At 49.4% G+C, this 57,671-nt stretch carries 55 protein-coding genes and 1 pseudogene (1 of these 56 running past the window's edge); 28 read left to right on the plus strand and 28 right to left on the minus strand.

Annotated elements, in window-relative coordinates; genetic code table 11:
* Positions 1 to 156: 156 nt before the first annotated feature.
* The 3 genes from AArcSt2_RS13685 to AArcSt2_RS13695 form a co-directional block, all read right to left on the minus strand.
* A complete protein-coding gene (locus tag AArcSt2_RS13685) occupies positions 157 to 2,217 on the minus strand; it encodes a cation:proton antiporter (RefSeq protein WP_250585391.1) in 2,061 nt (686 codons plus the stop codon).
* A gap of 202 nt (positions 2,218 to 2,419) precedes the next feature.
* Positions 2,420 to 2,782, minus strand: a complete 363-nt coding sequence (locus tag AArcSt2_RS13690; protein ID WP_250585393.1) for a Rossmann-fold NAD(P)-binding domain-containing protein — start codon at positions 2,780 to 2,782, stop codon at positions 2,420 to 2,422.
* Positions 2,783 to 2,799: 17 nt separating this feature from the next.
* The gene (locus AArcSt2_RS13695) at positions 2,800 to 3,135 is read right to left on the minus strand and encodes a hypothetical protein (RefSeq protein WP_250585395.1); all 336 of its coding nucleotides are present in this window, start codon (positions 3,133 to 3,135) and stop codon (positions 2,800 to 2,802) included.
* Positions 3,136 to 3,178: 43 nt separating this feature from the next.
* On the opposite strand from AArcSt2_RS13695, the gene AArcSt2_RS13700 reads away from it, so the two are divergent.
* Complete coding sequence (locus AArcSt2_RS13700; RefSeq protein ID WP_250585397.1) at positions 3,179 to 3,352, plus strand: anion permease; 174 nt, start codon at positions 3,179 to 3,181, stop codon at positions 3,350 to 3,352.
* A gap of 65 nt (positions 3,353 to 3,417) precedes the next feature.
* Here AArcSt2_RS13700 and AArcSt2_RS13705 read toward each other — a convergent pair whose 3' ends face one another.
* The 4 genes from AArcSt2_RS13705 to AArcSt2_RS13720 all read right to left on the minus strand — a co-directional run bounded on the left by AArcSt2_RS13705 (position 3,418) and on the right by AArcSt2_RS13720 (position 9,488).
* Positions 3,418 to 4,641: a glycosyltransferase family 2 protein gene (locus AArcSt2_RS13705; protein ID WP_250585399.1), complete on the minus strand. Its 1,224-nt coding sequence runs from the start codon at positions 4,639 to 4,641 to the stop codon at positions 3,418 to 3,420.
* Between the two features lie 391 nt (positions 4,642 to 5,032).
* Positions 5,033 to 7,177 carry a catalase/peroxidase HPI gene (gene katG / locus AArcSt2_RS13710; RefSeq protein WP_250585401.1) on the minus strand — a complete coding sequence of 715 codons (2,145 nt, stop codon included), beginning with the start codon at positions 7,175 to 7,177 and terminating at the stop codon, positions 5,033 to 5,035.
* A gap of 149 nt (positions 7,178 to 7,326) precedes the next feature.
* Positions 7,327 to 8,127 (minus strand): glycoside hydrolase family 16 protein, encoded by an 801-nt coding sequence (locus AArcSt2_RS13715; RefSeq protein WP_250585403.1) that lies wholly within the window; start codon positions 8,125 to 8,127, stop codon positions 7,327 to 7,329.
* Positions 8,128 to 8,312: 185 nt separating this feature from the next.
* The gene (locus tag AArcSt2_RS13720; protein ID WP_250585405.1) at positions 8,313 to 9,488 is read right to left on the minus strand and encodes a glycosyltransferase family 2 protein; all 1,176 of its coding nucleotides are present in this window, start codon (positions 9,486 to 9,488) and stop codon (positions 8,313 to 8,315) included.
* Positions 9,489 to 9,977: 489 nt separating this feature from the next.
* Here AArcSt2_RS13720 and AArcSt2_RS13725 point away from each other — a divergent pair, with 489 nt between their 5' ends.
* Both AArcSt2_RS13725 and AArcSt2_RS13730 read left to right on the plus strand, forming a co-directional pair.
* A complete protein-coding gene (locus AArcSt2_RS13725; RefSeq protein ID WP_250585407.1) occupies positions 9,978 to 11,477 on the plus strand; it encodes an amidase in 1,500 nt (499 codons plus the stop codon).
* Between the two features lie 624 nt (positions 11,478 to 12,101).
* Entirely contained in the window at positions 12,102 to 12,512 is a 411-nt protein-coding gene (locus AArcSt2_RS13730) for a GlcG/HbpS family heme-binding protein (RefSeq protein ID WP_250585409.1), read from the plus strand.
* A gap of 55 nt (positions 12,513 to 12,567) precedes the next feature.
* On the opposite strand, the gene AArcSt2_RS13735 is transcribed toward AArcSt2_RS13730, so the two are convergent.
* Positions 12,568 to 13,149, minus strand: coding sequence for a hypothetical protein (locus AArcSt2_RS13735; RefSeq protein WP_250585411.1), 582 nt, complete (start codon positions 13,147 to 13,149; stop codon positions 12,568 to 12,570).
* A gap of 170 nt (positions 13,150 to 13,319) precedes the next feature.
* On the opposite strand from AArcSt2_RS13735, the gene AArcSt2_RS13740 reads away from it, so the two are divergent.
* Positions 13,320 to 13,700, plus strand: a complete 381-nt coding sequence (locus tag AArcSt2_RS13740) for a group I truncated hemoglobin (RefSeq protein ID WP_250585413.1) — start codon at positions 13,320 to 13,322, stop codon at positions 13,698 to 13,700.
* A gap of 18 nt (positions 13,701 to 13,718) precedes the next feature.
* On the opposite strand, the gene AArcSt2_RS13745 is transcribed toward AArcSt2_RS13740, so the two are convergent.
* The gene (locus AArcSt2_RS13745; RefSeq protein ID WP_250585415.1) at positions 13,719 to 14,843 is read right to left on the minus strand and encodes a tyrosine-type recombinase/integrase; all 1,125 of its coding nucleotides are present in this window, start codon (positions 14,841 to 14,843) and stop codon (positions 13,719 to 13,721) included.
* An 887-nt stretch (positions 14,844 to 15,730) separates the two neighbouring features.
* Between AArcSt2_RS13745 and AArcSt2_RS13750 the strand changes: the two genes are divergently transcribed.
* Complete coding sequence (locus AArcSt2_RS13750) at positions 15,731 to 17,680, plus strand: histidine kinase N-terminal 7TM domain-containing protein (protein ID WP_302929097.1); 1,950 nt, start codon at positions 15,731 to 15,733, stop codon at positions 17,678 to 17,680.
* A 12-nt stretch (positions 17,681 to 17,692) separates the two neighbouring features.
* On the opposite strand, the gene AArcSt2_RS13755 is transcribed toward AArcSt2_RS13750, so the two are convergent.
* From AArcSt2_RS13755 to AArcSt2_RS13775, 5 genes are all read right to left on the minus strand, one after another.
* The gene (locus AArcSt2_RS13755; RefSeq protein WP_250585419.1) at positions 17,693 to 18,820 is read right to left on the minus strand and encodes a response regulator; all 1,128 of its coding nucleotides are present in this window, start codon (positions 18,818 to 18,820) and stop codon (positions 17,693 to 17,695) included.
* A 100-nt stretch (positions 18,821 to 18,920) separates the two neighbouring features.
* A complete protein-coding gene (locus AArcSt2_RS13760) occupies positions 18,921 to 19,331 on the minus strand; it encodes a DUF4870 domain-containing protein (protein ID WP_250585421.1) in 411 nt (136 codons plus the stop codon).
* Positions 19,332 to 19,418: 87 nt separating this feature from the next.
* Positions 19,419 to 20,237: a winged helix-turn-helix transcriptional regulator gene (locus AArcSt2_RS13765; RefSeq protein ID WP_250585423.1), complete on the minus strand. Its 819-nt coding sequence runs from the start codon at positions 20,235 to 20,237 to the stop codon at positions 19,419 to 19,421.
* Between the two features lie 124 nt (positions 20,238 to 20,361).
* The gene (locus AArcSt2_RS13770) at positions 20,362 to 21,357 is read right to left on the minus strand and encodes a hypothetical protein (protein ID WP_250585425.1); all 996 of its coding nucleotides are present in this window, start codon (positions 21,355 to 21,357) and stop codon (positions 20,362 to 20,364) included.
* A 189-nt stretch (positions 21,358 to 21,546) separates the two neighbouring features.
* Positions 21,547 to 22,206, minus strand: coding sequence for a PHP domain-containing protein (locus AArcSt2_RS13775; RefSeq protein WP_250585427.1), 660 nt, complete (start codon positions 22,204 to 22,206; stop codon positions 21,547 to 21,549).
* Positions 22,207 to 22,307: 101 nt separating this feature from the next.
* Between AArcSt2_RS13775 and AArcSt2_RS13780 the strand changes: the two genes are divergently transcribed.
* The 3 genes from AArcSt2_RS13780 to AArcSt2_RS13790 all read left to right on the plus strand — a co-directional run bounded on the left by AArcSt2_RS13780 (position 22,308) and on the right by AArcSt2_RS13790 (position 25,083).
* Positions 22,308 to 23,228, plus strand: coding sequence for a diacylglycerol/lipid kinase family protein (locus AArcSt2_RS13780; RefSeq protein WP_250585429.1), 921 nt, complete (start codon positions 22,308 to 22,310; stop codon positions 23,226 to 23,228).
* A 138-nt stretch (positions 23,229 to 23,366) separates the two neighbouring features.
* Positions 23,367 to 24,485, plus strand: a complete 1,119-nt coding sequence (locus AArcSt2_RS13785) for a DUF3179 domain-containing protein (RefSeq protein ID WP_250585431.1) — start codon at positions 23,367 to 23,369, stop codon at positions 24,483 to 24,485.
* A 1-nt stretch (position 24,486) separates the two neighbouring features.
* Complete coding sequence (locus tag AArcSt2_RS13790) at positions 24,487 to 25,083, plus strand: hypothetical protein (RefSeq protein WP_250585433.1); 597 nt, start codon at positions 24,487 to 24,489, stop codon at positions 25,081 to 25,083.
* A gap of 31 nt (positions 25,084 to 25,114) precedes the next feature.
* Here AArcSt2_RS13790 and AArcSt2_RS13795 read toward each other — a convergent pair whose 3' ends face one another.
* Entirely contained in the window at positions 25,115 to 25,378 is a 264-nt protein-coding gene (locus AArcSt2_RS13795) for a winged helix-turn-helix transcriptional regulator (RefSeq protein WP_250585435.1), read from the minus strand.
* Positions 25,379 to 25,503: 125 nt separating this feature from the next.
* Here AArcSt2_RS13795 and AArcSt2_RS13800 point away from each other — a divergent pair, with 125 nt between their 5' ends.
* From AArcSt2_RS13800 to AArcSt2_RS13815, 4 genes are all read left to right on the plus strand, one after another.
* The gene (locus AArcSt2_RS13800) at positions 25,504 to 26,289 is read left to right on the plus strand and encodes a creatininase family protein (RefSeq protein ID WP_250585438.1); all 786 of its coding nucleotides are present in this window, start codon (positions 25,504 to 25,506) and stop codon (positions 26,287 to 26,289) included.
* Between the two features lie 317 nt (positions 26,290 to 26,606).
* The gene (proC, locus tag AArcSt2_RS13805; RefSeq protein ID WP_174655086.1) at positions 26,607 to 27,371 is read left to right on the plus strand and encodes a pyrroline-5-carboxylate reductase; all 765 of its coding nucleotides are present in this window, start codon (positions 26,607 to 26,609) and stop codon (positions 27,369 to 27,371) included.
* Positions 27,372 to 27,375: 4 nt separating this feature from the next.
* Positions 27,376 to 28,209, plus strand: a complete 834-nt coding sequence (gene proB, locus AArcSt2_RS13810; RefSeq protein WP_250585442.1) for a glutamate 5-kinase — start codon at positions 27,376 to 27,378, stop codon at positions 28,207 to 28,209.
* Complete coding sequence (locus AArcSt2_RS13815) at positions 28,202 to 29,533, plus strand: glutamate-5-semialdehyde dehydrogenase (RefSeq protein ID WP_250585444.1); 1,332 nt, start codon at positions 28,202 to 28,204, stop codon at positions 29,531 to 29,533. The genes proB and AArcSt2_RS13815 overlap by 8 nt, the downstream gene beginning before the upstream one ends.
* Positions 29,534 to 29,545: 12 nt before the next feature.
* Here AArcSt2_RS13815 and AArcSt2_RS13820 read toward each other — a convergent pair whose 3' ends face one another.
* On the minus strand, positions 29,546 to 31,033 hold the full coding sequence (locus tag AArcSt2_RS13820) for an ATP-binding protein (protein ID WP_250585446.1): 1,488 nt from the start codon (positions 31,031 to 31,033) through the stop codon (positions 29,546 to 29,548).
* Positions 31,034 to 31,182: 149 nt separating this feature from the next.
* Here AArcSt2_RS13820 and AArcSt2_RS13825 point away from each other — a divergent pair, with 149 nt between their 5' ends.
* Complete coding sequence (locus AArcSt2_RS13825; RefSeq protein WP_250585576.1) at positions 31,183 to 31,338, plus strand: DUF7560 family zinc ribbon protein; 156 nt, start codon at positions 31,183 to 31,185, stop codon at positions 31,336 to 31,338.
* Here AArcSt2_RS13825 and AArcSt2_RS13830 read toward each other — a convergent pair whose 3' ends face one another.
* From AArcSt2_RS13830 to AArcSt2_RS13835, 3 genes are all read right to left on the minus strand, one after another.
* Complete coding sequence (locus tag AArcSt2_RS13830; protein ID WP_250585448.1) at positions 31,339 to 31,794, minus strand: pyridoxamine 5'-phosphate oxidase family protein; 456 nt, start codon at positions 31,792 to 31,794, stop codon at positions 31,339 to 31,341.
* Positions 31,795 to 31,870: 76 nt separating this feature from the next.
* Positions 31,871 to 32,062 carry a DUF7560 family zinc ribbon protein gene (locus tag AArcSt2_RS16855; protein ID WP_425493666.1) on the minus strand — a complete coding sequence of 64 codons (192 nt, stop codon included), beginning with the start codon at positions 32,060 to 32,062 and terminating at the stop codon, positions 31,871 to 31,873.
* Positions 32,063 to 32,126: 64 nt separating this feature from the next.
* Positions 32,127 to 32,774: a helix-turn-helix domain-containing protein gene (locus tag AArcSt2_RS13835; protein ID WP_174655081.1), complete on the minus strand. Its 648-nt coding sequence runs from the start codon at positions 32,772 to 32,774 to the stop codon at positions 32,127 to 32,129.
* Between the two features lie 469 nt (positions 32,775 to 33,243).
* Here AArcSt2_RS13835 and AArcSt2_RS13840 point away from each other — a divergent pair, with 469 nt between their 5' ends.
* From AArcSt2_RS13840 to AArcSt2_RS13850, 3 genes are all read left to right on the plus strand, one after another.
* Positions 33,244 to 34,110: a DMT family transporter gene (locus tag AArcSt2_RS13840; protein ID WP_174655080.1), complete on the plus strand. Its 867-nt coding sequence runs from the start codon at positions 33,244 to 33,246 to the stop codon at positions 34,108 to 34,110.
* Positions 34,111 to 34,195: 85 nt separating this feature from the next.
* Entirely contained in the window at positions 34,196 to 34,600 is a 405-nt protein-coding gene (locus AArcSt2_RS13845; protein ID WP_174655079.1) for a helix-turn-helix domain-containing protein, read from the plus strand.
* Between the two features lie 56 nt (positions 34,601 to 34,656).
* The gene (locus AArcSt2_RS13850) at positions 34,657 to 35,019 is read left to right on the plus strand and encodes a thioredoxin family protein (protein WP_174655078.1); all 363 of its coding nucleotides are present in this window, start codon (positions 34,657 to 34,659) and stop codon (positions 35,017 to 35,019) included.
* A gap of 224 nt (positions 35,020 to 35,243) precedes the next feature.
* Here the strand turns inward: AArcSt2_RS13850 and AArcSt2_RS13855 are convergent, their stop codons facing one another.
* The 3 genes from AArcSt2_RS13855 to AArcSt2_RS13865 form a co-directional block, all read right to left on the minus strand.
* A complete protein-coding gene (locus tag AArcSt2_RS13855) occupies positions 35,244 to 36,140 on the minus strand; it encodes a mechanosensitive ion channel family protein (protein WP_250585450.1) in 897 nt (298 codons plus the stop codon).
* Positions 36,141 to 36,285: 145 nt separating this feature from the next.
* A complete protein-coding gene (locus AArcSt2_RS13860; RefSeq protein WP_174655077.1) occupies positions 36,286 to 37,011 on the minus strand; it encodes a universal stress protein in 726 nt (241 codons plus the stop codon).
* Complete coding sequence (locus AArcSt2_RS13865) at positions 37,004 to 38,467, minus strand: APC family permease (protein WP_250585452.1); 1,464 nt, start codon at positions 38,465 to 38,467, stop codon at positions 37,004 to 37,006. Before AArcSt2_RS13865 ends, AArcSt2_RS13860 begins: the two co-directional genes overlap by 8 nt.
* 179 nt (positions 38,468 to 38,646) lie before the next feature.
* Between AArcSt2_RS13865 and AArcSt2_RS13870 the strand changes: the two genes are divergently transcribed.
* The 6 genes from AArcSt2_RS13870 (at position 38,647) to AArcSt2_RS13890 (ending at position 44,759) form a co-directional block, all read left to right on the plus strand.
* Positions 38,647 to 39,840, plus strand: a complete 1,194-nt coding sequence (locus AArcSt2_RS13870) for an MBL fold metallo-hydrolase (RefSeq protein WP_174655075.1) — start codon at positions 38,647 to 38,649, stop codon at positions 39,838 to 39,840.
* Between the two features lie 2 nt (positions 39,841 to 39,842).
* A complete protein-coding gene (locus tag AArcSt2_RS13875) occupies positions 39,843 to 40,349 on the plus strand; it encodes a YeeE/YedE family protein (protein ID WP_425493667.1) in 507 nt (168 codons plus the stop codon).
* Entirely contained in the window at positions 40,346 to 40,804 is a 459-nt protein-coding gene (locus tag AArcSt2_RS13880) for a DUF6691 family protein (RefSeq protein WP_174655074.1), read from the plus strand. Before AArcSt2_RS13875 ends, AArcSt2_RS13880 begins: the two co-directional genes overlap by 4 nt.
* Before the next feature lie 78 nt (positions 40,805 to 40,882).
* Positions 40,883 to 41,038, plus strand: coding sequence for a DUF7512 family protein (locus tag AArcSt2_RS16860; RefSeq protein ID WP_425493668.1), 156 nt, complete (start codon positions 40,883 to 40,885; stop codon positions 41,036 to 41,038).
* A gap of 204 nt (positions 41,039 to 41,242) precedes the next feature.
* Entirely contained in the window at positions 41,243 to 43,546 is a 2,304-nt protein-coding gene (locus AArcSt2_RS13885; RefSeq protein ID WP_250585454.1) for an APC family permease, read from the plus strand.
* 178 nt (positions 43,547 to 43,724) lie between these two features.
* Positions 43,725 to 44,759, plus strand: coding sequence for a sulfite exporter TauE/SafE family protein (locus tag AArcSt2_RS13890; RefSeq protein ID WP_250585456.1), 1,035 nt, complete (start codon positions 43,725 to 43,727; stop codon positions 44,757 to 44,759).
* Between the two features lie 109 nt (positions 44,760 to 44,868).
* On the opposite strand, the gene AArcSt2_RS13895 is transcribed toward AArcSt2_RS13890, so the two are convergent.
* Both AArcSt2_RS13895 and AArcSt2_RS13900 read right to left on the minus strand, forming a co-directional pair.
* Positions 44,869 to 46,077: a CBS domain-containing protein gene (locus AArcSt2_RS13895; RefSeq protein WP_250585458.1), complete on the minus strand. Its 1,209-nt coding sequence runs from the start codon at positions 46,075 to 46,077 to the stop codon at positions 44,869 to 44,871.
* Between the two features lie 85 nt (positions 46,078 to 46,162).
* Positions 46,163 to 47,179 (minus strand): hypothetical protein, encoded by a 1,017-nt coding sequence (locus AArcSt2_RS13900; RefSeq protein WP_250585460.1) that lies wholly within the window; start codon positions 47,177 to 47,179, stop codon positions 46,163 to 46,165.
* Positions 47,180 to 47,282: 103 nt separating this feature from the next.
* Between AArcSt2_RS13900 and AArcSt2_RS13905 the strand changes: the two genes are divergently transcribed.
* From AArcSt2_RS13905 to AArcSt2_RS13930, 6 genes are all read left to right on the plus strand, one after another.
* Positions 47,283 to 47,630 carry a DsrE family protein gene (locus AArcSt2_RS13905; protein WP_174655066.1) on the plus strand — a complete coding sequence of 116 codons (348 nt, stop codon included), beginning with the start codon at positions 47,283 to 47,285 and terminating at the stop codon, positions 47,628 to 47,630.
* A gap of 59 nt (positions 47,631 to 47,689) precedes the next feature.
* On the plus strand, positions 47,690 to 47,911 hold the full coding sequence (locus AArcSt2_RS13910; RefSeq protein WP_174655065.1) for a YgaP family membrane protein: 222 nt from the start codon (positions 47,690 to 47,692) through the stop codon (positions 47,909 to 47,911).
* Complete coding sequence (locus AArcSt2_RS13915; RefSeq protein ID WP_250585462.1) at positions 47,911 to 48,141, plus strand: DUF7542 family protein; 231 nt, start codon at positions 47,911 to 47,913, stop codon at positions 48,139 to 48,141. Before AArcSt2_RS13910 ends, AArcSt2_RS13915 begins: the two co-directional genes overlap by 1 nt.
* A 243-nt stretch (positions 48,142 to 48,384) precedes the next feature.
* A complete protein-coding gene (locus tag AArcSt2_RS13920) occupies positions 48,385 to 49,020 on the plus strand; it encodes a vitamin K epoxide reductase family protein (RefSeq protein WP_250585464.1) in 636 nt (211 codons plus the stop codon).
* A 101-nt stretch (positions 49,021 to 49,121) separates the two neighbouring features.
* Positions 49,122 to 50,603, plus strand: coding sequence for an AMP phosphorylase (locus tag AArcSt2_RS13925; RefSeq protein WP_250585466.1), 1,482 nt, complete (start codon positions 49,122 to 49,124; stop codon positions 50,601 to 50,603).
* Complete coding sequence (locus AArcSt2_RS13930; RefSeq protein WP_250585468.1) at positions 50,604 to 53,327, plus strand: cation-translocating P-type ATPase; 2,724 nt, start codon at positions 50,604 to 50,606, stop codon at positions 53,325 to 53,327.
* A gap of 8 nt (positions 53,328 to 53,335) precedes the next feature.
* Here the strand turns inward: AArcSt2_RS13930 and AArcSt2_RS13935 are convergent, their stop codons facing one another.
* From AArcSt2_RS13935 to AArcSt2_RS13955, 4 genes and pseudogenes are all read right to left on the minus strand, one after another.
* Entirely contained in the window at positions 53,336 to 54,448 is a 1,113-nt protein-coding gene (locus AArcSt2_RS13935) for an aminotransferase class V-fold PLP-dependent enzyme (protein WP_250585470.1), read from the minus strand.
* Positions 54,445 to 55,439, minus strand: a pseudogene (locus tag AArcSt2_RS16865) (NAD(P)/FAD-dependent oxidoreductase). The gene AArcSt2_RS13935 and the pseudogene AArcSt2_RS16865 overlap by 4 nt, the downstream one beginning before the upstream one ends.
* Before the next feature lie 3 nt (positions 55,440 to 55,442).
* Positions 55,443 to 55,790, minus strand: coding sequence for a thioredoxin family protein (locus AArcSt2_RS13950; RefSeq protein ID WP_174655058.1), 348 nt, complete (start codon positions 55,788 to 55,790; stop codon positions 55,443 to 55,445).
* 68 nt (positions 55,791 to 55,858) lie between these two features.
* Positions 55,859 to 57,671, minus strand: partial view of a PAS domain S-box protein gene (locus AArcSt2_RS13955; RefSeq protein ID WP_250585474.1) — the 3' portion only. 1,130 nt of this gene lie beyond the right edge of the window; 1,813 of the gene's 2,943 nt are visible here — the last part of the coding sequence; its start codon lies beyond the right edge, outside the window — the gene reads right to left on this strand; it ends in the stop codon at positions 55,859 to 55,861.

Consider the following 57,671-nt stretch of genomic DNA (forward strand, 5'->3'; position numbering starts at 1 on the left):
CTCGTGATCACGGAAACCAAAGGTTTCCGAACAACCTCGGGGCATTCTCCTTGCATTCTGTAAAAATGGGAACAGTGAAGACGTGTAAACGACCACGGGTCGGTGACTCGTGGAACTCTCGCTGTTTCCTTTAGATCAAAAATTGACACATATGCATTAGGTGAACCGAAGGAATTGCCGATCGTACTCCGGGTCGTCTTCTCGTGGATGCATTATTGTAAATGATGCTGGTGGAAGCGAAGCAAGTTCTGCTGGTAAGTCTTGAAGTCTATCATCCCACCCGATCTCACCCGGTCGTGTGGAGAGAACAGCAACAAAATCATCTTCCGTAGTCTCATCATTGAGTGTTTCCAATAGCACATCCCACCCAGAGATTGCAACAAACTCCATCGATGCCTCCGGTTCCACAAGACCGAACCGATGTTCATACTTTTCGACATCATCGTTAACCACAAGAATTCTCAGGGTAGTCCCAAGCTGTGCAGCAATCTTTTTTATAAAATGAACATTCTCGAAGAATCCTGCATGCCGATCGACACCAGATGGAATGACGACAAGGATTCTCTTTGTGGTATTAATTGGATGTCCAAGACGCGCAATGTGAACTGGCAGCGTTGTTTTCGACAGTACTTGGTCAATCACCGTACCAAACATCCGTTTGCTGAATGATTGGCTTCCATCCCAACCCATCAGAATGAGGTTCGATTGGACTTCAACAGCCCCTTGGACGATACCTGAGGCCGGGTTATGATTAATCCGCGTCTCAACATCGATTGGGACCTCTGCCTGATTACCGATCTTTTTGAAGCTATCGAGATCAGTACGGACACGTGAAACAGACGCTTCAAGCTCTTTTGATGATTGTGGCCGTACAACCGTCATAATATGTACTGGTTTATTTTTATTGTCTCCTTTGAGAACGAATGAATATTCCAAGAGGCGACGCTGGGCTTCAGCATTGTGTGAGAGTGGCAGGATAATTCGCGGGTCTGTGACCTCACTCGTATCTACTTCGACCTCTTTTGAGAGTGCAAGCTTCGAAGCGTACCGTTCGGTTAAAAATGGACTAATAAGTGCAGTTGCCAATAGCATGAGGACAACAGCATTTAATACTGCTTCCGAAAAGAGCCCGATATCGAACCCAATCAACGTAATAGCGAGTGCTGCAGCAGCCTGTCCGGTTGATAGCCCAAACATAAGCCCGAGCTCGTTTATATCATAGCCTTGAATTTTACTGACAACCCATGCTGCAACCGCTTTCATTACAACCATCACAGTAATAATAACAAATGCAACTTCTAGCGTTCGTACTCCATCAAAAATAACGGAAAAGTCGACTAACATCCCAACGTGAATCAAAAAGAATGGGATGAATAGGGCATTACCGACGAACTCAATCCGAGTACGAAGAATACCACCTTCTGCGATGAGTCGGTTCAACGCAATACCAGCAACGAATGCACCGAGAATTGGAGCGATATCAAGTACTTCTGCAAAGCTTGCAGCAGCAAAGAATATCGTCAACACAAGAAGGAACTCAAAATAGCTCTCCTCACTTAGGTTTTGGAAGAACCACCGCGCAACTGGGGGTGCAAGGTACCATGTTGCGGCAAACAATAACAACACAGAGCCAAAGATCTGGATAAATAACATCGGACTAAGACCACCTGCAACGGCACCAGTAACCACTGCAAGAATAACTAATGCGAGCGTGTCAGTGAATAGTATACCGCCAAATACCGCAGTGACTGCTTTATTTTTAGTAACACCATACTGGTTTGCAATCGGGTATGACAGGAGTGTGTGAGATGCAAAAACCGCAGCAAGCAAGACGGCAGCCCAAAACTCAAGATTCAAAATGATAATACCAGCAGCAGTCCCGACAAAGAACGGGAGGAAAAAGCTAGTCAGACCAAAAATTGCTGCTCCTTGTGGATCTTCAGAGAACCCTTGAAGATCAAGCTCCAGACCAACGGTAAACAATAGATAGATCAATCCAACTTCGCCCAACAAAATAATCCCATCACTGTGCGCTACAAGCCCACTCCCACCGGGACCCAGTAACGCGCCCAATATTACGATTCCCACAATACCCGGAAATCCAACGCGTTTGATTAGGAGCGGCCCAATAAAGAATGCTGCAATCGCAAGCGTGAAAACATAAACGGGCTCTTCGATCGGAAAGCTATAAAATGGTATTAGGCCGGTAAGAGACATGCTCATGGATAAATAAGTGTCTGTCAATATTTTCTCGGTGTAATTAAAAATTCTTGTTTTAATCTGAAGAATATGAAACATATTCATTTATCATGGCCTCTAACTATCCGTTGGTGTTTTTCGAAGTACAATGTCTCATTTTGTATTGGCTTTTCCAGACAAAACAAATATTATCGCGAGATGTCACCATTTCTGCAGTAAACTATTGAGGCATCGTGTCTTCCACCTTGAATTTCTGTAGGTTCCTCACTCGTATTTCATTTGGGTCGTAGTCCCCATTCAAGAAGGCTTCGAGGTTGTCTGTCAACTGGTTGGCAGCAAGGAGATCGGGAACGATAACATACGTGGCCCCACGTTCAATAAGGCTAGCCGCCATGGGCAACGTTCGGGTCCGGACGATGACATCGACAGTGCCCGGAAACGACAAGAGGTATTCGGTAAGCGGCTTCAATCCGACGGTAGAGATAACTAATCGTGCATTTTCAAGATTAGACACGTCTATTGTTTCCGACTCCATAGCATCGCCGAATACGTAGGCATCACAGTCTCGGAGCTCGGAGAGCACCTGTGGGTTGTTGTCTATTACAACATATGGTTGATCGATTTTTCACAGAACTTGACTAACCGTCGCCCTTGCCGACCATATCCGACGATGACAACGTGGTCAGAGATATCGTCCGGAACGGAGTTCCAGTCATCAACATCATGATACGGTCGCCCAAGCCAGTCTCGGCGAACCATGGCTCGGTAGATCTCCTCGTCATAGACGTGAGTGAAGTTCGAGAGAATCATCGACACCGCGGCTGCAAGAATCATCGCCTCGAAAATCGGTCCAATCAGCAGTCCGAGGACAAGCGCTTCGATGGCCACAATAACACTGAACTCACCCACATGGTCTAGGTCAAGCCCCGTAATCATTGCTGATCGTCTGTCGTAACCGCTGTATACGAGCAGGGCAACGGTGACGATCGGCTTGATTACAACGGTTAGTATCACAAGTCCAAGTGCGATCGTCTTTGGAAGCGGGTATATGACAATCCCTCAGATGGCAAAGATTGGGTTCGTATTAACCCTTCCAGCAATACTCGTTATTTCTGTGTTCGCAATCTGGTGGATTCCTCTTGTGTGGAGCTAAGTAAACCAATCTGTACATTATACAACGATTGGTTGTGTTACATCTCCAATCGACGTCTGTGAGGGCTATTTGTAGGTTTCAACAGTCTCCACCCCTGCTTTTGCAGGTTGGTTTTGTTCGATCTGAGTGCCCGGCGATACTATATCATTCACTTTTTTATCTTTAATTTCGGTTGGCACGACTTTTTGTGTGACACGGAAATGAGTAGTCGGCGAAACGATTGCCCAAAATGCTCCGGCAGCATGGATAATCGGCACGATAGGTATACTAATCAATAGCAGACCCAATACACGGAGACGTTCACCAGAGTACCAGTAGCCGAGGAAAGCCCATCCAAATAACCCAACAATTTGGAAGATGACCAACGCACTGAACATCTCTGGCCAGAACACCACTGATACGGGTGTAACGAACGGAACTAGCAGTAACGGCGATATAAATACCAACCCCCACGCTGCATTTCGAAGCAACGACAACAGTCGGTACCGATATGGAAGCAGGTGAGAATCGTTGGCTGCACCAGAGATCCATCGGCGACGCTGGTGAATCATTTCACGGACCGACGGCGGTGATTGGTTCATCGCGTGGACGCGAAGAAATGCCATATCCCGATCTGAATCTGCAAACGCGCGCCAAATGAAATTTGTATCCTCGGTGACCGAATCGACATCCCACGTAATATCGTCTTCAACAGTTTTTCTGACCGCAAAGCCACCACCCCACGCGTACAGCGGGTACCGGAACTTGGGAAATGTTGATTGCTCGAATTGGAAGCCCATCCGGAAGATCTCTGCTAAATATGCAAGCCAAGACTTACTCCGAACCGGATGTTCTGAGAGCTGGATAATATCCGCATCCGGTAGACCATGGAAATCCTCAAGGATTGTATCCTCGTCAAGGTAGAGCACGTACTCCGCATCGCATGGAACTTGTTGACGAGCCCACTCTATGGCACGGCCTTTACGGGTGGCGGCACACGAAAAATCCTCTGGAACGGTATGGACTGTTGCCCCCTGAATGCTGATATCACGCTCAGCAATCACACGAATAGCTGCCAGTCCGTCAGGAAGTGCATCAACTGTTGCTTGCACCACATCCTCGGAAGCGATCGTCATGATGCGAACTTCCACGTCTTCTAATCCGTACGTAAGTGGGCTCTGTGGTGTTCGACCCACTAATAACAGCTCGAATAGCCAGTACATTGTCGCAATAAAGAATATCAGTAGTATTGTCCAAACTACAACAGAAAAGGCAAGATCAACAAAAGGCAATGCTAATATATCATTCACATGATCTGAATTGTTTTGAGAATATAAAAGCATTACTTTTAAATGCCATTTATTCTCGTTATGCAAATACATCTCCCGAAGGTGTAAAAAATTGTTTAGAATTGTGGAAGGTCGCTGCTGTCGGTGTGTAAATTAGATCAAGTGAAAAACCACTTCGCCCAACAAATTATAACACCAGAAAGCCAGTAACTACGACTACACTACCGTATGTGGTACAGATAGAGCGTTCTTGAGGCGGGGAGTGAACAGAAGGAGCGACCAGTATGAAACGGTTCCGTAGATATTTTTCTACCGTGAACTGTATCGGTGGATTCGTGACTTCTCTCACGACGAAAGTCGTGGGTTTTCTCGCCTAATCTGTACAATCGGTTAAAAAAAGGAAATCGTGTCGTTATTCGAGATCGAAACGATCGAGAGTCATGACTTTACTCCATGTGTCAGCAAAGTCCTGAACAAACTGTTCTTCACCGCCTTCAGCAGCGTATACCTCTGCGATCGCACGAAGCCGAGAGTTCGATCCGAAGATAAGGTCGACGCGGGAGCCGGTGAACCTTGTCTCACCAGTTTCGCGGTCGCGGATGTCGAAGGTGAGTTTATCCTCGTCGGTTGCCACCCATTCGTACTGCATATCAAGCACGGTTTTGAAGAAGTCGTTGTTCAACGTCTCCGGCTCGTCGGTGAATACGCCAAGCTTGGAGTCTTGGTAGGTGACATCGAGTGCACGGAGACCGCCGACTAGCGCCGTCATTTCGGATGGTGAGAGCGCCAATAGGTCCGCCTTATCAACCAGTAGCGCTTCTGGCGATCGGTTCATATCGTCACCCTCTGTGTAGTAGTTACGGAAGCCATCAGCATCCGGCTTCAGCGCCTGGAACGATCCAATATCTGTCTGTTCTTGGCTGGCGTCGGTTCGCCCGGGCTCGAATGGAACGTCGATATCGTATCCAGCGTCAGCTGCTGCCTGTTCGATCGCTGCAGTACCGCCGAGAACAAGTAAGTCCGCCAGTGAGACACGTACATCATCAGTTCGGGAGCTGTTAAATTCATCTTGGATACGTTCGAATGTCTCAAGTACGCTCTCAAGTTCAGCAGGTTCGTTGACTTCCCAGTTCCGATGTGGTTTAAGACGGATTCGCGCTCCGTTTGCGCCACCACGTTTATCGCTGTCACGGTATGTTGAAGCTGAAGCCCAAGCTGTTTTGACAAGCTGAGAGATTGATAGTTCTGAGTTAAGGAGTTCAGTTTTGAGTTCTTCAATCTCGGATTCTCCAATTAGTTCGTGGTCGATATCAGGGAGTGGGTCTTGCCACAGCATTTCTTCATCCGGGACTTCCGGGCCAAGCAATCGCTCTGTTGGACCCATATCACGGTGAATTAGTTTATACCATGCCTTCGAGAAGGCCATCCCGAACTCCATCGGGTTTTCTTGGAACCGTTCGATAATCTCTCGGTACTCCGGATCACGTTTCAGTGCGACGTCAGTCGTCAACATCATTGGGGTAGCACTGTCCGAAGGATCGTGAGCATGCTCTGCGGACCCACTTAGTTCTCCGTCTTTTGGCCGCCACTGCCATGCACCACCCGGTCCTTTATGTGGTTCCCACTCATAGTCAAGCAGGTTGTCGACATATTCCATGTCCCAGCTGATCGGTGACTGGGTCCATGGTCCTTCAATACCACTGGTAATCGTGTCTGCACCTTTGCCCTCACCGTAATCGTTCTCCCAGCCAAGCCCTTGCTTTTCGATCGCAGCTGTTTCCGGTTCAGCGCCGAGGTGCTCATCTGAACTTGCACCGTGAACTTTACCGAAGGTGTGTCCACCAGCAATGAGTGCAGCAGTCTCCGCATCATTCATTGCCATTCGATCAAACGACTGTCGAATGTACTTTGCCGATTCAAGTGGATCTGGGTCCCCGCCTGGACCTTCTGGGTTGACGTAGATCAGCCCCATGTGATCCGCAGCGAGATCGCCGATGAGAGTACCCTCCTCATCATGGCGTTTGTCTTCCATCATCTCTTCTTCAGGACCCCAGTCAACACCCTCGTCCGGCTCGAATACATCTTCGCGACCGCCACCGAAGCCGAACGTTTTGAATCCCATTGATTCCATCGCAACATTGCCGGATAGAACAAGAAGGTCTGCCCATGAAAGCTTCCGACCATACTTTTGTTTGACTGGCCAGAGAAGTCTCCGTGCCTTATCAAGATTTGCGTTGTCAGGCCAGCTGTTTAGCGGTTCAAAACGTTGTGTACCGCCCGATGCACCACCACGCCCATCACCGGTTCGGTATGTACCTGCGCTATGCCATGCCATCCGGATAATAAGTGGACCATAGTGACCGTAATCTGCTGGCCACCACTCTTGGGAGGTTGTTAGTACATCTTCGATGTCCGATTTCACCTCATCAAAGTCGAGCGATTCAAACGCCTCTGCATAGTTGAAATCCGCCCCATATGGCCCAACATCGCGGGCATTCTGATCAAGAGCGGCCAAATTCAGCTTGTTCGGTTTCCAATCTTGGTCTGGTTCTTCCATAAACTAGATACTTATTTTTAGCCTGATAAACTTTCTCTAAGAGCAATGGAAACTTTGATAAAGACAAAAAAATAAATGTAATGGGGAATATTACCAATCCTCCATTTGTAGCTGCTCTCAACGGAATGTGTAGGTGTACGATGATTCACTTACGAATCGAGTTCGGAGACGCGAACCCAATCAATAACAAGCTGCTCCGTCCATGGTTGCGTGAGGTCTGCTTGCCCGATCCGATTCACATGGTTCGAAAAAACAAGCCCAAATGGGCGAGAAGCACCAGTATTGAGTGTTTCAAGCATTTCTGTTGAGGATGATTGTGTTGCGACATGTGCCTCATTAAAATACCATTCAATCCGATCGTCGAACCATGCACAGCCATATCTATTGAAACTCCCCGTAAGATCGATCCCAGTATCGATCGATGAGGGGGCGTCTTCGTGTGTCTCCCTGTCGTTTGGTTCCCCTGAAGCGCTCCAGTGAACATTAACATTCATCGATTGCCGTTCGCTTTGCGGATCGGTTCCCCGCTGAAACAGCTCTACAATATCGATTTCAGGTGGCCAGTTGGTGTTCGCTGGATGCATCCAGAACGCAGGTAATACACCAGTTCGAGCCGGGAGTTTGAGTCGGGCTTCTACGTATTGACCCGGAGACGGATCGATTGGAATGCCCACAGGTGGATGATGAGGCTCTTCGCCAACACTCGAGTTGATCACCCCCTGATAACAACCGGATGGACCAGTCCCCTCCGATTCTATCTCTAAGATACACTGCCCATCCTCCACAAAAACATGATCTGAACTCACCGTTGCGTCATCATCAGGAATCCACTCTTCGCGATCGATAAAACCCACCCCCCACCGGTCGGTATCAAAATGCTCCCAGTTTTCTTCAACAACAACTGTCCAGTCTCCATCCGGCCCATCAGCCGGTTGCGTCGTATCTGACATTGATCCTCTTCGATCGCTTCTAAGACACCCCGCTACAGAAGATACTCCAACTGCGGAAAGCATCGCTCGACGGGTGATTCGATCGGAGCTCACTACACAGTAGTTCACCAGTTTAGCATATAAATCTCTGCTGCCGATGGAAGCAGAATATCTCAGAATCTGACAATCAAGAATTCCAAGCAGTATTACTCGTTTGAAAATATTTCATCGACACCGCCATCCGAAATAAGTATACCTTCTCCATCGTGGTTTTCGATGTCGCCCTCTTCGAGCCACGGGTTAATCTGCTCGAGCTCACTGTGTGTGATTAAATCCTTCTTCGGAGCCACTTTTTCAGTGACAGCGAACGTCTGCACGGGTGATACCCAGCCCCATAACGCGCCAACAGTATTGAGTACAACGAGAAGCGGTGTGAGCGGGAGTGCAAGCAGCGTAATCCGTTCGTGGTTTATGTAGACAATTACGCCAACCAACGTGATTATGAACAGCATTGAAAATGCAATAAGCGATCCAATCAGATACGACGCTGCCTGTGGAACGTACTGTGGAAAGAGGAACAATAGCAGTGATACAAACGGAATCACTGGCGAAAGTGCCCATGCAATCATTCGGAAAGAGAGAAATACCCGGTACCGGCGGGGGAGAAGGCCAGACGAATGTTGTGTCCCAGAGAACCATCGACGACGCTGACGAAACATCCCTCGAATTGTCGGTGGTGCCTGATTTCGGAATTTTGAATTGAGAACACGGAAGTCTACATCGCCTTCTTTGACCGCACGCCAGACGAAATTCGTATCTTCGGTAATGGTTTTTGCGTCCCACGTAATTTTATCCTCTAATGACTTTCGGACCGCAATACCACCACCCCATGCGTACAATGGATATTTGAACCGGCCAAATGCTCGCTGCTCGTATTGATATCCGATTCGGAACGTCTCCGAAAGGTATGCGATCCACGACCCTGTGAAAATCGGCATCTCGGTTATTTGGATGATGTCTGCATCAGGTAAGCCTTCAAACTGCTGGACAAGGGTATCTTCGTCAAGATACAGGATGAACTCTTGTGTACATGGGACGTTTCGGCGTGCCCACTCAAGAGCTCGGCCTTTGTGAGTTGCATCACACGCAAATTCATCAGGAACCACGTGCACTGTTGCACCAGTTATCTGAATGTCTCGTTCGGCGATGACTCGTATATCAGCGATACCGTCTGGAATCGAGTTGACTGTCCCTTGAACAACTTCCTCGGCCCCAATTGTCAAAATACGGACTTGGATATCTTCATGACCATATACAATCTCATCACTGGAGACGATTTGGTTTCGCGCGAGGATGCCAACCTCGAACAGCCAAAACAACACAGAGGCTGAATAAAGCAGGAAAATGCCCCAAAGAATAATTAGTATTAGGGATGTGGTTGAGAACATAGTGAATGTACGTAAATATTATATGGAAACATAATAAATGAATTGAAAGTCGTGTTCTTTGACGCGATCGCATGTGAACGATTATCAACTGTTAATTTGTGACGTAACAAACCATACAAGATTATCTCGTATGACGGAGTATGTATATTCGCTGGGGTTTACCAGTGCACTGCGGTCAGGGGCACTTCGTCAGTTCTTGTACTGACTACGGGCGATCAAGCGTCTATCATCTACTGTTCGATAGTAGATTGATTTGCTCGGTCGCGGGAACTCATTACAAGAGCGATCCAATCAGAGGCAATGGAGTGCACTGGATGTTACCCAGCATACTACCAAATCAGACACAGGTAGATCCATTTGTTTGAATCGTTTCAATTCAGACAGAATATGCAGCTATTACGGTATATGTTGTACTAACATCCTATGAGTGGTAATTTTGAGGTTATGGAAGCAACGATCGACGACGTACATACCGCATACGAGACCGGCGAGCTCACGGCAGTAACACTCGTCGAGCAGTATCTCGATCGGATCGAAGCATACGATAGCCAGGGGCCGGAGCTCAATTCGATCATCACCGTAAATCCTCACGCAAAAACACAAGCGCAAGCCCTTGATTCACAGTTTGAAGAAAATGGATTTGTCGGCCCGCTTCATGGCATTCCGATCGTTGTCAAAGACCAAGTCGAAACCGCAGATATCACAACAACGTTCGGATCAGTTGCATTCAGTGAGTATACTCCAGAACAGGATGCGACACTCGTTACAAAATTGAAATCAGCAGGCGCAATCATCCTCGCAAAAACCAATCTCCCTGATTGGGCGACGTCGTGGTTCGGCTACTCGTCTGCGATCGGCCGGACAAAGAATCCATATGATCCTGCTCGTGACCCTGGTGGCTCATCCAGTGGGACTGGGGTTGCCGTCGCAGCAAACTTTGGACTGGTTGGCATTGGCGAAGATACGGGAGGTTCGATACGACTCCCAGCTGCCTACAACAATCTCTTCGGAATCCGAGTTACACCGGGCGTTCTCAGCCGTGCTGGAATGTCTCCACTTGTCGCATCACAAGATACACCGGGGCCAATGTCCCGCACTGTGACGGACCTCGCGGCCGTTCTCGATACAATCATAGGGTATGACCCAGCCGATGAATATACCGCAATCAATGCAGTGCGAGATGAGCACTCATTTGTGGATCAGCTAGACGAACATCGTTTGGACGGTGCGCGAATTGGAATCCTTCGCGATGCCTTTGGGTCTGAAGATGATGCAGAAAGCGGTCCGGTTACACAACTCGTGAACGATGCGATCGAGACAATGGCTAATGCAGGTGCGGAGATAGTAGACCCAGTGTCGGTCCCAAACCTTGACTCACACATGGCGAATACCTCACTGTATCTGTTACAATCAAAACGTGATTTGAACGCATTCCTCTCCGATCGTGACACAGCGCCACGTCGGTCGGTTGCGGAGCTATACGAGCAGGGTGACTACCATGAGATTCTTGATCTGTTTATTGGAATTGCTGAAGAGTGCCCCGATGAGCCTGAGTCAGAATTGGCGTACTGGAAGGCTGTTGCATCCCAGCAAAGTTTCCAACGAGCGGTACTCAACGTGTATGCATCGCACGATCTTGACGTGCTCTTGTGCCCTGACGTGCAGGTTGTCCCGCCAACTGCAACGGCGATCGAAAGCGGCGAGCTTGATACGCTTACATTCCCGACAAACACGATTCTTGCCTCTCAGTGTGGATTGTGTGCGATCTCAATTCCTGCGGGGCTAACCGATGATGGACTCCCCGCTGGTGTGGAGCTGATCGGAAAGCCACACGATGAGCAAACGCTATTGTCGCTTGCATACGCATTTGAGCAGCAAACGAATACTCGATCGCCGCCGGAAACAACCCCAAAACTGGACTAAGAGGGATGTAGCACAACGCCGATATACGTTCGATCGCCCCTATTGATATCCAGTTCTTCGAATATACTGAGAAGTGAAACAACCGATAGCTGAGAACTGCGAATTGAGCAAAAACTACTTCTGAGACCTCAATTATGATTTTGTATGCACGCGCCTCGGTTCGTCACTCTATGTTTCATTTACGCTGGTGTCATGCTATTGGCAACGCAGGCTGTGGTACAGACGCCCGGCCTCACAGTGGCTACCGTCGTGAATGGCGGTGCTGCGCTCTGTATCTTGTTTTCTGGTGTTTACAGACTGTATTCGGAAGACGAAGAGAGGAAACCACAGGAGTATGGCCCCCTCACGTATGTGATAGCTGGGTTTGCGATCCTTGTTACGCTCTTGTTTCTGGGTAGTCTATTTATATTGTGATCACGGAAGCGGTGAAGAGTTTACTAGTACCCTGCACCATCGAATCGGTGTGTCTCCTTTACTAACTGCGCAGAACGATCGGTCAATAGTGTCCATGAGATAAGCAATGGAGAGTGCACGGAATGGGTTATTTCTATAGTACGTTTCGATCACATTTTTGGAATTAATCTTATAACAGAGACATCCATTTGTACAACCGGATTACAAATCATGAAGAATGTGTCCCTTGACGATGCGACCAAACTGGTTGAGACTGCGAAAAATAAGGCCGAAGAAATCGAGGTGCCGATGTGTATTGCCGTGATGGATGCCGGTGCAAACCTCGTTGCATTTGAGCGGATGGACGATGCACTGTTAGCAAGTATTGACATTGCACAGAACAAAGCATTCACCTCAGTTACATTGAAACTGGATACACAGACCGTTCACGAAGTATCACAACCGGGCGAATCGTTGTACGGGATTGGAGGAACAAACAGCGGTCGGATTGTAACGTTCGGTGGTGGATTCCCACTCACTGATGGTGATACAGTTGTCGGCGCGATCGGTGTCTCAGGTGGCAGTGTCGAAGAGGATATCGAGGTTGCAGAAGCAGCGATCGATCGGTTTGCTGAGTTGTGATTGGCCACCGATAGAGTTCACCAGCATCTGAAGAATAGTTTCAACGGATCCAGATTTAGTTAATCTCTGGATTTGTTGGGCTGAACACCCCATCTGGATTGTCTTTGTGAACCCATACGTGAACTGCGGTAATGTCTGGTCCCGGTGTCCAATTCCATCCCTCTTCTTCGGATACGTCAAGTTCCATCTCGGACTCCTCATCGGAGAAGTAGTTTGCAGGTGTTCCAGGCTCACCGTCATCGCCCACGTGTGCGAACTCAACGGCACCGAGAAGTAATTCATCATCTCGATCGTCATCGTGTTCGTCCCCCGGTTCCGGTTGGTACTCACCGTCTCCATAATAGACGAGAATTGGCGGTTCCGTTATATCGACTTCAGCCTCCGAATCAGGTGCAAAACGCTCTGGATTGACGAAGTGAAATCCCATCTGTGGTGTGTACGGCGAAACCATCGCGTACCCATCCGATCGTGCAAGTGCAACGTCTGTGTACTGTTCTGTCGCACATCGAACGGTGTCAAGCTCTTGTTCAAGTGCGTCGCTACGAGCACTGGCCTGACCAGTAAATGCGATACCCCCGATGACTAGCCCGGCGCCGATCAATGTCTTTCGTCGTGTGATTTCTATTGATGACATCATCAACTGTAATAGTTGAATGGTAAACATAATAGGTTAGTTTGCTGATACAAAATACTATTTTTGTTGGTATTTCAGTGCAGCTGACGTTACAGCCTTATCAATATTCAGTATTAATATATGATTATATTAGTATCGTGATATTTATTCAATTCAAGACTGATAAAGTTGGTATGCGAGATGCGAAAACACTATTTGATCGACTTGGAGGAAAAGACTCGATCGAAGCAGTCGTAACGGAGTTTTATCATCGAATGCTTGCAGATGAATCGGTGGCACACCATTTTGAAGATACAGACATAGCAGCACAGCGAGCTCACCAGACTCAGTTTTTGAGTGCTGTTGCTGGTGGTCCAGTCGAATATAGTGGCTCTGACATGGAAACCGCTCATAAGGGCATGGGTATTACAGACGCTGAGTTTGATGCAACTGCGGATCACCTTGATGCGGCTCTTCGGGAGTTCGATGTCCCTAAAAAAGAGCGGACTGACGTACTAGCTGCGGTTGCGAGCTACCGTGAGGATATCGTTGAGGCGGATTCGACAGATAACTAGTAGGACACTAAACAGGATTTACTCACTGTCAAATACCTCACTCACATCGTCTGCCATCTCCGAGGCTTCAATATGTGAGTACATCTCAGAGGTTGTTTTCGGATCGGCGTGTCGTAGAACGCGTTGTGCTGCTGCTGCACCCCGCGATCGGTACAGTTTTTCACCAACACCACGGCGAGCGCCATGTGGCTTAAGATATCCGCCCGCAACGTCGATTTCTCCCGCTTTACACAGTCGCTTCAGAACCGATCGACCACCATCAGTAGATAATGCAGGTGGGCTAATCCCGAGTGATCGACACATCGCTAGTGGTGTCTGGTTCTCTGAGTTCTCGTACTCATTTGGAAGCACACGGTACAACGAAGGTGCATGATTTGTCACAAAGACGGGCCAAGCCTCCGATGCCGGGTTGAGCACGCGTTTCAGCTGTCGCAGCGGGGAGTGAACTTGTCGAGGAAGTTGGGTTGGCTCTCGCTGTTGGCTCTTCCCGAAGACAATCATTGTTCCATCCTCAATGTTGAGGTCTTCCCATCGAAGCCCAACCCGACGATCGTCTTTTGTCGATCGAAGCACCTCTGCCCCTCGGACACCAGTGTATGCAAGTACATACGCAAGTGCACGATCGCGAACCGGAGTGAGTGCCTTTTCATCCAGCCCATGCTCATCGATCGCAGCTGATGCCCGGTTGTCCACAAACTGCAAGAGTGCATTTCGATCGTCTGCACTCCAAAACTGCTGTTTGCTACTGTCTGAGGTAGGTCGATCAGGGAGTTCGCTTTTGACGATCGCCTTCTGTGCGGGGTTTTCGGTCAGATATTCCCACTCTTTGCAGTAGTGCAAAAACGCGGAGACGTTATCGAAGTACGTCCATGCCGTTGCAGGAGAGATTCCACCCTCAATGTCCGGGTTTCTGTTGGCGTTAACACGTCGAGTGAGGTACTGCGCATAGTCAGCCATCGCCCGTTTGTCAACGCTGTCGATCGTGGTGACACCGTTTGTTTCGAGTCTCGATCGCCAATTCTCTAAGATCCCTTCAAGATTCGATTGATAGTTTCCTGACTTCGATCCCGACTGTAGGAACTCGTGGATGGTGCGATCGAGGTCGTTTCCCCCCGTTGAAGAGCCCGAATGTGTGGAATCCATGGTTCGTACGTCGTGTACAGCGTCGACCCTCATAAATCCACTCCGCATTACGAGAGTAATGCAGAGTGCAAATGTCGATCAACTTTCTGCTCATGATTTTTTGGTCTAAGCATGCTTAGCAGACGATATTCTGGAGATTAGTAACTAGGTAAAGTTAGAATAAAGTATATAATGCTATATTAAATTGGTCAACAATCCGATCCACAAACTCAAAAGAGAAATATTAGTTTTCGGGTCTGTCTGTGGCATATTCTGGAACGTTGGTCTAGCAAACATCGATACCACAGACATTTGGATCAAACCACTCCATTTTGACGACGATCGATAAACCCGATCTCACGGCACTTGCGCGTTCTATATTGTACGACAGTCGGTGCGGGTATCACCGCAGGTGGAGTTGGCTCAGTTCTCAATCATAAGGAGGACAAGATTCCCTCCATTGTTGTGTGGAATAATCGTCCTGACGAGGTGCCCAATAGATGGAAACGTCACTGAGGGCACTGAGTATTGGCACTCAAAATAGAACTGTTCTGACGATACATTCCATACACGGCGTATGCCCGCTAGTTGTCACCAAGCCGATAATGACACCAGTAAGGATCAGTGCAGACAGTAACAGCACTCTAATCGTTTGACTTTGGCGAGGCGATCGGTAAGTCACTCTGTTACCTCGGTAAGGCGCATCATGTCCACCGATTTCTGTATACAGATATAAGATCTCGCTGAGGTATCACTCAGCAGGGTGCTTTCTTTGAGAACACCTCAAGAACTTACAGTACGATGTACCTCTTACAGCGATCGGTGGTGCACCCGATGGCAACGATCGCGCACATCTCCTAGCAACCCATCACTTTAATAATCATATTTACAAACATATTGTGAATTCAATGTTTGGCTGGGAGTGGCAGTATACCCCGTACATACCATTGCTGTGGGCCGCAGCACTGAGTATGACAATTATCGGGTTGTTTGCGTGGCGCAATCGTGGTGCCACCGGTGCAAGATCATTCTCAGTACTAATGTTTGCATCTGCACTGTGGGCAGTGACGTATGCGTTCCAGATTGCAGGGGCGAATGAGGTCACGATCGGATTTTGGGCTGATGTGAACCACATCCCGGTAACAGTCGCACCAGTTGCGTGGTTTTGGCTATCGTTACAGTTTACCACGTACAAACGGTTTGCAACTCGCCGACTGCTAGCTGTTTTTGTTACTATTGCGATCGTCTATCTTACATTTGTGTTCACAAACAGCTGGCATAGTCTTGTTCGAGGGCCGATTGAGCCAACGATAGTCGCAGATGGAGCACTCGTTATTTCGGAACATAGTTTTGGGCCTGTTTTTTGGCTACATACCGCATATAGCTATCTGCTTATACTCCTTGGAATTGGCCTCTTTGTCCAGTTGCTTATTTGGTCTCCTGCGGTGTACCGACGGCAAGTCTCGTTATTAATTCTCGGTGGTGCGGTAGCCGTTGGGACAAGTGCGGTATATCACACAGGATTGAGTCCAATACCGTACGTAGATATTACACCGTTTGGCTTTGCAATCACTGGCATTATATTTTTTATTGCGATCTACCAGTACCAGCTCTTTGATCTCACTCCGATCGCACGATCGTTTGTTATTGATCGGTTAGAGGAGGGGGTCGTCGTATTGGATCCTCAGTACAGAATTGTCGACATGAATGTCGCTGCACAATCACTATTGCTCCCGCCTGATGCGACCGCCATTGGCGAACGAGTAGATGTCTTGCTTCCAACAGCAGTCTGTCAGTCACAGTTCGGTGGATTTGTCCCGATGACGACAAAAGATGGATCCGCACGATCGCTTGGTGACGAACGAGTGAGAATGACAAATGAACCGCCAAATATGGCTGAATCAACACAAGCAGTCAATAAGGTGGAGAGAACAAACAGCGTCAAGGCCGTATTAGATAATCCAGAAACAGCCAGTGAGACACAGCATACTGCTCTTATTGCCGTTGAACACGATATGGAGACGACGTACGTGCAGATTTCAACAACGCCGATCGTCGATGCCCGTGATGATCTGGTCGGCTATTCAATGGTACTCCATGATATGACACAAACATATCAACTTCAATCGAAACTACAGCGCTCAGCAAAGAAACTACAGCGATCGAACGAGGACTTAGAAGCATTTGCAGGCGCAGTATCACACGACCTTCGAGCACCGCTCCGTGCAATAGATTGGAACTTGGAACGGCTCGAAGACGGGATTGAACACTCATCAGAGCAGTCTGAGTTGGCCAAAACTGCAAAAGAGAACACCGAAGCTGCGCAAGAGATGATACATGCACTTCTCTCATATGCCAAAGTTGGAGGCCCTGAAACCTCGTTTGAGCATGTCGATTGCAATGTTGTTGTTAATCGAGTACTCAGTCGGCTACAGTTTGATATTCAAAACGCGGACGCGACGGTGAAATACGAAGAGCTCCCGACGGTTACAGGTTCGTCACATCTCTTAGAGCTCTTATTCCAGAACCTACTCTCAAATGCGCTCACATATTCAGATGAGACCAACCCGGAGATTGAGATCAGTGCAACGACCATACGCGATGGACACAAGATTCACATTTCGGACAATGGGGTCGGTATTGATCCAGATGCAATTCCATATGTATTCGACATATTCTACCAAGTAGATCCAGCAAATACGGATGGCGGCACTGGAATGGGGCTTGCAATCTGTAAAAAAATCGTTGAATCACATAATGGCGAAATAACAGTTGACTCTACGCCTGGTGTTGGGACAACAGTCACGTTATATTTCCCACAGAATACAGAGCCATTTCTGTCATCACAGCCACAATAACAGATCACTCTATTACGTGCGATCGAACTCGATCGAAATAACGGACCCACTCGGTTGGTTCTTTGCAACAGTGACCCTACAGCCAAGGTCTACAAGCACAACCGCTGCAAACTGCAGTCCAACAGTTGCGGTTTGATCGCGTTGGTGGTGCGGATTCCGTAGTATTTTTTCATGTGCGATTGGCAGTTGATCACCAGTGTTCGCGATCTCTACTGTCGCAACATCCGAATCTGCAGTAACAGTAACGACAATTGGGTCTGTCGGTACGGTCGACCGCTCTACCGCATTCTCTAGAAGATGGGTGAGCGCAGATGAGACCATTGGGCTCCCCGCGATTGAAATGACCTCATCAACGCTTTTGTCGGCAGACTTCGCTCGAGATTGTGTGCTCGAACATTCATATGAGCACTCGATCGTCGCGTCAGATTTTGATTGAACAGTTGCCACTGCAGTAGAGAGCTGTTGGTTCAGTACAAACGGCTGATACGCAATTGTATCAGATACAATTGTATCAGTCAGCTTGACAGCCGTATCTGTTTTTTCAGCAATGTTGTATCCTGCGTTGAGAATGCGATCGACAGCATCAGCGTGTGAGTCGATTGTGGTACGCAGTACATCAGCCTCGCCAATAATCAGGTTCACTTCGGTACGGATATCCTTGCGGACCAACTGATGTACGAGTGTCAACCGGCGAGTCGCGTCGGATAACTCATGTTTGATACGAGCCCGTTCGACAGCATAGCGGAGTGTCCGTACCAAGACACTATTATTCAGTGTTTCTTTACAGATGAAATCCTGTGCACCGCGCTGAATAGCTTCAACACCCAATTCGGATTCTGGGTGTCCAGTGAGAACAACAATCGGTATCTGATCAACATGTTCAGAGACTCGCTCAACCGTCTCAATACCACGACTATCTGGGAGATCAAGGTCAAGAAGGATAATATCTGGTTCGACAGACACAACCGAACTGAGTGCATCACGAAGCGACGAGACATGTGTGATCTCGCCAATAGCTATCACCTGGCTGTTTTGAGTCCCTGAGCTGCTCAGTTGGTCAGTGAGCGTCCATTTAACTAACTGCGCGTCATTCGGGTTATCTTCGACAAGGAGGACGTCAACAGGTGAGTCTTGCATCATCGGTCTGGAGTATGGGTGTAATCCTCAAGTAGTATAGAAAGCTATTCTGTTTTACATATATCATCTATGGCAACGAGACAACATGGCAGCTGCGTCGGAGCTATTCCACCATCCGCGATCGGGCAAATGCCCCAACAACGGGAATAGAGTATTCGGCACCTTGGTATGCTTTGTACATAAGAAACGCCCAGACAACCAGCATAATCGGTGCAAATAGTAAGCCGATAAGTCCAATCACGGCACTGATGATCCACCCGATAACGGGGACAAGCGTGAGCACAGTCAACAGTGTTGAGAGCACAATTGATAAAATAACCAGCCCACCAAGGAATACAATACTCTGTGCCGCGTGGAACTTCACAAACCGATCGTCTTCTTCGATTACATAGAAAATGATTCCAGTCAATGGACCCAGAAGATACGCAAGAGCACCTGCAACGTTTGAGTCGAGACCAGTGCTACTTTCTGTGGTTTCTTGTTCCGCGGTCTGCTGCTGGATTTCTGCTGACATACTAATTCACATACAATTTCTGTAAGTAGATATAAATAACAAAACTGAGTCCAAACAAAGTAAATAACTTACTTTCTGGTAAGCGAGCTACGTCATTGAGTCCGTTAATTGACTGATACGATCGAGAAATGACTGATACTCAGTCTGTTGTTGCAGTGTGTCAGAGCTGTAACACTGTTCAAACAGTTGTTGTTTCTGCTGCAATCCGGATAGCACCCGCTCATTTTCTGATTCTTCATTACGGGAGAGCTGTCGATCGATTGCAGCGAGCACTGTTGAGCGAGTAAGCGGTTTCCGCAGTAGTTCATCGGAGTCAATGCTAAGCGTTTCAAATCCCGGTTGGCTCTCTGTCAACAACACAGTTCGGCATGGTGTTTCAGTGATCGCTGGAACAACAGCAGGATCGACACCCGGGACCTGACTCGAAAAGAACACGACATCCGGCATCTGGTCGATCGCTTCGGTAAGTTGTATCCAATCATGTGCACGAAGGACCGTATATCGATCGTCAAGCCAGCGTTGATACATGTGAGTGAGTCGCCGATCGGATTCGACAACAAGAATCGTCGCTGTAACCGCGTCAAGATGCTCAGTACCCCACTGTGCAAACGATTCTAATGCTGCGTTGAGCTCGTTACCTGCAGGTGTAAGCTCATACTGTACTCGGAGCGGAGACTGACTGATAACGGTCCGATCAACGAGGCCAGCGTCTTGAAGCGCTTCAAGGGTATCAGAGAGCACTTTTCCGGAGATGTCTGGTATTGCAGACAGTAGATCATTAAAACCAGATTTTTCTCCATGTGCTAACACGACAAGCACGACGGGGTGCCACTTTCCTGAGAGCAGCGACAGCGTATCAAGCGCTTTTTGTGCTGAAGGAGGAACATCCAGCTCTTGATATATCATATAGATACCCAGTACGGATATTATATTAAACTATTTAACATTCTCTCCGCGGTTCAAAGAAGTAATCAGTACCACGAGTAGGGACGATTAGTGGCAATATATTTATTTACTACCCGATGTTGGCTCAGGTCGATTCAGTTGTGACATTGGAATCTGCAATATCAGTCTGTTGATCAGTAGTTGTAGAATTGGTATCTTCCATCTCTGCTCGACGGGTGAGCTCTGAGAATTTTTTCGATCGTGACTCGATCGCCCGCAACGTGTCCATATCTGGCGTATCATTCGCAGATTCAATGAGAAATGTCGTAATGACGACCGTTTTGATCCATGGTTTCAGCATACCAGTGTAGAGAGTGAGAGCAATTCCAGCAACAAACACCCAGCCGATCGCCTCAACAGTTGGTGAGATGTTCCCGATAACGATTGCAAGTGGGGACAGTGCCAAAAGCAGTGCAAACGTCAGTACATACAGTGCTAAAACGATAACAAGCGTGGAACCAAGTACCGGCTTCCAATTCTTTCCGTATAGTACGACACCGTCTCGTGCTGCGCGCCATGGGTTTGACTCATCTTTCGTAAACATATACGCTAACACTGCTTCATCGATGTATGAGGCTGCAATAGCAACGGTCCGACCCAGTATTTGTGTGAGACTTCGGAGTGCTGAAGAAAATGAGAGCATTCTCGAGACGGAGACAACACGATTATTGAATTGTCGAATAACAGACTTGACGAGTTGATCGAGCGCAAACAATGCACTCGTTTCGGTAAATCGTGATTTAACTTGCCCAGTTCCAAATCGAAGTTGGTTCGGTGGTGACTCACCAGTATCGATGATATGTGCAATCACTGCGATATGGCCTGCCTTGATTACGTACAGTACGTACCGAACAAGCAGCCGCCATAACCCAATAAATAGCACAATTGCAACAAGCAAGCCAACAATCGCGATACCGCTTGAAATGGTTCCTGCATTCAATAGATAGTAGCCAACACCAGCAGTGAGACCAAAGTAGACGATCGTTGCAAGTCCAAGTGCAGCACCGACTCCCATGCGGAGCAGTACAAAAGGGAGCGTTCGGAAAAACACACGAGTGGCAGTTCTGAAATGAAACTTCATAAGTATGGTCTCTAAATTGGAAATAATAAGTATGCGCTGGTACTGAGCTAACCGACTAGGTTACGCATCGGTCACAGCCGCCCTACAAGCGAACGATGTCAGTTATATTCTCGCGTGTAGATCAGAACCCATTAGTCTGAGAATACAGAATTATACGATCACAGTTCAGGGCTGAGTTAACACAGTTGATTACTTGGATTTGAGCCGTCTTTTTGTATAGTGGATCGCCGTGTATATCGAACCAATCCCACGCAGAATCGGCCCATCCCGAAATACCGGCTCGACGTTCCCTGCCTGTATTGCGTCAACTACGGCCTTAGGAGTGAATCGATCGATATCCAGACGCGTCGATACACGTCCAACCTCAAATGGAAAGTGCGCATCGCTCCCACCAACGATTGGGAGGCCACGATCCTCCGCAAGGGCTTCGATGCGTCGACGGTACTCGGGGTGTTTGCCGTTGATTTCGACAGCATCGAAAGGGGCATTACTCTCTCGGAGCAGACTATTCCGAAACGGATGAGCAATGATCGCCGCACAGCCATGCTCGTGGGCAAGATCAACGGCCGCGTTCGGTGAGAGTGACCCGCGCTCAGTTTGCATTGGTGGGTCAGGACCAACGACGAGTAGATGGCCTTTCGTTGTCGATATCTCTATGCCGGGGATACAAGTAGGGCTGACCAGGGTTTCAGGGCGAAAGTAGTCATGGTTGGTGACTGCGATCCCGTCCAATCCTCGGCGCTTTCCAATTGCGAGCGCGAGTCGAGTCCCAATCGGATCGTAGGCTGCACCGGTCGACGGATCGAAATGAAAAAACCGACTATGCGTATGCAAATCGCAGTCAAACACAAATAGTCTTAATCGACAATTCATAAATAAATGGGGGACACCAGTCAGAAATCTGCCGGAATGCAATACATTCATCGCGGTGAGGAACCCACGTTGGTGTAGTGACCGACCCATCGACGGTCGTGATCCGAAACCCACGAAGTGGTGATGGAAAGCGAACACAACAGGCTGCTAAGATTGCACGCAACCGTGGCTACGATGTCCTCGATACCAGCAGCGGAACAGAGACGATCGCCCTTGCGGCCGAAGCCGCCACGCGAGCCGAAAGGGTCGTTGCTTGTGGCGGAGATGGCACCTTAAATAAGACGGTCCAAGGAGTGATCAAATCCGAGCAACTCGATGCAGTCTCGCTTGGCGTGATTCCGGCCGGGACAGGAAATGATTTCGCGGATAATATCGGAATCCGTGGAATCAAACACGCGTTCGAGGTAATAGAGTCAGGAGAGGAGCGGCACTTAGATCTCGGAATCGCAAACAGCCAGCCATTTCTTAACTCCTGTGTTGGCGGCTTGACAGCCGAGTCGAGCAGCCGAACCTCTCGAGATCTCAAACGTCGGCTTGGTGTGTTAGCGTACGTCCTAACGACACTGTCGACAATGCGGAGTTTCGAAGGGCTCGAACTCCGAATCTCGGTTGGCCCTGATGCCGATCCAGTGTGGACCGGGAGCGCACTGATGGTTCTTATCGGGAACGGCCGACGCTTCCCGGGTGAGCGAATGCGACAGGCAAACATGGAAGATGGGCTCGTAAACGTCGTCATTGTCGAAGACGTACCGGCCATAGACTACTTTTCAAAAGGTGCGGCCGACACACTGCTTCGTCGCGGGGGAAGCCATCTTACGCGGATAAAGTCAGAACATCTAACCATCCAAGTCGATGGACTGCCAGTCCAGTTCAGTCTCGATGGCGAAATGATCGATGCGACAAAATTGACCGTGGATAGCCACCCCGGAGCGCTTCGATTCTTGGTAGGCCCGAGCTACGACCCGAGCCCCCCTGACGGAACCCAATCAAAGCCATAGCCAACAGAGGGCTCCTACAGAAGATATGGCAGTGTCAAAAAAGATGGTCAAAACACAGTACACGGTTTGTTCTGAAATCTGTGTATCGAGGACGCACAACCGCTACACCATCTTATAAGCGACGCTCGTACTCTCTGTATGGATAATACTCGAAGACAGAGTCGACGATCGGTGCTCGCGGCGATCGGTCTCGCAGCAACTGCGGGCTGTCTTGGAGTACGCTCTGATGGGCAGCAAGGGGCTGGCAGTGATACTGATCCTAAGTATCTCAATATTGGTGGTATTGAGCAAAATCCGGACGGCCCCGCACCACCAACAGCAGCGCAGGTACGTCACCTCCCGCACTCACTGAACGATCTCCGTGCAGCAGCACAAAGTGGTGGCCCGGGTGTTGATGGAATCCCTGCGATTGATGAGCCACAATTTCACGGCGCTGAGGATTCACGTCGATCGGGAGAAGCACCCGTATTTGGAATTGTACACAATGGAGAAGCGAAAGCGTATCCGCAGCTTATTTTGGTGTGGCATGAGATCGCAAACGATACGATCGGCGGGGATCCGATTGCCATTACCTACTGTCCACTGACTGGAACCGCACAGGCATTCGATCGCGGAGAAACAACGTTTGGTGTCTCCGGACGGCTAATAAATAGTAATTTGCTGATGTACGATCGTGGCACAGGAAGCCTATGGCCGCAGATTACCGCACAAGCAATTGAGGGACCGCTTGAAGGAGAACAACTCGCAGAGAAGCAACTCATTTGGACAACATGGGACAAGTGGCGAACAGCGCATCCGGATACTAAGATACTCACGGAGGATACCGGATATCAGCGACGATATGGGAACGATCCATACGGGTCGTATCTTCCACCACGAGGCTACTATACCAATGATAATCTCATGTTTGAGCCGTTGGCAGAAGGAAATGAACACCCAAAAGAGGTTGTTATTGGAACGCGAACAGCCGATGGTGCGATCGCGTTCAACAAAGAGCGACTCCTCTCTGAAGGTATCCTTACCGGTGAGATAGATGGAACGACCTACACTGCGGTCGCAGATGGGCGGTTCGAGACTGGCTACATCTATGAAACACCGGACGGGACAGCGGTCACAATGGATTCACATGGCGAAGCGTATCGCGTGGATGGTGAAGATGCAACACCGGATGCATTGCCGCTCGATCGAGAGATCGGGTTTGATGCAATGCATTTTGCATGGCACGGCTACTACCCCGATACCGAGTATGTGAACTGATATGATTCGAAAACTCATACGGAATGTTACGATCGCAACCCGTGGTGCACTCATACGACGTGATGGTGCAGCTGTGTTTCTGTTGACTGTCGTTGGATACTTTGTCGTGTATGAAATTGCAATCGCAAACCTCGGAAGAGCGTTCACTGTTGGATCGGTATCGATCAGCGTTGTCGATCAGCCACTCCAAAGAGCGTTTGAGTCGACAGGACCATATCAGTATGAACCAATTGCACTCATCGAACTGTATATGATCGAATACCTCTTTGCACCAGTGACCGCAGCGATCGGTGTGGTACTCGCAGTACTTGTGGGGCTAAATTTTGCGATCGCCGTCGTTTCGTGGAGACAACCGCGTGCATGTGGGCTCGCAGAGCGGAAAACCTCTGCCGGAGGGCTTTTTGCGGGGATTCCAGCACTACTTTCTGGGACCGTCTGTTGTGGTCCAGCGATCTTGCTTGTCATCGGTGTCCAAGCAACTGCAGGGCTTATGGCTGTGTTTCAGTGGCTTCTCCCAGTTGCGATCGCACTGTTGATCGGATCGTTACTCTGGATTAGTAAAGACGTAACCACAAACGCAAAATCGAGTTCCTCATAACACGATCGGCAGCGGTGAATGTAAGCACTATCTACGTACGTGATCGTGATGTTGGCTCAATAAGGTCGTTATAGCCTTGACTGAGCGAGTACACTCGTTTTCGAGCGTCGGGGATGAAAATATCCTCTTCAATAATACCAAGCGAGGACAACTCATCTAACGCACTTCGAACAGTCCGAGGGGCAAGCAGCGATTCTTCTGCAAGACTTTTTTGTGTCTGTTCACCGTTCCATTCAAGAATTTTAAGTACAAGTTTTGCGCTTGGTGGAAGTTGTTGAATTTCTTGCTGAATCATAGCTACAGATAGAGATACTGTTTAAAAAATGATATCGCGGTTGTTCGAAGTTCGTGCATAACAGATAGGGTACGGGGAATCAGCCGTATCGATTTTATTTTGCCTGCAGCAGATTATCACTAACTATGACTGCAGTATCAGGTGATACATTCAGAGTTTCCGAAATGACGTGGCAGGAGATCGACACCGCCCTGAAACAGACACAGACGCTATTAGTACCAGTTGGAAGCACAGAACAACACGGCCATCATATGCCGCTTGGGGTAGATGTATATATGCCGGAGGCGATCGGCGAGCGGGTTGCAGACCAAGTGCCAGCGCTTCTTGCGCCGCCAATCTGGTACGGTGTGAGCCCACACCATACGTTCAAGCCAGGAACGTTCACCGTCTCAACAGACACGTTTCAACAGTATGTCTTTGAGATCTGTGCGTCGGCTGCAGAGTGGGGAATTGAGAATGTACTGCTACTAAATGGCCACTATTTAGCGCAGGATCCAGAGCTGGAAATTGTCGTTCGAGAACTCCGAACAAAGTGTGATATCCAAGCGTTCCACGTTCCACTGGTAAATCTGTTCGCGGATGTTGCCGAAGAGATTCGGACAGGAGAGGTCTCGTTCCATGCATCGGAGTTCGAGACAAGTATTATGTTGGAGCTGTTCCCAGAGTTCGTCCATATGGATCGAGCAACGAATGTAGAGCCACCTGCTGAGTCGCTCTCATTGACTGATTACGACGCGCTTGGAGAGAACAAGGTAGGATGGTCGCTCACGGCCAAAGATATGGAAGCGCTCACACCAGCAGGGAATATTGGCGATCCAACCGTTGCAACGAAACAGAAGGGAAAAGCGTTGGTCGAGGCAGCAGTCTCGGATATTTGTCTGCTAATTGACGATCTTCAAAAAGACAACTGAGTGTATCAGGCTATTTTCACAACTTAATTTTTGCGGTACTATTTTACAAACAAATATCCGTGTTTTGTCAGCATGCTATAAATATTAACAATTCAGTCACAGTAGTAGAGATTCATTATTAAGTAGAATATTCTGCCTATTCTACCATGTGTTTTTATTATTTGTCTATAGGAGTTAGTAATAATAAAATTCTCTTATTTAAATTTTTAGTAGCCGAAGTATGGTGTTTATATTATTCTATCAGAGTTCGTCAGAGCGTGACAGTGATTGTTCGAAACCAAAACTGTATGTTCTAAAATCAACTGATATATGTTACAATGACCACCGTGAGTATTATCGGATGCGGGAATATGGGTGGATCTTTACTGCGAGGCCTTTCACAGTCCGGTAAATACACGCTCATAGCCTGCGATTTGGACCCTACTGCCCGTGAGAATGCAGCGCCGTTTTGCGATCGCACGACAGACGATCTCAAAGTTGCAGCGGAAGCAGATATAGTCATCATTGCAGTGAAGCCAGATCTCGTTGAACCGATCGTTTCGGACCTACATCTTGATCCAGAGCAGACCTTGCTCACGATTGCAGCAGGCGTTGCAACCGATCGCGTCGAACAACACACGGATGCAACGGTTGTCCGAGCCATGCCAAACCTTGCAGCAGACACGCAGAATATGGCTGCAGCAGTGACAAAATCGACCGTAACAGATGAGATCCGATCGATACTTGATATCGTTGGAGAGTATGTCGAGATCGATGAGGCGCAGATGGATATCGCAACCGCAGTCAACGGGAGCGGCCCCGCATTTGTGTTCTATCTATTGGGTGCAATGAGAGATGCGGGAATCGAAGGTGGACTCTCTCCAGATGATGCAGAGGTACTCGCAGCCCAGACATTCAAGGGTGCGGCAGAGACCGTCCTGCGGTCGGACCGGTCGATTGATGAATTAATTGATGCAGTCTGTTCGCCAAAGGGAACCACGATCGAGGGAATGAATGTATTGTGGGACAGCACTGCAGATGAAGCAGTTATTGAAGCAGTCAGAGCAGCAGAACGCCGATCAAAAGAGCTTGCCAGTGAGTGAACAAATGAGCAGTAACAAAGGTATTGACACTATTGCAGCAGCACGAATGCAAGCTGCCAATGGAGAACGTGTTGTCGTCAAAGCGGGAACGAACTCGCTGACCGACGAACAGTCAAATCTCGATGATGCAAAACTCGACAAGCTCGTCGACGATATCACAGACCTTCACAACGCAGGAAAAGATGTGATTTTTGTGTCGTCCGGTGCAGTTGGTGCAGGAAAAGGTAGAATTGGGTTCAACGGAGAGACCATCGAAGAGTCACAAGCGCTCTCAACGGTTGGGCAAAGCTATCTGATGCGGCGATATACAGAAAGTTTTGAGCGCTACGACCGAAAGATCGCACAGATTCTCCTCACACAGCATGATTTAGAGAATCCAGAACGGTTTACGAACTTTCGGAATACGATCGAAACGCTGCTTGAGTGGGATATTATTCCAATCATCAACGAGAATGATGCGGTAACGATTCAGGAGATACAGATTGGTGACAACGATATGCTCTCCTCGTCCGTTGCGATCGGCCTTGATGCAGACTTGCTCGTAACATTAACTGACGTTGGTGGCGTCTATACTGGTAATCCAAAAGACGATCCAAACGCGGAGCGGATTGAAGCAGTGTCTAATAATTATGCAACCGTTCAGTCAATTGTCGAGGCAACGTCATCAGGCTCGTTCGGTGGCATCCGAACGAAAGTACAGGGTGCTCGTGGGGTCAGCGAACACGGCATCCCTGCAATTATTGCACAATCAACTGAAGAAAACGTATTACAGAAGGTCGCCGCTGGTGAACCAGTAGGAACAATTTTCCTTCCAATAAACGGTGAGACAGATGAGTAACAACACAGATTCAATCGAACAAGGTGTTGAAGATGCACAGCGAGCAGCGTTGAAACTTGCAACGCTCTCAGAAGCACAACGAAACGAGGCACTGCATGCGATCGCCGATGCGATCGATTCACACCACGAAGCGATACTTAAAGAGAACAAAAAAGACGTGCGCCACGGAGAAGAGTTGCTTGCGAAAGGAGAGTACAGCCAAGCGTTGGTCGATCGGCTCAAACTCTCCGAATCAAAGCTTGAGAGTATCTCCGAGATGGTTCGCAGCGTTGCACAACAGGAGGACCCACTTGAGAAGACGCTAACTGCACGACACCTTGATCACGGATTAGACCTCTACAAGGTGGCAGTCCCGATCGGTGTTGTGGGGACGGTGTTTGAGTCACGGCCTGACGCGCTAGTCCAGATCGCAGCGCTCAGCCTCAAATCAGGCAACAGCGTGATCTTGAAAGGCGGAAGCGAGGCAAAACATTCGAATAGAGTGCTGTATCGGCTTATTATCGAAGCAACGTCGGATATACCGGCCGGGTGGGCACAACACATCGAGGCACGAGAAGAGGTTACAGCGCTCTTAGCGATGGATGAAAAGATCGATCTGCTCATGCCACGTGGAAGCTCCGAGTTTGTGCAGTATATTCAAGACAATACAAGCATCCCGGTTCTTGGCCACACAGAGGGTGTATGTCACGTCTTTGTAGACAAAAAAGCGGACCTACAGATGGCATCGGATGTTGCATTTGATGCAAAAGTGCAGTATCCCGCAGTCTGTAATGCGGTTGAAACGCTGTTAGTGCATGAGTCAGTTGCGGACGCATACCTGCCCGATATTGTATCACGATATGAGGAGGCCGGTGTTGAGGTTCGCGGTGATGAAAAGACACAATCGTATGTGGAGGTTGAGGATGCAACTGAGAAGGATTGGGCAACTGAGTATGGCGATCGGATCATTTCAGTCAGAGTTATAGATTCGCTTGTAGATGCGATCGATCATATCACAACCTACAGCTCAAAACATACGGAGTCCATTATAACGGAGGATTCCGATCGGGCAGAACAGTTCATGCGGAATCTTGACTCCGCAAGCGTCTTCCATAACGCCTCAACACGATTCAGCGACGGCTACCGGTTTGGACTTGGTGCTGAGGTTGGAATTAGCACCGGAAAGATTCACGCACGGGGACCAGTCGGCCTTGAAGGGCTGACAACGTACAAATATCATCTCGAAGGCGATGGTCATATTGTTGCGAGCTATGCTGGTGAGGATGCAATACCGTTCCAACACGAGGAGTTTGACGGGACATGGCCACCAACAGCTGACAAGTAGCGTTTCACGGTGTCACAGTAACTCGTTTGACCGCTCTGAAAGTGCACGATCGAAGTGTGCAAACGTGATCTCATCACTTTCTGTTTCATATGCCGCGATGCGAGCGGCATCGATGACGAGCGCCTCAATATCTGCAGCAACGGCACCCGCAGTTTCAGTTGCAATCGTTTCCAGTTCCATCTGCGTAAGATCGCTTGGTCGGTCGGCAAGCAGTGTACTGAGAATTTCAATACGACCGGACTCATTCGGCGTACCAATCTCCAGTTTTAGATCAATACGACCGTTGCGGATCGCAGCCGAATCTAAATCTTCAAATCGATTTGTGGCACCGATAAACAACACATTCGTATCGGTGGTTTCACTCAGTTGTGAGAGCAGTTCATTGACGACTTTCCGGTTCTCTTCGTGCATTCGACCGTCGCGAGCGGGGAGAACGCTGTCAAGTTCGTCAACAAAGATGATAGCACCACCATTTGTCTCGGCGATCGATCGGGCTTCCGAAAACAGCTGTTTGATTAGTTGTGGGCTTTTGTTCATCCATTCGCTCGTGATATCAGCCCCACTAAGACGAGCCGTGGGGTACGAAAGCTCGTTTGAGAGCGCACGCGCAAGGTGTGTCTTGCCAGTGCCAGGTGGCCCATACAGCAGGAGGTTTGGAAGCGGGATGGAAAATATTTCAGTTCGATCGCGATCGCCAGTAAGCGGAGTGATAATGTCTCTGTCGAGTTTTGCGATGATCTCAGAGAATCCACCAACCATCTCCATTGTGACAGCGGTCTCATGCGTCCATGCAAAGGTCTGCTCTCGATTCCGACCCGTATTGGGCTGAGTCGACCGGTCCGTCGACGGTGGTGTGTGTGAAGTCATAGTGTTTGGTGAGCGATCACGCCATCGTGTTCGGTTAGAGTTGATATGTGTGGGCGGCGTCTGTTTTGATGAGTACGACCCGCCACGGTGGGATTGGGAGTCTGTTTCACTGTTTTCCTCGTTGTCAGCAGTAACGGTCTCCCAGAGCGTATCAAGCTCGTCTTGTGAGATATCCGATCGGAGAAACTGTTCAATATCTCCGGGTTTCATCATAGATGGATCCGGTGTTGAATCAGCGGGAGTCATCCGACTATGTGTTCGGTCGACACTGAATGCCGCAGCAAAGAGCGCTCCAGCAAATAGGATACTCCAGCCGATAATGGCCACTGATGAGAGATCAGTCACGAGAATGCTGCTACTGGATAGAACTACGGTGGCAGCGCCAGTGAACAGTACACCGATTGCCGCACCAACAACGGTACCATAGGGGAGCGTATCTGTAGGATGATCGGACGAAAACAGGCTGTAGTAGCGATGCATGACAACAAAGCCGATTCCTGCAGCCATTAGTAGTGTAATAAAGACGCCAACAACGGTGAGTAGCTGGCTGCTAACTGCGGCAAGTACAAAAGCGGTGAGCAACGCGAGCGCAGTGCCAGCGGCCGAAACTGTAAGATACGGTGTTGAGTTCATCAGGCTATGCCTCAGTTATATTGACTGTTGGGAAACCAAATAGTTAAATGGTAACTGTAGACTGTATCTGAGATGTAGATTGCAATCAAAGAAGTGGTGTTTTTGTGCCTCGACGCTGAAAAGAGTTGCAAGGAGTACAAATCGCCGTGATGAAACATTTCGTCTTCGTCTGCCCGGATTGTCAGCAAACGATCGAGGTAAACGACCAGATGCGGGAAACGATCCTCAAAACGGGCTGTCCAGTTTGTACGAGCACGGCATCAACAGCGGATTTTGCGTCAAATACGAGCGAAAGCGAGTGTTAATTAGGCGCTGTCTCGATCTATCGTCACCGTTCGGCCGCTCAGCGTCTCTGGAACCAGTTTGTACAGTTCAATATCTAGATCGGCTTTCCCTTGTGCCCAGATTTCAAAGAGTGGTCGCCGCGTCTCACCATACTGTTCGATCGTCTCTGGCGTGAGTTCGCTCAGCTCGATACGTTCTAACAAACCGTTTGCAACAACGCTTGCGTAGGTTTCATCACCTTCTTCATAAACCACTACTCTTGCATCCGGGGTTGAGGAAAGAAACGCACGTTTTTCGCTTTCAGGTGTTGATACCAGCCGCATAAACAGCACCTGATTTGTGGAATCATAGCCATAAGAGATTGGAATCGCATATGGACTGTCGTCGCGAGCTAATGATAAGACGCCAGTCTCATGCCGGCTGAGAAAGTCATCAATATCCGAAGCCGACATATCCGTCTCGCGGTGATCGCTCATATACAGCAAGACTCAGTGGGAAATAATAAAACCCACGAGGTTGCCGGCGGTTACGAGTATGGGTGGCAGCCAACGATTAGTTTGTATTTGGGTGTGTAAGTGGGGTGAAAGCCGCCTCTGTAACTGGGCACCCACACACAACACACCCAGTTTGCACGAGTGTCGCCTTCATGGCGTCATCAAGTTCGATCGTTCGCCGACAATGTGGGCAGGCGAACGAATGTGTTTGTGTAGGAGGCATATGAGTAGCTACGCACGTATTCCCCATGTAAAGGCTGGGTGATTCCCACACCCAAAGAATACGGCCACCAACTCACAAATCGGCAGTCGGCTTATGAAGAGTCAACGATCGAACCGAGAATTTTCCGCTGTGCCGCTGCAAGGTGTTCAGTAAACGTGGATTGATCAATTCCGAGTGAAGCTGCGACCTCACCAGCGTTCGCACCTTTCGGGTGGGTAAAGTATCCCATCTCATATGCCGTATTGAGTACTTCACGTTGCCGTTCTGTTAACTGACTTCGATCGACTTGGATAAGATCAGATTCACTGGCATCGGCTGACGATTGTAAGAGTCGTTGAACCTGTAAGTCAGTGTAAACTTCTCTAAGTGAGTCAAGGATCGATCGTAGCACTGGGAGATCAGTTGCATGAAATGTCAAAAATAGTTTCCCGTCACGAATGATTGTCTCGGCAACTGGAACACCATGCTGTTCGATCCGCTCAAATGGTGAGTCGTCACTCCGATGCATTGTAAATCGATAGGCCGTTTTTGTGCCGTAATCAAACACCTGGGTAAAGCCGATAGAATCAGGTAGTGAGCACGAATTATCGAGAATACATTCGACAGTTACGGTCTCAGGCGCTTCTTTCGAGTAGCTCCGAGTAAGTGAGTAGATTGGTGGTCCAGAGACTGTCAGCTCGGTAAGTGGGCACGTGGAAACGGTCGGCAGGCAGATCTCTGCACGAATACCCGACGTCATTACATCAATACCCGTGAAGCATTTGGAAATAAGTGTCGACACAGTATTGTGGGTGCTACCTATAACAGCGAGAGAGTCCCGGCGTTTACGCCGGGCGTGAATCGCGCCGAGTGTCTCTCAAACCGGGGTTTTAATTTGAATCAAGCCTTATGTTTAGATAGCTCACTTGGGAAAATTGGAGGTGGTTTGGCGTTCCTCCGTTATCAAAAACGCGAGCCTGCCCGATGTGAGACTCTGCCGTAAGGCTGAGTCAGGTCGATGGCACGGCCTATGTGGTTCAAGCAGATACTCAAGTACACCACTCCTTCACAGGACTGACGAACAGCACACAAACCGGAGTACCGCAAGGGAATCTTGCCTCCGTGTCTGTGGGCCCGCCACAGACAGCGAGAGGAAACCTCGGCGTTTACGCCGAGGAGGATGTCATTCATTCCGACGCGCTTTTTGAGAAGCGTGTAACCGTACACATATGGACGACGAGTCAGTTGGGATGCTATTGGTATTCATTTCAGCAGCTGGCTTTGCCACACTGGGCGTCCTTGGGATTGTTGCTGCTGAGGAGGGCATATCGATACCGACAGTACTCTCGCTTCGGTTCCTGCTTGCGTCTGCGATCGTATGGGCGGTATTATGGTACGGAGAACGGCTTACACTACTTACTGGCCGATCGCTGCGCTACGCGATCGCCCTTGGTGCAGTTGGCTATGCCTCGATGAGCGGAATGTACTTTCTTGGGTTGGAGTTCATGACTGCAGGCATGGTTGGAATTGTTCTCTATACGTATCCGGCCTTTGTTGTCTGTTTCGCACTGCTTGTACGGCCGGAGAGGGTAACACGCATTCTACTTCTGGCACTTGGACTCACCATTGCCGGTGTCTCACTGATTACGGGGGCAAACCCGGCTGGTGCTGACCCGCGTGGTGTCGCGGTTGTATTGGTTGGCGCGTTTGCGTACGCAGCATACATTACGCTGAGTCAACGAGTCCTACGGACAACCTCTCCGGAGGTGCTGACAGCACACGTACTCCCTGCTGCAGCGGTCACATTTATTTTAGTAGGGACAGCAACAGACTCACTTGCACTGCCAGAAACAGCTCTCGGATGGGGGACAGTTGCTGCAATTGCAGCGATTGCAACCGCAGTTCCAGTGCTCACATTCTTTGCTGGAATCCAGCGGTTGGGAGCAAGCAGAGCAAGTATCATAAGCACTGTTGAGCCAGGAGTTACCGTCCTCTTAGGTGCAGTATTTCTCGGCGAGCCGGTAACCGCAGCAATCGTCGCTGGGGGTGTTCTCATTGTAACCGGCGTTCTGTTGATCCAACGCGGCTCAGACTGATACGAACAGATTACTGTTGGTTTATACGGTTGTGCACATGATACACAAACATATTTAGTAGTGTATGCCCAATCTATAATAACAAATGAGCAAATCAGTTGTCGACATATTACAAAGTGACATGGAATGCGAGGGTCTTCTTGAGTGTTTCCACGGGCTCAAAGCGTTAGATAAACAGTGTTTCTCTGCACTCGTCGAAGCAGAAGAACCGCTCACTATTGACGACCTTGCTGAAGTCGTTGATCGAGAGCGATCGACAGTGTACCGTGCAGTGCAGCGGTTGCTTGAGGCAGGGTTTGTTGAAAAAGAGCAGATCAACTACGAACACGGGGGCTACTATCACGTATTCAAGCCGGCAAACCCAAGCGAAGTCCGCGAAAATATGCAGCGAATGCTGAACGACTGGTATGCAAAGATGGGCCAACTAATTCAAGAGTTTGAAAATAAATACGACGAATCACACAAAGTGAGCGTCCAAGTCGAACAGTAATACAACTTGTTGATTGCTCACCTTCTTATCAATAGGGATATTGTATCGTGTATACAATGTCTGATACAGGATCAAAACGGCAGCAGCCAGTCAAATTAGCTGATGAAGCTGCCGTCGACGAATTTATTCAAAGTCACAGCATCGCGCTCTTAGAGCTGTACACAACAGGATGTGGTATTTGTGAAAGTATGGAGCCAGTCATTGGCAACGTTGCAAAAGAGACACCCGCGGCAGTTGGTGTTGTGAATGCTCGAAGCGATCCCACACTGATCGATCGATTCACAGTGCGAAGTGTGCCAAAATTTGTACTGTTTGTTGATAGAGAGACGGTCGCAGAGCGTGCAGAAGGATTCATTCCAGGGGCCGATCTATCGGAATGGATTGTTAGAGAGGCTGAAAAAACAAGTGACTCGACGTAATATAATTTCACAGGACAGCATTCGCTCACGCCGTAGTAGAACTGGACGGACTGACCAAACAACTCTGTATTAAGTTCGCGCTCAATCGGTTGGTTTGACATATAGTGTCACCTCAAACAGATTTATCCGCGGTCAAGGAGAACACCCCGAGGCTTGACCTCGGGGATGAATCCGACAACTCGGATATAAACCAATAATGTCAAAAATGGGCCATTTTAGCGCGACTAGTCTGCGCTACCTGGAATTTCGGGTGGTACGGTCGTCCCAAGACCACCTGAAAGGGTGCGCTGTGGGAATGGAATCGTAATATCCTCTTCATCAAAGCGCTGTTTTACATTTTTAACATACTCTGCACGGGTTTTAACGAAATCCGATCGCCGAGGCTGTGCGATCCAAATACGTGACTGAAGACCAACGTATGAGTCTGCAAGCTCGGTCAAACGGACCGATGGACCCGGATCTTCGAGGATACTTGGATGCTTGTTTGCTTCCTCAACAATGATATCGGTTGCTTTGTCAATATCATCATCATAATCGATACCAAAGACAAATTTGAGTCGAAGCCGTTCACCGTCAACCGGGTTTTTTACCACGCCGTCGGTAAGTTTTGAGTTCGGAACGGTCAACAGTTCATTATCGAACGTTCGAACACGGGTAACTCGAAATCCAATATCCTCAACAATACCGCTGTAGCCATCCCACTCGACCCAATCACCGATCTTAAAGGGTTTGTCGGTGAAAATAAAGACGCCAGCGACAAAGTTTTTGATAACGTCTTGGAGTGCAAACCCGATCGCAAGCGTTGCTGCGGCGGCGATCGTCGCAAGCGAAGAGAGGAAATTGCCAAAGCCAGCGAATCCAAATGCGACTGAAATTGCAGCGAATCCGAGGGCAATATTTGTAATCTTTTTTAGTGGTCGGGTGGCATGATTTTCCAGCCCTCTTGCATCGAATGCACGATCGAGGATCGGGAATACGACTGCTTTTCCAACGGAGAATGCGATGAAAAAGACGACAACGAAAGTCAATGCTGCGCCGATCGGCTCTGGATACGGAATCCCCGCATTTGAGAGCAGATCGCCAAGAGCGGTGCTTGTTTGGAGTGTAATAACAGATGTCATATTAATCACTAATGTGTGCGTCATAGGGTAGAATCAACAGACTATGTACTGCCCAGTATACTGTATCAGATACTGGAATCTCTACCAACGATCAAATGTATTTATACATCTATTTAAACATTGTTAACCGTATGACAGTCCAAAGTTATGATGAGTTTGAGTTTTTCCGAACAACAAGCACTGGAGACAGTGAAGAGTCTGCCACCTGGTTTGCAGCCTCTCCTAAGATACGTTCAATCACAGATGGCTCTTTTTCACCCATAATAACGAAATCAGCCGCATCTGCTGCGGCTTTGATACCGGTGATCGGATCCGACACAACTGCAAACTCGGTGGAAATCTTTTCTGCAGGAAAGCCAGCAGTAACCAGTGCATTCGTGGCATCCTCGAAAAGCGTCTCAGCAGCAGGTCGTTCATCGTCACTGCTTGCTGCGTGATACAGTACAATTTCGCCTTCTTCGGATGGTGAGATCGCAGCAGCAATCCGTGTAATACGATCGAGATTAACCCCACCCCTAATAGGAACGAGGATTCGATTAATGGCGGGAGCTGCGTTCAAAAGCAGGATCGTATCAACCTCTTCTTCAACAGCGATGCGATCAAATGTTGCTTTTTTATTGTGTGTGAAAACGATTCTCGATCGAGCACTGCCACCATGTTCTGAAAAGAGTGCTTCATAGTCTGCAAGCTCATTATGTACTTTTTCATGAAACTGCTCTTGAGCTTGTTCTGTCGCAGTTTGCTCGGGGAGTACGTGATAGCCAAGCAAAATTACATCCATCTGCGAGAGAATTCTGACGACTGGCTCTGGGATCGTTTCTCCCTCAAGCACTGCGATGGGGACAAGTACCCGAACGTCTGTATCATTCATTCTGCGGCCCTCCCTTCAATGTCACGTCCCGAGCGTAAAAGAAGTACCACCCTGCGGCAGCAACCATGACGAAGAGTCCGATAATCCGTGACGTAGGTTGCATGAATGCAATCATTGCGAAACTTGCACCTGCTCCGAGGATTGGGACAACCGGATAGCCCGGAACCCGAAACGATGGGTCATACCAGTCGGGTGATCGTTGTCGAAGCGCAATCAGCGTAATACAAATCAATCCATACATAATCAGGTGGAGGAATGATGCAACCTCTGCGAGCAGTTCTGTCTGACCAGTTGAAACAAGAAAGACGGTCGGTCCACCAACAAGTGCAAGCGAGATATGTGGGGTACCATACTTGAGGTTTACCTTGCTCACGGATTGTGGGACCAGCCGATCACGGCTAACGGCATACAATGCACGTGAGGCACTCAAAATAGACGCATTTGCTGAGGAAACGGTGGCGAGCAATCCTGCAATTAAAATTGCAACCGCACCACCAAACCCAAGATATGATCGGGCAACTTCAACAATAGCCGTTTCGCCAAATGATCCCAGTTCGTTACTTGAGAATGCGCTGGTTGCAACTAAAATCGTAATCACATAAAGTGCACCGACAACGACAACAGAGCCAACCATTGCAAGTGGAAGATTTCGGCTGGGATCTTTCATTTCACCCGCTACAGTCGCAATTTGGGCGAAGCCAAGGTATGATGTAAAGACGAGTGCAGCAGTGGACAAGATGGGGGCAACACCAAATGGTGCATACGTCTCGGGAGTTGATTCAGCCCCAAAAATACCGAGTGCATCAAGAATACCTGCACCAAGAAAGACGACCAAAATGCCGAGCAACAGGCTCACAATCGCGTTTTGTAGCTTTGTTGTATTTTCTGTCCCGAAGACACTGAGTGCAGTGAGCGCTACCCCGAACACAATACCGAGGATTGCAACCGTGCTTACCGGTCCAAATGTTGGTGGCCTTGGGAGACCAATTTCGACAAGCACCGCAACAGCGTACTCACCAAAGCCGACAAGATAAAACGCAGTGGCAAACACCAACCCGAGCCACAGACTCAATCCAACGATCGCTCCAAACAGTGCACCAAGCCCCCGAGAAATAAAGTAGTAGCCACCGCCGCTTTTCGGCATCGCAGTCGCAAGCTCAGATGTCGGGAGTGCAACCAGTAGTGCAACGACCGCGCCGATCGCAAACGATGCAGATGCAGCAGGGCCAGCATTCCCCGCCGCAAGCCCAGGGAAGACAAAAATACCGGCCCCAATCATCGTGCCAATACCGATTGTAAGCCCACCAGGAAGGCCGATCGTTCGTTCTAGCTCTGACCCTTCTGAAGTAACTGTGGACGTATCTGTCGTTTTACCAAGATCAACCTCTGGATCAGGGTTTACGGCGGTATCCAGCCCTGCCTCTGCATCGTCAACTGACGGCGGAGGGTCAGCCATACATTACTATTGGGAAGGGTGTTGAATAATTCCACCGAAATAGCAGTCTCTGTCAGTACGTGTGCTTGGAGTCGTCGTATATAACGAAGTACTAGATGCGGAAGTATACACAATTTACAACAGTGTTGCAGTAACTGCACAACACTTATGTTATTGTGCAATATACCCATTATTGTACAATGGACGAAATGGACTTTCCAACACCAGATGTTCCGGTTGAATCAGTAACTGCGGAAGATCTCAAAACTGCGATCGATGCGGGCGAAGCTGTTACACTACTTGATGTTCGGATGGAGTCAGAATATGAAAAGTGGAAGATAGACGGCCCAACTGTTGAGACAATCAACGTTCCGTATTTCAACTTCTTGGATGAAGAAGTCGATAATGAGACGCTTGAAGCGATTCCAGAGGACAAATCGCTCCTCGTCCTATGCGCAAAGGGTGGCGCAAGCAAGTACGTCGCCGGAAAACTCAAAGAGCAGGGGTATGAGGCGGAGAGTCTTGACGAGGGAATGAACGGGTGGGCCCGAATCTATGAGGCAGTCGAAGTGAAAAACTACGATGGACCGGGGACACTGCTTCAGTATCAGCGCCCATCGAGTGGCTGTCTCGGCTATATGGTATATGATGACGGGGAAGCCGCAGTCGTTGACCCGCTTCGCGCGTTCACCGATCGCTACCTCGACGATGCAGCCGAGTTGGGTGTTGAGCTCACGTACGCATTTGATACGCACATCCATGCAGACCATATCAGTGGCCTTCGAGCACTCACAGCAGAGGGCGTAGAAGGAGTCATCTCAAAGGCGGCCGTCGATCGTGGCGTCACCTACGCAGATGAGATGACACTTACCGAAGATGGTGATGAGTTCACCGTTGGGGACGTCTCCATCGAGACAGTGTTTACGCCGGGGCACACAACTGGGATGACATCATACCTTATTGGAGATTCATTGCTTGCAACCGGTGACGGGCTGTTCATCGAGAGTGTTGCCCGACCGGATCTTGAAGAGGGAGACGATGGTGCACCGGAAGCGGCTCGAATGCTGTACGAGTCACTCCAGAACAAAGTGCTCTCGCTTCCAGACGAGACGCTAATTGGCGGTGCACACTACAGCGATGCAGCGAAGCCAGCAGCCGATGGTACGTATACCGCACCGCTCAGTGAGCTCGTCGAATCAATGGAAGCGCTTCGAATGGACGAAGATGCGTTTGTTGAGCTGATCCTCTCGGATATGCCACCGCGACCAGCAAACTACTTGGAGATCATTGGAACAAACCTCGGACAAGAATCAGTCGACGATGAGGAAGCATTCACGCTTGAGCTCGGCCCGAACAACTGTGCAGCAAGCCAAGGAGCACTGACTGAGGAATAATTGTGCTTTCGACAACAGCAGCGATCGGCCTGCTTCAAACAGGAGTGATTGAGACGCTGTTCCCAAACGGGATTGGCCAGTACGCGATTGGTGGACTTTTCGTTGGGCTTGGCGTTGCAGTGATCTATCTCGGAACGGGGATCATTGCTGGTGCAAGCACGACACTTGAGTCAACGCTCTCGTATGTCTCGGGACAATCACGGTTTCAGAAGTATCGGCTGTCGCGCGATTGGCGTATTGTTTTCGCGCTGAGTACGGTCGTTGGAGCGGCGTTCTGGGCGCTGTTGTTCCAAGATGGGATTTGGACAACGGATGTCCAACTCTGGCGGCTATTCCTTGGTGGAGTTCTTGTCGGGATTGGGACTCGGATCGGGAAGGGATGTACATCGGGCCATGGTGTCTGTGGTGTTGGCTCCGTCTCTCGAACATCGCTTGTCGGTGTGGTGACGTTCTTGATAACGGCGATCGCAACAGCGCAGATTGTGATGGCATTCGGGGTGGTACCATGAGCGATCGACATCCGATGTTCATGCCCGTGATCGTCTTCGGAGGGTTGCTCTTCGGGTTCGGTCTCGGCTACAGTAACATGGCGCAGCCAGAGGTTGTGCTGGATTTCCTCCAGTTTACGGACTTTGGGCTGCTGTTTGTCATGTTTGGTGCCGCGATCGTCACTGGAGTTGTCTTCGCAGTTGCAACCCGATCGAATCGAACTGCGCCACTGACTGGAGACACCTACACTCGTCGGTTGAAATCGTTCGATCGGAACGTCCTCATTGGCGGGTCTATCTTCGGTGTTGGCTGGGGGCTGTCCGGAATCTGTCCAGGTGCTGCGTTTGCGAGTGTCGGTGTCGGAAACTATCCGATACTGGTCGCAATCGCAGGGATGTTCATTGGAGCGTATATCCAAGGCGTCTGGCGGAGTACCAAGGCAGAACAGGCTGCAAACGCAGTCAACGCTGACTAATTGGTACCGGAGTAAGAACGCTCAGCCAACAGGATAGTATTTCAAATTAAAACAATATAACTAACCGAGAAACAATAGATGATCATTGAATTAAGCAGTTTGAGTCCGACAATGCAAGCAGTTGCAAATATTGCTATCGTTGCAGCACAAGCACTTATACTGTACGCAGGATACGGTAAAATGTTGGATATACTAGCTCCAAAGATTTTGCGTAGAATCGCAGACGCAGAATAAACGCTAATATTTCTCTTGTAACTTGTCGACTGCACTGTTCTATCATACGCCTAGTATTGTACAATTTAACCAAAACTATAATACAACCAGTCTTTTAGTGAATATTGTATATGGAGTTCAATATTCCTCATATTAGGATCGCAGATGATTGTATCACGCGTTTAGGTGAATCGTCAATCCAACCAACCAATGTAATTAGTATCAATGGCAACCGGACTCAAGCGTGATCTTGGACTGCCGTCTGTAACGGCAATTGCGATCGGTGCAATGGTTGGGAGTGGGATTTTCATTCTGCCCGGAATCGCGTTTGCAACGGCAGGCCCTGCCGTCGTTATTGCGTACCTTATTGCGGGACTGCTTGTACTCCCTGCAGCATTGAGCGCATCCGAGATGGCTACCGCAATGCCAGAAGATGGCGGCTCCTATGTTTATGTCGAGCGTGGGATGGGACCACTACTTGGGACGATCGCCGGGATCGGCAACTGGTTTATGTTATCGTTCAAAGGTTCGCTAGCGCTGGTTGGTGGTGTGCCATATCTTGTGTACATTGCACCGGACCTCGCGGAATATATCATCTTCATTGCGCTTGGGCTAGCACTCATGTTTACTCTTCTCAACATCGTGAGCACAAAATCGACGGGAAGCTTACAGCTCGCGATTGTTGGAATAATGATTGCTGCGATGGTATGGTTCATTCTCGGTGGCTATGGGAGTATTATTCCTAGACAAACAACCGGGTCCTTTGATATCGCTTCGGAAGGGATTCTCGCCGCAACAGGATTGGTCTTTGTGTCGTACGCGGGTGTAATCAAAATCGCAGCCGTTGCAGAAGAGGTGAAAGATCCAGGGAAAACGATTCCTCGAGCAATGATTGGATCGCTCCTGTTTACTACCGCACTGTACGTACTGATTGTCTACGTCGCAATTGGTGTCGTTGATTTCAATGCCGTGCTTCCGGAGAGCGGTGAGGGAGCAATCATGGCATTTGCAGCTGAGGAAGCACTGGGGACTTTCGGCGTGATTGCGGTTGTTATCGCAGCGTTGATGGCACTTGCCTCGACCGCGAATGCAGGCTTGCTCTCTGCCTCGCGGTTCCCATTTGCAATGGCTCGCGACGGGCTTGCACCGGAACGGTTCGAAGCAATTCATGACAAATATAACACGCCGGTGCTCTCGATCGCACTCACTGGTGGGGCGATGATGGTGATGATTGCAACACTTCCGATCGAAGACGTGGCGAAGCTTGGAAGTGCGTTCCAGATTCTCGTCTTCATTCTCGTTAATCTTGCACTGATTGGCTTCCGAGAAGGTGCAGTTGGTGACTATGATCCTGAATTTGTTGCACCATTCTACCCATGGGTACAGATTATTGGCATGGGTGGTGGGTTGATTCTTCTTACACAGATGGGGCTTATTCCACTGCTCGGTGCTGCTGGAATATCCGTCGCAGCAGCACTCTACTACGTGGTATATGTTCGGGATAGCATCGAACGTGAAGGTGCTGCGCGTGAGGCGATTCGCCGAAATATTGGGGATGATGCTGTCAAACAGACAAGAGAACTCTTCGAGAGCGATAGCTCGTACAAGGTGCTTGTCGCAACAACCGAACAGACCTCAACTGGTGCAAAACGTGACATGGTTCGTGTTGGAAGTGATATGGGTCGGCTCCGATCGACAGCGGTGTCGGTTGTTGAGTTCCTAGATATTCCACATCAGATATTCGCTGAGAATCACGCGAAAGTACAACAAACAGGCACACTAGAATGGCTTGCCGATATCGCAGACGACGCTCCAGAGTGGATGCCAACAGACCCAGAGGCATCAGCGCTGCGAACGTCAGGTGGTGTTGACACTGTTGAGATTGCATCCAATACAGCAGTGAGCTATCAACGAATCGACAGTGAAGACCACAAACGAGCAATCGTTGATGTGGCAACGTATAGGAACTACGACCTGTTGTTACTTGAACGGCGAGCGGACGAATTTCACCGACGACTGTTTGGAAGTCCGATCGAGTGGATTCTTGAGAATACACCAACAGACGTTCTCCTCGTTGAGGATCGTGGGTTTAATGGTGCTGATGAAATCGCAGTTGTTGCAACTCGCGGTGCATACGATCCACTCAAGATCCTCATTGCAGATGCAGTCGCAGAGGAAACCGGTGCAGAAATCAATCTTCTGCAAGCAATTGGAAAAAACGCACCCGAGACGCAAAGAGAGACACTGGAAGCATACCACAACGAGTTAGCAGCACTCTGTACGGTCCCAGTCCGATCAACGATTATCGAGACGGACAATGAAATTTCAGGGTTGGCCCGATTTGCACAGCCAGCAGATCTACTAATCACTGGAGTCGATCAAAAAGGTCTCAGAGGTCGGATATTTGGTCGACCAAGCGATCAACTGGTTGATTCGGTTGAGAGTACGGCGATTATGGTACAAACACACGATGGAAGAAAACGAGGCGGTGTGATCAAACGGCTACTCATGGATCACTTGTTCTCGTAAATCTAGTACTATTGAGTGTATTGCACAAAAATACCAAAACTATTTGTGCACCCTGCTGTTAGTAGAGACTGACTACGAACGTGCAGTACACACACCCATCCAGCGTACAACCAAGTCGTGTTACCACTCAAGTACGGCTAGATAGTCGAAAAATACGCAGACAGAGCGTGAGATAACGATGGAGCTATTTGGACTTAGTATTGCGATTTTAGCCCTCTTTATCGGGTTCGGATTTGTTGTTGGTCTCCTGTATGGATTCTTTGGAATGGGTGGTTCATTCCTTGTGACACCAGCACTCTTGGTTCTTGGCTATCCAGCCCGTGTTGCGATCGGAAGTGGAATGGCGTTCGTTTTTGGAACCGCCATTATTGCAGTAATCAAACATCACGGTATCGGACAAGTCGATTACAAGCTTGGTGCATTGATGTTTGTTGGGCTCACAGCAGGAATTGAAGGTGGGCGGATTATTGTCTTCTACCTTGAGGAGCTTGGAACTGCAGAGCTGATTGTCGGCATTACGTATGTCGTACTGCTTGCAGCAATTGGGATTCTGTTTACAAAGAATGCGCTAGAGGATGATAATGAAGAGACAGAGGCCGATGAGGAGCTCTCGCATGCTGATGTTGATCCGAATGATATCCCCGATATCGCAAAGAAGATCCAACGGTACAATATTCCACCAATGGTCACATTGACCGGTGGGATTCGGGTGTCGCTGTGGGTCATTACGGCAGTCTCATTGGTGGTTGGTATTGTGTCTGGATTCCTCGGCATTGGTGGCGGCTTTATCCGGCTTCCAGCGATTTACTACCTGATTGGAGTTCCATTGCCAGTTGCGGTCGGAACGAACCTGTTTGGCGGGTTCATTTCTGGTGGTGTGGGGGCGTTCACATATGGACAGGCTGGTGCAGTCGATCTAACGATCGTTCTTCCGTTGCTGTTCGGGAGTGCCCTCGGTGCACAGATTGGCTCCGCATCAACGGTGGTTGTCGACGAAGATAAGACACGGATCTACTTTGGTCTCATGCTGCTTATCGCCAGTGTTGCAGTGGGTATTGGAGAAGCAGGAAGTATCCTTGAGATACCACTACTGGACACGACGAGTGCGGTCTTGATTATCGGATCAGCAGTTGTTGTTGCACTCATTGTGATTGGGAGTGGTGTTCGAGCAGTCAAAGAGCAAGGAAGGGAGTCACCAATATTGAATAACTAACGCTACTGGGAAACAATGCGCTCGGACAATAGTATTAGCACCAATACTTCGAGATATAAACAATATGTTGAATATAAGTGTTTAGTGAACTACTTACACCAGTCACTATCTATTTGCTCAACCACCAGCCGTAGATCTTCTCGAGTTCGTCGGTCTCTTTTGGTTTCATGCTCTTGCCGTATGTTTTTCCTTCGAGAATCTGTCTCTCAACGGTATTAAGCGCTAACGAGAAGGCATGCTTTCCGCCGTAGCCTTCGCCGGTACCGACAAAGAGCCCTTTGTCAGTGTACAGCCGGACACGGACATAGATAAGCGACATGCCACGAAGCCGCTCTTTGTGTTCTTTGAAGTGGACTTTGGCTTCGAGCAACCGCATCCCGCTGTACTTGCGGGTAACCGACTCGATCTGAGTTGCCAAATACTCATCCGTGATGTTGTCTACAATATCCGCTCCAAACACCTGTACGTGAAGTTGGTCATCATCGGTCCATGTCAACGACTCGAGGAGGTCAGTCTTCGTGACGATTCCCGCAAGCGATCCGTCATCATCGACGACAACCGATGAAGAGGCACCGAAATCAAACATTGTCTCCAGTGCAGCGTCCAACGACTCATCCAACATCGTTGTGCCGAGCGTTTCAACCATGACGTTTCGCACCGGAAGCGAAAGCAAGTCTGCACTTTCTCCCTCCCGTGCACCGTACCCACCACGATCGGTTCCAGCGCCGTCAGTATCGTCACCGTCTGGTGATCCGCCTTGCGATCGGGTGAGCTCTCTGGTCACGAACGCAAGCACATCAAACAGACTGATGATTCCAACGGCTTCGTCGCTGTCTTCAGACACAACTGGAAGGTGCTCGATCCGTTCATCTCTGAACGTTGCAATCGCAGCACCAAGGGACGTATCTGGCGTCACCGAGACGACAGCAGTCGTTGCAACGTCATCAACATCCAATACGGAGAGATATGGATGAACGTGTGTGAGTAGATCGTCTGCACGAACAACAGCAACTAGCTCATCACCGTCTACGACAGGGAGCAGTCTGGTATCACCAGCAATCATCAGCCGGGCAGTCTCACGAACATCCTCATGCCGATCGATCGTCGGGACGTTTCGGACGACCGACTGCGCTTTTTGTGTGCCCTTTTCATGCGATGAAAGCACTGCACGTCGGGTAACGACACCGACGAGGCCGTCAGCATCCGTAATGACGAGTGCTTTCTCCCCGGATGACTCGAACGCACCGCGGAGCTTTGAGACTGGAGTTCCCCGGTCGAACGTTTCAAAGTCAGTGTCAATGATCTCTGTTATGTCCATATGCAATATACAACGGCTCGGTACTTACCCACAGTGTACATTCTCATATTGCAGTAATGTGTATAATGTGGGACTCTCAGCTAGGTCACTTGTGCAGTGTTTTCAGTCGCTGGATGAGTGCTTCACCACCCCACACGGTGAGACAGGCCCCAAATGCGATCGTTCCAAGTTTTCCACCAGACCCACCAACATACGGTGTAGTGTAGATGAAAATAAGTCCTGCAACCGCACCAGCCACAGCGACACGAAACTCATCAGCAAGTCGATCGGCCGAGACCATCCCAACGAAAGATGCACAAAAGACAACAGCGGCAAGCAACGACCCATCAGTCGGATAGATGACTGGGAGGAGAATTCCCGAAATGGCCCCAACAGTTGCTGATGCGACAACAGGTCCACGATCGAATCGAACACTGAGCATGAATGTGACAACAGCACCGCTTACGGCGTACAGATAGATGAGAAACTGTGTGGTAAGCGATGGGAGTGGATCGCTATGGAACTCCGCGACGGTTACCGCCACAACCGCGGTTGCAGCGACAAATGCAGTCGTCCCCAATTTCCCACCAACGCCGTCAAAGACAGGTCGACAAAGAACGAAAACACCGCCGGCAAGAAAACCAGCTAAAAGCGCTTGTGTGTATGTAGTAAACAAGAGTGGGGAGGTCATTCCGACAAACGCCCCACAGTAGATCGCCACTGCAAATTTCGGGATAATGAGTGCGCCAAACAGCGCAACAAGCGAGGCAGCGACGATTGATGAAACAGGAAGCTCGATCGTGACAATGAGTGTCACAATAGCACCGCCCATTACCGCGGTAACGTATTGTGCGTCAGTCCGGACTGTTGGGACATCGTAGGTCTCGACAGTGGCTGTAGTGTCCCATTCCTTTTTTAATCCGTAAAGAAGGCCAACGGAGACGATGACTAATGCACCTGTCGTGACTACAGACTGTGTAACGATCGTCGCACCGTGAAGACTGAGTGCAAATAGGACGATCGGCCCACCAGCTAAAATAAGAAGCCCAATTCGAGGCGTAAAAAATACGCTATAGAACGTGTAGACCCAGCGACGAGATAGAGATCGCGTTGATTCAGCCACAAGTTCACCGTGTATAGTGTCTGTATTGAGAGGACGAGTATTTAATATACCCCTCCAAAACGCCAGCATAATAGTTATTGTATTGCACAATATACTATACAGTATGTCTGATTCAGGAAGTAATGCAGACCTCGGTATTGTCCTTGAAACAAACGATCCAGAGCGCGCATGGAACGCGTTCCGACTTGGAATTACGGCGCTCAACGCGGGACACTCAGTTTCAGTATTTCTTCTCGGAGCAGGTGTTGAAGCCGAGGAAATTACAGAGAACGAGCAGTTCGATGTCCGCGATCGGATGGAGCTGTTTGCTGATGAGGGCGGTGAGCTACGTGCATGTGGGACGTGCTTGAAAATGCGACAGAGCGACGAAAGTGAGGTCTGTCCAATCTCAACGATGGACGATCTTCTCAATGTTGTGATGGCGTCCGATCGTGTTATCACGATCGGCTAATCGGTCGTCACAGCTAACCAACACCATTATTGCTCAGAAGAAACAATACTAGAACAACTATGGAAACAAATGTTGGAGAGGCAGACCGAATTGCACGGATTGGAGCAGGTGCTGTTGCAGGCGGGCTATCGCTTGCGATTTTAGCAGGAATTGTTGAATTGGGTGGGTCAATCGCAGCAGTACTAGGGATCGTGGCGGTAGTGATGTTTTTCACCGCTGCAACGCGAAGTTGTGGTGCCTACAGCCTCCTTGGAATGGATACCTGCAAGCGCGAAATATAATGAAAGAAACAAGCGTCACTGTCACGTGTTCCGAATGTGAGTACGAGTCCGTGTTTCAAAAGTTGTCAGATGCACGTGTTGCACTCGCAGCGCATGAGACAGAGACGGGACATGTCGTCGACTGGTCGATCGAGAAGCTCTCTGCAGGTGTTGAAAAAGCGGGAGACGACGCAGGTGTCTGTGGGATTCCAGGACTCGAAAATCCAAAGACACCGCTAATACGATTCTAGCCACTGAAAGCCAACGAAACCCCGTATCACAAGCGAACGATCGCTGTCTCACCCGAATCTGTTGCAGTTTTTTGATTACTGTGCATTAGATAGATATCGAGAGCCACTATTGTATTGAATCAACACCACTATAGCTACCAGATGCCGTTTTACACGATATTAGCAGCCAATGTCACTTTGTAATTTTAGGTATTGTACAAGATTCACAATACTTATGTAGGAACGAGCCAAACGTATTCTTGTATGTCAGTAGAAACTCGAAACAAGACGGGATTTGAATACGAGTGGGATTACTCACCGAGGGTTTCGACCCTCCTTGGTGTGTTTACGTCGGTTGCGATCGTGGGATGGCTAGTAACAGTCATGCTGACCGCAATCCACCTATTTGCAATCCCTGCAATTCCAGCCGATGCACCGGTTCAAGGAAGTATTGAAGTGATCACCAGCCCGTGGGCCTACGTGTTTGGAATTCCACTTGCAACGCTTGGTGGCTTCTACTACCTGACCACGATAGGGCTTGCCCTCTGGTGGTTTGACGCTCGTCATCCGTTGATCATCAAGATTCTCACGCCAATCACCGCATCGGGTGTAGTGTTCTCATCGTACTTCGTCTACCTGCAGCTTGGCGTTATTGGAGAAATCTGTCCGTTCTGTATGGTCTCTGCCGGGGCAACGTTCCTCCTCTTTGGACTTGAGCTTGCAGTCCTCTCAAAGAGCTCAACGCCATCGCTCACGGATATGATGGGCGATCTCAAACACGTCGTTGCGGATACCAACGTTGCTGGAATCCTCGTCCCGGTATTCATTGGTGTTGCCACCTTGGTTGGAATGTTTGCCGTGCCGATGCTCCCACTCCCTGAAGCAGTTCCGTTTGTCTAAAAGCCGGCTACCGGTTCTATTTTGAAGATATTGCGTTTTGAGTACAATAGTATCAATTTTCATAAATTAACATATTATAATTCGGTGTCAATATCAGCGGTATGGAACTTTCCGTGGTCCCCATCGATCTGGATAGCGACACACCGACCGTTGTGTTACATGGGGATGATGCAATAGAGATCGGCGTCCATCCGATGGACCGCGTTCAGCTTACACAGAATGGTGGCGTGACGATCGGCGTTGTCAAAGAGACAACTGCGCTTGTCGACCGTGGAGAGGTGGGGTTGACACAGCCGCTATCACAGCTCACAGGGACGGTGACTGTCAAGCCGGCACCATACCCACAATCGATGCGATATATCCGACGAAAGCTGGATGATAATGAACTCAGCCGATCGGAGATTCGGACCATTGTCCAGGACATCAACAATAATCGTCTCACAGATGTCGAATTAAGCGCATACGTTACTGGAATATACACGAACGGGCTGTCGCTTGAGGAAACAACATTTCTAACCGAATGTATGGCTGACGTGGGCGATCGAATCAACTGGGACGAACCGGTGATTGCGGACAAACACAGCATTGGTGGTGTTCCAGGAAATCGCACAACACCGATTGTCGTTGCGATCGTCGCTGCCGCAGGTGTGAAGATTCCAAAAACCTCATCACGTGCAATAACCTCTCCTGCGGGAACAGCGGACACGATGGAGGTATTCTGTCCGGTTGACCTCACTCGTGAGTCAATCGAACGCGTCGTCAGAAATACAAACGGCTGTCTTGTCTGGGGTGGTTCTGTTGATCTCTCACCCGTGGACGATCGAATTATTCAGGTTGAAACCCCACTGTCGATCGATCCACACGGACAGGTGATCGCATCTGTCCTCTCGAAAAAACGGAGCGCAGGCTCCACGCACGTTGTGATTGATATCCCATATGGAGAGGGTGCGAAAGTTGAGAGTCTGCCCGAGAGTCGAAAATTAGCACGGGATTTCAAACGTGTTGGCGAGCATCTAGGTATGCGAGTGACCTGTCTAATTACGCGTGGGAGTGGGCCGATCGGGAGCGGTATCGGGCCTGCATTAGAGGCACGCGACGTATTAGCGGTGCTTGAAGGAACAGGCCCAGGAGATCTGCGATCAAAAAGTGTACAGTTGGCTGCAAAGCTGCTAGAGCTCTGTGACGTCGATGCAGATGCGGATGAGTTGCTCGCTTCGGGTCACGCAGCGGAGTCCTTCCGACAGATAGTTGACGCACAGGGCGGCGATTCAACAATAACAACGGCATCAATTCCAATTGGTGAGCAGACAAAAACCGTGTATGCATCCCGAGACGGGGTCGTGACACATATAGACAACAGTGCAGTGAGTGACGTTGCCCGACGAGCGGGCGCACCAAAAGATATCGAAGCAGGAATTGTGCTCCATGAGAACGTCGGTACAACAGTTTCGCAAGGCGATCGGCTCTTCACAATTCATGCACAAGCAACGGCGAAACTCAACGATGCGGTCGAACTTGCCGATCGAGTGTCCGTGTATAGAATACTCCATCCGGATGAGACGCTCATTGAGCAGGTCGGGTAGATGTCAGTAGAAGAGACAACCCAGAAGTCGTCAGCTTCAGAGAACGCGTGGCATGCACTTGATCGCGATGATGTGCTACAAGCATTGGATACGACACCGGACGGTCTCTCGGATGCACAGGTAGCTGAGCGGCAAGCAGAGCACGGCCCAAATACCGTTCAGCGCAACGCAACAACCTCGAAGCTTGCAATTTTGTTACATCAGTTCACAAGCCCGCTCATCTATGTGTTGCTTATCGCGTTTGGTATCACGGTTTTCATCGGACACTATCCGGATGCAATCGTCATTGCTGCAGTTTTACTAATCAATGCAGTGATCGGCTTCTATCAGGAGTATCGAGCGGAGAATGCGATGGCTGCGCTCGCAAACCTTGTCTCACCAACTGCCAGAGTGCGTCGAGACGGCGAACCAGCCGACGTAGAGAGCGAGAAACTGGTTCCAGGCGATATTGTGCTCCTTGAGTCCGGATCGCTTGTCCCTGCAGACCTCCGGTTGCTTTCGGAGACGGATCTCAAGATCGAGGAGTCAATCCTCACCGGCGAGTCAGCGGCCGTTTCGAAAACGATCGAGACAGTGTCCACAGAGACGGTTGTTGGCGACCGATCGAATATGGCGCATATGGGGTCCGCAGTAACAACAGGGAGAGCAGTCGGTGTTGTCGTTGCAACAGGTGCTGATACCGAAATTGGGACGATTGCAGGGCAGATGCGTGAGACAACTCGTGCGGCAACCCCACTGCAAACACGGATGCGACACTTTGGAAATCGGATCAGCATCGCGATTGTAGGTGTGAGCGTTGTCGTCTTCGGGATTGGACTCTTGCAAGGAATTGCAGTCACGGATATCTTTTTATTGGCGGTTGCGATCGCCGTTGCAGCGATTCCAGAAGGGCTGCCGATTGTGATGACCGTTGCACTCGCAGTGAGCGTTGCTCGGATGGCCGATCGGAATGCGATCATCCGGCGGCTGCCTGCTGTTGAGACGCTGGGCAGCTGTACGGTTATTCTGTCCGATAAGACGGGGACGCTCACGGAGAATCGAATGACAGTCCAACAGCTCCGTGTCGATGGATCGGTCTACACCGTCACAGGTGGTGGCGATACAACTGAAGGTGCAATCGAGCAGAATGGGGAGCCAGTTGCGATCGACGAAGCGAGTGCAGTATATGACGCACTCAGGGCAGGCGTCTTGGCAAACGAGTCTCGGATACGCACACAAACGGAGGACAATACGGAGCGTATCGAACTGCTCGGCGACCCCACAGAAACGGCACTGCTTGTCGCTGGGGCAAAGGTTGGATTACATAGAGAACAGCTGCTGGAAACGACCCCGGAGATCGGACAGATCCCATTTGAGTCCGATCGGCAGTTTGCAGCAACAGCCCACAAGACACCAGACGGCCCACAGACATATTTCAAGGGTGCCCCTGAGCGAATTATTGCGATGTGTACAGATGCCCGTGTAAACGGAGCGTCCGAACCGATCGATCGTGAGGCAATTTTGGCAGCGGCACACGAGATGGCAAATGATGGGCTTCGAGTCTTAGCCGTTGCGACCGGAGCGGGCGATCGAACAGAGAGTGAATCGTTGGATGGGCTCACGCTCCTTGGCCTCATTGGAATGAGGGACCCCCCTCGAAACGGCGTTCCAGATGCTATTGTGGCATGCCACAATGCAGGAATGCGTGTGCTCATGGTGACAGGAGATCATGCAGCAACTGCGGGGGCGATTGCAAAACAGATCGGAATTGAGAGCGACACAGTGCTTACTGGGGCAGATGTGGCAGCACTCTCTGATGAAGAGCTTACAGAACAGTTGCAAACGACATCTGTGTTTGCCCGGATCAGCCCAACACAGAAACTCCGGCTGACGGAGTTATTACAAGCAGATGGCGAAATCGTTGCAGTGACTGGGGATGGGGTGAATGATGCACCGGCACTCAAATCCGCACATATTGGTGCCGCAATGGGGATCACTGGGACCGACGTTGCCAAAGAGGCAAGTGAAATGGTGCTCACTGATGATAACTTCACAACGATCTACGCTGCGGTTGAGGAGGGACGGACGGTCTTTGCCAATATCGCAAAAGCAACGACATTCCTCCTCTCGACTGGTGTTGGGCTTGTCCTTGCATTCCTTGCAACGTTCACATTAACCGCATTTGGGGTGTTTGCTGTAGCAGATGATGACGTCTTCCCGCTGCTTTTGATCCCTGCACAGGTGCTGTGGCTCAATGTGGTAACAAACGGAATCCAAGATGTTGCGCTTGCGTTTGAGCCAGGAGAGCCCCAACAGTACGAGCGCCCACCAAATGATCCAAACGCTGGACTGTTATCCGGGTTCCTCCTCGAACGAACCGCCGTCGCAGGTGTGTTGCTAGCGGTTGTTGCTGTAGCCATGTTCTGGTGGCAGCTATCAACTGGCGTGTCGATCGAGTATGCACAAACTGCAACATTAACACTGCTTGTGATTTCGATGGCATTGTATGTCGGTGCCTGCCGATCGGAGACGCAGTCTATCTTCGAAAAAAGCCTATTTTCAAACCGGATGCTGTTTGTTGGAACGATCGCTGCAGTGGCGATCCACATTGGTGCGCTCTATTTCGGCCCAACACAGTTTCTCCTCGGTGTACAGCCGCTGACAACGGAGACGTGGCTCACGATCGGGCTGCTAGCTCCAGCAACGCTCGTTGTTGTTGAGATTCACAAATACATCCGGAGGTGAAAACAGCCTCACAGCTGATCGACAAGCGCAGTTGCTACTGCGTCAACCTCGGTTTCTGTTGAAACCGCATGGATTGACACACGGACTGCATTTGGGATCGGGAGCGATCGAACGACGATATCTTCATCACGAAGCGCTGATACGGCGGCGTCTGCGTCTGGGACACGAACAGTGACAAGCCCGGATTCGAACTGTTGTGGACTGAGGAGCTGTGCATCCGGGATATGCGATTTGAATCGATCAGTGAGTGCTTCAATTCGGGACTCGATTGTGTCAAGCCCAACTGATTCGATCGCATCGATCGCTTCAACAAGCCCGGTGTGTGGTCCAAGCGAGGTTGAACCGATTTCAAACCGTTTGGCTCCGGGTTTGAAGCTGATTTCGTCCGCGCCTGCGTTCTCAACGCTTCGATAGCCAACCGATCGGGGAGTGAGCGAGGCTGCTGCATCCTGGGAGACGTACAGGAACCCTGCACCCCATGGGCCGAGAAGCCACTTGTGCCCGGCTGCTGCGACTGCATCCGCGCCCCAGTCGTGAACAGCAAACGGCTGTTGGCCGGGGACCTGAACTGCATCAACAAGTGTAAACACACCAGCGGAGGATGCAATATCCACAAGGTCGCTCACTGGAAGTTTCGTTCCGTGTGTCCACGTGATAGCACTGAAACAGGCGAGTGTCGCATCGGAAACCGCATCGCTGAACTCGTTGAGATCAATCTGGCCGTCTGTAGTTTCGACTTCGCGAACCTCGACACCATATTCCTCCAGCCGTTTCCATGGCAGCACACCTGCAGGGTGCTCGACATCGGTGCGAACGACAACATCTCCAGGTCCCCACTCAAATCCGGATGCAACTCGGTTGATTCCATCCGTTGTGCTCTCAGTGAGTGCAATCTCATCAGTGTCTGCACCAACGAACGCCGCGACGTTTGCACGGAGTTCCTCGTATGTGTCAAATGCGACCGTGTATGGATCGTTGACACCTGAGTCGTATTCGTGCGCTGAAACTGCGTCAGTGACTGCATCCACCACATAGCGTGGGCTTGGCCCGTGTGCACCAAAATTAAAATATGCTGCATCTTGGAGCGCTGGAATGTCAGCACGTATCTCAAGCGGCGTCATTGAATGGGTGCCTCTACTTCCGGCTGTGCTTCGAGAGACGCTTCTGCATCCAGTGCAGCCATCGACCCGGTTCCAGCCGCGGTAATCGCTTGTTGATAGACCGAGTCAGCAACATCACCAGCTGCAAACACGCCATCAATACCAGTATGAGTCGTGCCCGGATCGGTCTGAATGTACCCTTCTTCATCCAACACAATCTCCGTGTCTTCAAGGAACGATGTATTTGGAATATGGCCGATACCATAGAACACACCTTGAACGGTGAGTCGTTCCGTCTCAACAGTTTTTCCCTCTGATTCACGCTTCGTTGGATGTCCATCAGGATGTGAGATGATCGAGACGGCATCGACACCGGTTTCTTGATCACCGTGGATCTCAACAAGTTCGCTGTTCCATTTGAACGAGATCTTCTCGTTATTCAGCGCTCGATCGATCATAATTTCGGATGCTCGAAGCGAGTCACGGCGGTGGATGACCGTGACGGAGTCTGCAAACTTTGTGAGAAGAGCGCTTCCTCCATTGCAGAGTCACCACCACCAACGACAACAACATCATTGCCACGGTGGAATGCCCCATCACAGGTCGCACACGAGGAGAGCCCATACCCCATGAGTGCATCCTCACCAGGGACACCAAGCGTTCGTGCGCTTGCTCCAGTGGCTATCACGATCGATCGGGTCGTCAGTGTCTCACCGTTTGCAATCGAGAGGCGAAATGGGCGACGGTCAAGGGCTGCATCAACGACAACACCGTGTTTGAACGTTGCACCAAATCGTTCCGCTTGCTCTTTGCCTCGGCTGATGAGTTCATGGCCACCAACACCCGATGGGAACCCGAGATAGTTTTCAACGTCTGTTGTGAGAGTGAGTTGCCCCCCTGGCTCTCCACCATGAAGCACGATCGGGTCAAGATCAGCACGAGCAGCATAGATCGCTGCTGACTGGCCAGCGATCCCAGACCCGATGATGACAATATTGTGAATGTCAGTCATTACTTACTGGTTGTATCTCCCAATGAGCGAGGCGAGTTGGTCTTCGGACTGTACGCCGACCAGTTTCTCGACAAGTTCGCCATCAACAAACAATCCAAGCGTCGGGATTCCACGAACACCATACTGCCCAGCGACACCGTTGAATCGGTCAACGTCGACTTTCAACACGGTTGCAGCAGTGTTCTGTGCGATGGCATCAACTGTTGGCTCCATCATTTTACACGGGCCACACCAGTCCGCATAGAAGTCAACAAGCACAACACCTGCGTCAGCGACAACGTTTGAGAGGTCGTCTGAACCGTCAAATTCGATCGGTTTCGACGTGTCAACTGTGGTAAGGTCTGCTGTCATCAGTAGTAGATACGCTCTCAACCAATATAATAGTTTTGTATACTTTGCACAATACAAACAATAGCTAATCACGTACGCGGAAGTCCGGAGACAGTGAATACAGAACCAACTGGATCGTTATCTGAAACAGTAACCGTCCCCCCATAGCGTTCAGTTAATGTTTCAACAAGGTACAGACCGAGACCAGTGCCATCGCTTTCAAGCCCTTTTTTGCCCTCATTAAATATTGCTTCTTTGTGTTCATCGGGGATACCCGGACCGTTATCACGAATTTCCACACTAACAGCTTCATCGGTTGTTGTAACTGAAATAGCTACTTCTGGAGTCGCATTATTGTTATGCTGGATCGCATTTTTGAGTAAGTTACGGAATACAGAGCTAAGCATCGTATCAGCGCGAACCATCACGTGCGGAATCTCACCTTCGATCGTCACAACCGCATCTGCAAACGAGTTTCGGACATCTGTAACTTCGTTTATAATCGCCTGTCGAAGATGAATTGACGTGAAATCAGACTCATCCTGAAGGAGTACTGTGGCCACGTTTCGAGCCGTTTCAGTGAGATCAACAGCGTTTCGTGCGCTCGACAGAATTTTTTCAATATACGTTTGTGCTGGTGTGTCTGCGTCAATCTCCGTTTTAATCATCTCCGCATACGCAGTAACGATCTGAAGATCATTTCGGATATCGTGGCGTACCATTTTGTTCAGAATCTCAAGATTGTCTCGTTGGGTTTCGATCGTCTCTTCGTACGATTTAAGTTCCGTTACATCTCGAGCATATCCAAGCAGCGCGCTCTCATTAACGCCAGCTAGTTGGAATGGAATCTTGGTTGTTTGGAGGATTCGAGTGTCGCCGTCCGCTGTAGTGAGCGTCTCTCTTTCAATCTCTTTTCTTTCACCGGATTCAATCACGTCCCGATCGTCTTTTCTGAACGCTTCAGCCTCCTCAGTATTGGACAGTAACTCGAAGTCCGTCTTGCCTTCAATGTTGTCAGTGCTGATTCCATAGTAGGTCGCAGTTGTGTTGTTTGCAAAGACGTACTCGCCATCGTTATTTTTGACAAATATCAGGTCAGGTACCAGATCGACGATTTGACGAAGTTGGCTCTGTGTCTGTTCAATTTCAGTTTCGTACGCTTTTCGCTCCGTTATGTCCCTAATAAATGCAAGGAACCGATCTTCACCATCAATATCAATTTTGTTGATCCACACCTCAACCGGAAATGTCGTCCCATCCTTTCGCTTGTGATGTCCTTCAAGAGAGATTGTCTCTCCAACAGACATCTCTTGCCACAGGTGACGTAGTTCATCATTGGTGAAATCTGTTTCATAATCAGAGACGCTGAGCCCGAAGAGTTCATTCTTAGCGTATCCCAAATCGGCAGCCGCTTTTTGATTAATATCGTAAACTGAACCCGCAGAATCATGGAGGATGATTCCATCCGGTGCATCCTCAAACAGTGCACGAAACCGCTTCTCGCTTTTTTCGAGCGACTGTTCGTAGAGTTTCTGTTCTGTGATGTCGATATCAATACCTACGTATTTTATTATACTACCATCCTCGTCAAAGAGCGGTTGTGCACGTGTACGGGTCCATATCTCCTCTCCTGAGTCGTCAATAAAACGGAACTCTTGTTCAAACCCGGTCTCTTTATCAACAGCTGCACGGACGTTTGCTGCGACTCGATCGATATCGTTTGGATGAACGTACGATAAAAAGGCTGAAACAGTCCCATCAAACGACCCAACGTCTAATCCAAGCAATCGCTCAAGACTATCATCCCAAAATACATCGTCAGTTTGTACGTTCCACTCCCATGCGCCTGCATTTGCGGCTTCTAATGCGAGCGACAGCCGTTCTTGAGCCACAGCAGTTTTT

It is taken from the genome of Natronocalculus amylovorans (assembly GCF_023638035.1).
In the GTDB taxonomy this organism is placed as follows: domain Archaea; phylum Halobacteriota; class Halobacteria; order Halobacteriales; family Haloferacaceae; genus Natronocalculus; species Natronocalculus amylovorans.

Excerpts from the sequence above, each read along its gene's own strand:
- AArcSt2_RS13835 (WP_174655081.1), bottom strand. The coding sequence starts at position 32,774 with ATGACGTCGGGTATTCGTGCAGAGATCTGCCTGCCGACCGTTTCCACG.
- AArcSt2_RS13860 (WP_174655077.1), bottom strand. The coding sequence starts at position 37,011 with ATGAATGATACAGACGTTCGGGTACTTGTCCCCATCGCAGTGCTTGAG.
- AArcSt2_RS13915 (WP_250585462.1), top strand. The coding sequence starts at position 47,911 with ATGAAAGAAACAAGCGTCACTGTCACGTGTTCCGAATGTGAGTACGAG.
- AArcSt2_RS13890 (WP_250585456.1), top strand. The coding sequence starts at position 43,725 with ATGGAGCTATTTGGACTTAGTATTGCGATTTTAGCCCTCTTTATCGGG.
- AArcSt2_RS13920 (WP_250585464.1), top strand. The coding sequence starts at position 48,385 with ATGTCAGTAGAAACTCGAAACAAGACGGGATTTGAATACGAGTGGGAT.
- AArcSt2_RS13795 (WP_250585435.1), bottom strand. The coding sequence starts at position 25,378 with ATGATTCAGCAAGAAATTCAACAACTTCCACCAAGCGCAAAACTTGTA.
- AArcSt2_RS13855 (WP_250585450.1), bottom strand. The coding sequence starts at position 36,140 with ATGACATCTGTTATTACACTCCAAACAAGCACCGCTCTTGGCGATCTG.
- AArcSt2_RS13755 (WP_250585419.1), bottom strand. The coding sequence starts at position 18,820 with ATGATGCAAGACTCACCTGTTGACGTCCTCCTTGTCGAAGATAACCCG.
- katG (WP_250585401.1), bottom strand. The coding sequence starts at position 7,177 with ATGGAAGAACCAGACCAAGATTGGAAACCGAACAAGCTGAATTTGGCC.
- AArcSt2_RS13930 (WP_250585468.1), top strand. The coding sequence starts at position 50,604 with ATGTCAGTAGAAGAGACAACCCAGAAGTCGTCAGCTTCAGAGAACGCG.
- AArcSt2_RS13935 (WP_250585470.1), bottom strand. The coding sequence starts at position 54,448 with ATGACGCCGCTTGAGATACGTGCTGACATTCCAGCGCTCCAAGATGCA.
- AArcSt2_RS13865 (WP_250585452.1), bottom strand. The coding sequence starts at position 38,467 with ATGGCTGACCCTCCGCCGTCAGTTGACGATGCAGAGGCAGGGCTGGAT.
- AArcSt2_RS13765 (WP_250585423.1), bottom strand. The coding sequence starts at position 20,237 with ATGATATATCAAGAGCTGGATGTTCCTCCTTCAGCACAAAAAGCGCTT.
- AArcSt2_RS13820 (WP_250585446.1), bottom strand. The coding sequence starts at position 31,033 with ATGAACTCAACACCGTATCTTACAGTTTCGGCCGCTGGCACTGCGCTC.
- AArcSt2_RS13895 (WP_250585458.1), bottom strand. The coding sequence starts at position 46,077 with ATGGACATAACAGAGATCATTGACACTGACTTTGAAACGTTCGACCGG.
- AArcSt2_RS13685 (WP_250585391.1), bottom strand. The coding sequence starts at position 2,217 with ATGTCTCTTACCGGCCTAATACCATTTTATAGCTTTCCGATCGAAGAG.
- AArcSt2_RS13785 (WP_250585431.1), top strand. The coding sequence starts at position 23,367 with ATGGATAATACTCGAAGACAGAGTCGACGATCGGTGCTCGCGGCGATC.
- AArcSt2_RS13950 (WP_174655058.1), bottom strand. The coding sequence starts at position 55,790 with ATGACAGCAGACCTTACCACAGTTGACACGTCGAAACCGATCGAATTT.
- AArcSt2_RS13885 (WP_250585454.1), top strand. The coding sequence starts at position 41,243 with ATGGCAACCGGACTCAAGCGTGATCTTGGACTGCCGTCTGTAACGGCA.
- AArcSt2_RS16855 (WP_425493666.1), bottom strand. The coding sequence starts at position 32,062 with ATGGGGAATACGTGCGTAGCTACTCATATGCCTCCTACACAAACACAT.
- AArcSt2_RS13715 (WP_250585403.1), bottom strand. The coding sequence starts at position 8,127 with ATGTCAGATACGACGCAACCGGCTGATGGGCCGGATGGAGACTGGACA.
- AArcSt2_RS13840 (WP_174655080.1), top strand. The coding sequence starts at position 33,244 with ATGGACGACGAGTCAGTTGGGATGCTATTGGTATTCATTTCAGCAGCT.
- proB (WP_250585442.1), top strand. The coding sequence starts at position 27,376 with ATGAGCAGTAACAAAGGTATTGACACTATTGCAGCAGCACGAATGCAA.
- AArcSt2_RS13745 (WP_250585415.1), bottom strand. The coding sequence starts at position 14,843 with ATGGATTCCACACATTCGGGCTCTTCAACGGGGGGAAACGACCTCGAT.
- AArcSt2_RS13800 (WP_250585438.1), top strand. The coding sequence starts at position 25,504 with ATGACTGCAGTATCAGGTGATACATTCAGAGTTTCCGAAATGACGTGG.
- AArcSt2_RS13925 (WP_250585466.1), top strand. The coding sequence starts at position 49,122 with ATGGAACTTTCCGTGGTCCCCATCGATCTGGATAGCGACACACCGACC.
- AArcSt2_RS13770 (WP_250585425.1), bottom strand. The coding sequence starts at position 21,357 with ATGAAGTTTCATTTCAGAACTGCCACTCGTGTGTTTTTCCGAACGCTC.
- AArcSt2_RS13905 (WP_174655066.1), top strand. The coding sequence starts at position 47,283 with ATGTCTGATTCAGGAAGTAATGCAGACCTCGGTATTGTCCTTGAAACA.
- AArcSt2_RS13735 (WP_250585411.1), bottom strand. The coding sequence starts at position 13,149 with ATGATGTCATCAATAGAAATCACACGACGAAAGACATTGATCGGCGCC.
- AArcSt2_RS13730 (WP_250585409.1), top strand. The coding sequence starts at position 12,102 with ATGAAGAATGTGTCCCTTGACGATGCGACCAAACTGGTTGAGACTGCG.
- AArcSt2_RS16860 (WP_425493668.1), top strand. The coding sequence starts at position 40,883 with ATGATCATTGAATTAAGCAGTTTGAGTCCGACAATGCAAGCAGTTGCA.
- AArcSt2_RS13695 (WP_250585395.1), bottom strand. The coding sequence starts at position 3,135 with ATGATTACGGGGCTTGACCTAGACCATGTGGGTGAGTTCAGTGTTATT.
- proC (WP_174655086.1), top strand. The coding sequence starts at position 26,607 with ATGACCACCGTGAGTATTATCGGATGCGGGAATATGGGTGGATCTTTA.
- AArcSt2_RS13845 (WP_174655079.1), top strand. The coding sequence starts at position 34,196 with ATGAGCAAATCAGTTGTCGACATATTACAAAGTGACATGGAATGCGAG.
- AArcSt2_RS13750 (WP_302929097.1), top strand. The coding sequence starts at position 15,731 with ATGTTTGGCTGGGAGTGGCAGTATACCCCGTACATACCATTGCTGTGG.
- AArcSt2_RS13870 (WP_174655075.1), top strand. The coding sequence starts at position 38,647 with ATGGACGAAATGGACTTTCCAACACCAGATGTTCCGGTTGAATCAGTA.
- AArcSt2_RS13850 (WP_174655078.1), top strand. The coding sequence starts at position 34,657 with ATGTCTGATACAGGATCAAAACGGCAGCAGCCAGTCAAATTAGCTGAT.
- AArcSt2_RS13815 (WP_250585444.1), top strand. The coding sequence starts at position 28,202 with ATGAGTAACAACACAGATTCAATCGAACAAGGTGTTGAAGATGCACAG.
- AArcSt2_RS13760 (WP_250585421.1), bottom strand. The coding sequence starts at position 19,331 with ATGTCAGCAGAAATCCAGCAGCAGACCGCGGAACAAGAAACCACAGAA.
- AArcSt2_RS13725 (WP_250585407.1), top strand. The coding sequence starts at position 9,978 with ATGAGTGGTAATTTTGAGGTTATGGAAGCAACGATCGACGACGTACAT.
- AArcSt2_RS13880 (WP_174655074.1), top strand. The coding sequence starts at position 40,346 with ATGAGCGATCGACATCCGATGTTCATGCCCGTGATCGTCTTCGGAGGG.
- AArcSt2_RS13825 (WP_250585576.1), top strand. The coding sequence starts at position 31,183 with ATGAAACATTTCGTCTTCGTCTGCCCGGATTGTCAGCAAACGATCGAG.
- AArcSt2_RS13910 (WP_174655065.1), top strand. The coding sequence starts at position 47,690 with ATGGAAACAAATGTTGGAGAGGCAGACCGAATTGCACGGATTGGAGCA.
- AArcSt2_RS13790 (WP_250585433.1), top strand. The coding sequence starts at position 24,487 with ATGATTCGAAAACTCATACGGAATGTTACGATCGCAACCCGTGGTGCA.
- AArcSt2_RS13830 (WP_250585448.1), bottom strand. The coding sequence starts at position 31,794 with ATGAGCGATCACCGCGAGACGGATATGTCGGCTTCGGATATTGATGAC.
- AArcSt2_RS13740 (WP_250585413.1), top strand. The coding sequence starts at position 13,320 with ATGCGAGATGCGAAAACACTATTTGATCGACTTGGAGGAAAAGACTCG.